This window comes from Streptomyces sp. NPDC048424, assembly GCF_040651555.1.
Classification (GTDB): domain Bacteria; phylum Actinomycetota; class Actinomycetes; order Streptomycetales; family Streptomycetaceae; genus Streptomyces.
In genome coordinates this window covers 1-44,476 of the sequence record NZ_JBEZKE010000044.1, presented here as the reverse complement: position 1 = coordinate 44,476, position 44,476 = coordinate 1, and the positions used below count along the sequence as shown (strand labels likewise).

36 protein-coding genes and 1 pseudogene are annotated in these 44,476 nt (G+C 72.1%); 26 read left to right on the top strand and 11 right to left on the bottom strand.

All coding sequences use genetic code 11. The features are described from left to right. The 4 genes and pseudogenes from AB0D29_RS35740 to AB0D29_RS35725 all read left to right on the top strand — a co-directional run. Window positions 1–131 (top strand): annotated as a pseudogene (locus AB0D29_RS35740) (4-hydroxy-3-methylbut-2-en-1-yl diphosphate synthase); the annotation flags it as partial. 180 nt (window positions 132–311) lie between these two features. Further along, window positions 312–1,157 (top strand): GNAT family N-acetyltransferase, encoded by an 846-nt coding sequence (locus AB0D29_RS35735; RefSeq protein ID WP_362804240.1) that lies wholly within the window; start codon window positions 312–314, stop codon window positions 1,155–1,157. 98 nt (window positions 1,158–1,255) lie between these two features. Continuing rightward, window positions 1,256–1,798 (top strand): GNAT family N-acetyltransferase, encoded by a 543-nt coding sequence (locus AB0D29_RS35730; RefSeq protein ID WP_362859995.1) that lies wholly within the window; start codon window positions 1,256–1,258, stop codon window positions 1,796–1,798. Between the two features lie 42 nt (window positions 1,799–1,840). Further along, window positions 1,841–3,538: a proline--tRNA ligase gene (locus AB0D29_RS35725; protein WP_362859993.1), complete on the top strand. Its 1,698-nt coding sequence runs from the start codon at window positions 1,841–1,843 to the stop codon at window positions 3,536–3,538. Between the two features lie 175 nt (window positions 3,539–3,713). Here the strand turns inward: AB0D29_RS35725 and AB0D29_RS35720 are convergent, their stop codons facing one another. From AB0D29_RS35720 to AB0D29_RS35705, 4 genes are read right to left on the bottom strand one after another with little or no spacing between them, the layout of a single operon-like run. Beyond that, window positions 3,714–4,649: a slipin family protein gene (locus AB0D29_RS35720; RefSeq protein ID WP_362859992.1), complete on the bottom strand. Its 936-nt coding sequence runs from the start codon at window positions 4,647–4,649 to the stop codon at window positions 3,714–3,716. A gap of 42 nt (window positions 4,650–4,691) precedes the next feature. Next, complete coding sequence (locus tag AB0D29_RS35715) at window positions 4,692–5,594, bottom strand: aminoglycoside phosphotransferase family protein (protein WP_362859991.1); 903 nt, start codon at window positions 5,592–5,594, stop codon at window positions 4,692–4,694. Between the two features lie 16 nt (window positions 5,595–5,610). Beyond that, window positions 5,611–6,078 (bottom strand): ferritin-like domain-containing protein, encoded by a 468-nt coding sequence (locus AB0D29_RS35710; protein WP_362859989.1) that lies wholly within the window; start codon window positions 6,076–6,078, stop codon window positions 5,611–5,613. Continuing rightward, window positions 6,075–6,617: a hypothetical protein gene (locus tag AB0D29_RS35705; protein WP_362859988.1), complete on the bottom strand. Its 543-nt coding sequence runs from the start codon at window positions 6,615–6,617 to the stop codon at window positions 6,075–6,077. The genes AB0D29_RS35710 and AB0D29_RS35705 overlap by 4 nt, the downstream gene beginning before the upstream one ends. Window positions 6,618–6,773: 156 nt before the next feature. Here AB0D29_RS35705 and rimP point away from each other — a divergent pair, with 156 nt between their 5' ends. From rimP to AB0D29_RS35660, 9 genes are all read left to right on the top strand, one after another. Then, window positions 6,774–7,286: a ribosome maturation factor RimP gene (gene rimP, locus AB0D29_RS35700; protein ID WP_362859987.1), complete on the top strand. Its 513-nt coding sequence runs from the start codon at window positions 6,774–6,776 to the stop codon at window positions 7,284–7,286. Between the two features lie 2 nt (window positions 7,287–7,288). Further along, entirely contained in the window at window positions 7,289–8,299 is a 1,011-nt protein-coding gene (gene nusA / locus AB0D29_RS35695) for a transcription termination factor NusA (protein ID WP_362859985.1), read from the top strand. A gap of 169 nt (window positions 8,300–8,468) precedes the next feature. After that, window positions 8,469–8,756 carry a YlxR family protein gene (locus AB0D29_RS35690; protein WP_351288780.1) on the top strand — a complete coding sequence of 96 codons (288 nt, stop codon included), beginning with the start codon at window positions 8,469–8,471 and terminating at the stop codon, window positions 8,754–8,756. Between the two features lie 148 nt (window positions 8,757–8,904). Continuing rightward, entirely contained in the window at window positions 8,905–12,036 is a 3,132-nt protein-coding gene (infB, locus tag AB0D29_RS35685; protein WP_362859983.1) for a translation initiation factor IF-2, read from the top strand. A gap of 160 nt (window positions 12,037–12,196) precedes the next feature. Further along, window positions 12,197–12,490, top strand: a complete 294-nt coding sequence (locus AB0D29_RS35680) for a DUF503 domain-containing protein (RefSeq protein WP_030030358.1) — start codon at window positions 12,197–12,199, stop codon at window positions 12,488–12,490. Between the two features lie 28 nt (window positions 12,491–12,518). After that, the gene (gene rbfA / locus AB0D29_RS35675) at window positions 12,519–12,971 is read left to right on the top strand and encodes a 30S ribosome-binding factor RbfA (protein WP_281211222.1); all 453 of its coding nucleotides are present in this window, start codon (window positions 12,519–12,521) and stop codon (window positions 12,969–12,971) included. Continuing rightward, window positions 12,968–13,876, top strand: coding sequence for a tRNA pseudouridine(55) synthase TruB (gene truB / locus AB0D29_RS35670; RefSeq protein WP_362859981.1), 909 nt, complete (start codon window positions 12,968–12,970; stop codon window positions 13,874–13,876). The genes rbfA and truB overlap by 4 nt, the downstream gene beginning before the upstream one ends. Before the next feature lie 226 nt (window positions 13,877–14,102). Then, window positions 14,103–17,669 carry a serine protease gene (locus tag AB0D29_RS35665; RefSeq protein ID WP_362859979.1) on the top strand — a complete coding sequence of 1,189 codons (3,567 nt, stop codon included), beginning with the start codon at window positions 14,103–14,105 and terminating at the stop codon, window positions 17,667–17,669. A gap of 128 nt (window positions 17,670–17,797) precedes the next feature. Then, on the top strand, window positions 17,798–18,754 hold the full coding sequence (locus tag AB0D29_RS35660) for a bifunctional riboflavin kinase/FAD synthetase (RefSeq protein ID WP_030708683.1): 957 nt from the start codon (window positions 17,798–17,800) through the stop codon (window positions 18,752–18,754). Window positions 18,755–18,817: 63 nt separating this feature from the next. Here AB0D29_RS35660 and AB0D29_RS35655 read toward each other — a convergent pair whose 3' ends face one another. The 3 genes from AB0D29_RS35655 to eccE form a co-directional block, all read right to left on the bottom strand. Next, window positions 18,818–21,337, bottom strand: a complete 2,520-nt coding sequence (locus AB0D29_RS35655; RefSeq protein ID WP_362859977.1) for an SCO5717 family growth-regulating ATPase — start codon at window positions 21,335–21,337, stop codon at window positions 18,818–18,820. A gap of 107 nt (window positions 21,338–21,444) precedes the next feature. Beyond that, the gene (locus tag AB0D29_RS35650) at window positions 21,445–22,143 is read right to left on the bottom strand and encodes a hypothetical protein (protein WP_351288767.1); all 699 of its coding nucleotides are present in this window, start codon (window positions 22,141–22,143) and stop codon (window positions 21,445–21,447) included. Continuing rightward, window positions 22,140–23,420, bottom strand: a complete 1,281-nt coding sequence (eccE, locus tag AB0D29_RS35645; protein ID WP_362859975.1) for a type VII secretion protein EccE — start codon at window positions 23,418–23,420, stop codon at window positions 22,140–22,142. The genes AB0D29_RS35650 and eccE overlap by 4 nt, the downstream gene beginning before the upstream one ends. Before the next feature lie 285 nt (window positions 23,421–23,705). On the opposite strand from eccE, the gene eccB reads away from it, so the two are divergent. From eccB to AB0D29_RS35625, 4 genes are all read left to right on the top strand, one after another. Continuing rightward, a complete protein-coding gene (gene eccB, locus AB0D29_RS35640; protein WP_362859973.1) occupies window positions 23,706–25,289 on the top strand; it encodes a type VII secretion protein EccB in 1,584 nt (527 codons plus the stop codon). 11 nt (window positions 25,290–25,300) lie between these two features. Continuing rightward, window positions 25,301–26,557 (top strand): type VII secretion-associated serine protease mycosin, encoded by a 1,257-nt coding sequence (gene mycP / locus AB0D29_RS35635; RefSeq protein ID WP_362859971.1) that lies wholly within the window; start codon window positions 25,301–25,303, stop codon window positions 26,555–26,557. Between the two features lie 215 nt (window positions 26,558–26,772). Continuing rightward, window positions 26,773–27,114, top strand: coding sequence for a hypothetical protein (locus AB0D29_RS35630; protein WP_362804189.1), 342 nt, complete (start codon window positions 26,773–26,775; stop codon window positions 27,112–27,114). 49 nt (window positions 27,115–27,163) lie between these two features. Then, a complete protein-coding gene (locus tag AB0D29_RS35625) occupies window positions 27,164–27,475 on the top strand; it encodes a WXG100 family type VII secretion target (protein ID WP_362859970.1) in 312 nt (103 codons plus the stop codon). 92 nt (window positions 27,476–27,567) lie between these two features. Here AB0D29_RS35625 and AB0D29_RS35620 read toward each other — a convergent pair whose 3' ends face one another. Both AB0D29_RS35620 and eccCa read right to left on the bottom strand, forming a co-directional pair. After that, entirely contained in the window at window positions 27,568–27,813 is a 246-nt protein-coding gene (locus AB0D29_RS35620; protein WP_030708695.1) for a DUF397 domain-containing protein, read from the bottom strand. A gap of 131 nt (window positions 27,814–27,944) precedes the next feature. After that, on the bottom strand, window positions 27,945–31,901 hold the full coding sequence (gene eccCa, locus AB0D29_RS35615; protein ID WP_362859968.1) for a type VII secretion protein EccCa: 3,957 nt from the start codon (window positions 31,899–31,901) through the stop codon (window positions 27,945–27,947). A gap of 195 nt (window positions 31,902–32,096) precedes the next feature. Between eccCa and eccD the strand changes: the two genes are divergently transcribed. From eccD to AB0D29_RS35585, 6 genes are all read left to right on the top strand, one after another. Continuing rightward, window positions 32,097–33,602 carry a type VII secretion integral membrane protein EccD gene (eccD, locus tag AB0D29_RS35610; protein WP_362859967.1) on the top strand — a complete coding sequence of 502 codons (1,506 nt, stop codon included), beginning with the start codon at window positions 32,097–32,099 and terminating at the stop codon, window positions 33,600–33,602. 182 nt (window positions 33,603–33,784) lie between these two features. Further along, on the top strand, window positions 33,785–34,072 hold the full coding sequence (gene rpsO, locus AB0D29_RS35605) for a 30S ribosomal protein S15 (protein WP_030011220.1): 288 nt from the start codon (window positions 33,785–33,787) through the stop codon (window positions 34,070–34,072). A 305-nt stretch (window positions 34,073–34,377) separates the two neighbouring features. Further along, window positions 34,378–36,600, top strand: a complete 2,223-nt coding sequence (locus AB0D29_RS35600) for a polyribonucleotide nucleotidyltransferase (protein ID WP_362859997.1) — start codon at window positions 34,378–34,380, stop codon at window positions 36,598–36,600. After that, window positions 36,597–37,976, top strand: coding sequence for a pitrilysin family protein (locus AB0D29_RS35595; protein ID WP_362859965.1), 1,380 nt, complete (start codon window positions 36,597–36,599; stop codon window positions 37,974–37,976). The genes AB0D29_RS35600 and AB0D29_RS35595 overlap by 4 nt, the downstream gene beginning before the upstream one ends. Window positions 37,977–38,001: 25 nt before the next feature. Next, window positions 38,002–38,754, top strand: coding sequence for a 4-hydroxy-tetrahydrodipicolinate reductase (gene dapB, locus AB0D29_RS35590; RefSeq protein WP_362859963.1), 753 nt, complete (start codon window positions 38,002–38,004; stop codon window positions 38,752–38,754). 7 nt (window positions 38,755–38,761) lie between these two features. Then, window positions 38,762–39,214, top strand: coding sequence for a hypothetical protein (locus AB0D29_RS35585; protein WP_362804174.1), 453 nt, complete (start codon window positions 38,762–38,764; stop codon window positions 39,212–39,214). Window positions 39,215–39,249: 35 nt separating this feature from the next. Here the strand turns inward: AB0D29_RS35585 and AB0D29_RS35580 are convergent, their stop codons facing one another. Then, the gene (locus AB0D29_RS35580) at window positions 39,250–39,822 is read right to left on the bottom strand and encodes a PH domain-containing protein (protein WP_362859961.1); all 573 of its coding nucleotides are present in this window, start codon (window positions 39,820–39,822) and stop codon (window positions 39,250–39,252) included. Window positions 39,823–39,870: 48 nt separating this feature from the next. Next, window positions 39,871–40,110, bottom strand: a complete 240-nt coding sequence (locus AB0D29_RS35575; RefSeq protein WP_030708711.1) for a hypothetical protein — start codon at window positions 40,108–40,110, stop codon at window positions 39,871–39,873. A gap of 213 nt (window positions 40,111–40,323) precedes the next feature. Here AB0D29_RS35575 and thyX point away from each other — a divergent pair, with 213 nt between their 5' ends. The 3 genes from thyX (at window position 40,324) to AB0D29_RS35560 (ending at window position 44,001) form a co-directional block, all read left to right on the top strand. Then, window positions 40,324–41,064, top strand: a complete 741-nt coding sequence (gene thyX, locus AB0D29_RS35570; protein ID WP_362859959.1) for an FAD-dependent thymidylate synthase — start codon at window positions 40,324–40,326, stop codon at window positions 41,062–41,064. A 229-nt stretch (window positions 41,065–41,293) separates the two neighbouring features. Continuing rightward, window positions 41,294–42,193: a 4-hydroxy-tetrahydrodipicolinate synthase gene (gene dapA, locus AB0D29_RS35565; RefSeq protein ID WP_362859958.1), complete on the top strand. Its 900-nt coding sequence runs from the start codon at window positions 41,294–41,296 to the stop codon at window positions 42,191–42,193. 122 nt (window positions 42,194–42,315) lie between these two features. Then, window positions 42,316–44,001: a ribonuclease J gene (locus AB0D29_RS35560; RefSeq protein WP_362804164.1), complete on the top strand. Its 1,686-nt coding sequence runs from the start codon at window positions 42,316–42,318 to the stop codon at window positions 43,999–44,001. Window positions 44,002–44,476: the final 475 nt, after the last annotated feature.

Here is a 44,476-nt window from a genome sequence, read left to right as displayed (position 1 = left end):
GCGAGGTCATCAAGACCGTCCCCGAGTCGAAGATCGTGGAGACCCTCATCGAAGAGGCCATGAAGATCGCCGAACAGATGGAGAAGGACGGCGTCACGAGCGGCGAGCCCACCGTCGCCATCGGAGTCTGAGCACCGCAGTCCGAGCACCGGAGTCCGAGCACCGGAGTCCGAGCACCCGAGGCTGCCGCCCCGGCCCCGTTCCCGCAGTTCGCGGGCGGGGCCGGGGCCTTTTCGTGACCTGCGACGCGGCATCGCCAGGCATCGCCGGGTACAGTGCGGAGATCAGCAGACTTGCATGGTGAGGCCCCAGTGTTGACGCAGACCACCACCCGGGTCCTTGAGCCCAGTGATCTCGACGCCGCGCTCGACATCCTCGGACGCGAGCCGGTCGAGAACGCCTTCGTCACTTCCCGAGTCCAGGTCGCCGGACTCGACCCCTGGCGCCTGGGCGGCGAGATGTGGGGCTGGTACGCCGACGGCGAGCTCCGCTCGCTCTGCTACGCCGGCGCCAACCTGGTCCCCGTCTGCGCCGAACCCGACGCCGTACGCGCCTTCGCCGACCGCGCCCGCCGCACCGGCCGCCGCTGCTCGTCCATCGTCGGCCCCGCCGAGGCCACCCGGCTGCTGTGGCAGCTCCTCGAGCCCAGCTGGGGACCGGCCCGCGAGGTCCGCTCCCACCAGCCGCTCATGGTCATCGAGCGCCCGTCCACCACGGTCGAGGCCGACCCGCGGGTCCGCCGGATCCGCAAGGACGAGATGGACCTGATCATGCCCGCCTGCGTGGCCATGTTCACCGAGGAGGTCGGCATCTCGCCGATGGCCGGGGACGGCGGGCTGCTCTACCAGGCCCGCGTCGCCGAGCTCGTCGCCGGCGGCCGCTCCTTCGCGCACGTCGACGACGGCAAGGTCGTCTTCAAGGCGGAGATCGGCGCCGCCACCGCGCGCGCCTGCCAGATCCAGGGCGTGTGGGTGGCCCCCGAGTTCCGCGGCCGCGGGCACTCGGAGACCGGGATGGCCGCCGTCGTCGCCTACGCGCTGCGGGACGTCGCTCCCGTGGTCAGCCTCTACGTGAACGACTTCAACACCGCCGCGCGCGCCGCCTACCGGCGGGTCGGCTTCCGCGAGGTCGGCGCGTTCATGAGCGTGCTGTTCTGAGCGGACCACCAGGTCCCGGCCGCCCTGATCGAAAAGGCGGACGCCGGACCCCGCCGGTGGCATTCCGGCACGCCCCTACCGCGAAGTAAGGTCGCCGCATGCTGCCTTCCGGACTCCGCATCGGCCCCCTCGACCTCGCCGCCCGCGTGGACGAGGCCCTGCGCGTGCAGGCCGTCGCCTTCGGCCTCAGCGAGGAGGAGGTGGGCATCCGGCGCTACATCGTCCAGCGCCACATGACCTGCCGCGGCGCCCGCGCCCTGGGGGCGTTCGCCGAGGACGGGGCCCTCACCGGGTTCGTGTACGGGATGCCGAACGACCGGACCCACTGGTGGTCCACGATCGTCGAGCCCTACCTGCGGGCCGGCGGACACGAGGGGTGGCTCGACGACTCCTTCGTGATCACCGAACTCCACGTCCACCCCGGCTTCCAGGGCCACGGAGTGGGCCGCGAGCTGATCACCCGGATCACCGACGCCGCCGCCGAGCCCCGCTCGATCCTCTCCGCCATCGACACCGAGAGCCCCGCCCGAGGGCTCTACCGGGCCCTCGGCTACACCGACCTCGCCCGCCAGGTCCACTTCCCGAGCGCGAGCCTCCCGTACGCCGTCATGGGCGCCACACTGCCGCTGAGCAGGCACTGAATTGATTACCGGGGCCCGCGCGCGCCCCGGTAACCTCCCGGCATGTCTACGCAACACGTGCAGCGCATGTCCCGCCTGATGGCCAAGACCCTCCGCGAGGACCCGGCCGACGCCGAAACCCTCAGCCACCGGCTCCTGGTCCGCGCCGGCTACGTCCGGCGCAGCTCGGCCGGGGTGTGGACGTGGCTGCCGCTGGGCAAGCGGGTCCTCGACAACGTCTCGCGCATCGTCCGCGAGGAGATGGACGCCATCGGCGCCCAGGAGGTGCTGCTGCCGGCGCTGCTGCCGAAGGAGCCGTACGAGGTCAGCGGGCGCTGGTCGGAGTACGGCGACCTGCTCTTCCGGCTCAAGGACCGCAAGGGCGCCGACTACCTCCTCGGCCCCACCCACGAGGAGATCTTCACCCTGGTCGTGAAGGACCAGTGCACCTCGTACAAGGACCTGCCGGTCATGCTGTACCAGATCCAGACCAAGTACCGCGACGAGGCGCGGCCCCGGTCCGGCGTGCTGCGCGGGCGCGAGTTCCAGATGAAGGACTCGTACTCCTTCGACGTGTCCGACGAGGGGCTGGAGGAGTCCTACCGGCTCCACCGCGAGGCGTACGTCCGCATCTTCGAGCGGCTCGGCCTCGACCACCGGATCGTGTCGGCGGTGTCGGGGGCGATGGGCGGCTCGGCGTCGGAGGAGTTCCTGGCCCCGGCCGGTGCCGGCGAGGACACCTTCGTGGACTGCCCGTCCTGCGACTACGCGGCGAACACCGAGGCCGTGACCTTCGCCCTGACCCCCGTGAGCGCCGAGCACCCGGCACTGGAGGAGGTGGACACCCCGGACACCCCGACCATCGAGACCCTCGCGGCGCACCTGGGCGTCCCCGCCTCGGCGACCCTGAAGAACCTCCTCGTCAAGGTGGACGGCGAGATCGTGGCCGTGGGCGTGCCGGGGGACCGCGAGGTCGACCTCGGCAAGCTGGGCGAGCACCTGGCCCCGGCCGTGGTCGAACTGGTCACGGCCGAGGACTTCACGGACCGGCCGGACCTCGTACGCGGCTACGTGGGCCCGCAGGGCCTGGACAAGGTCCGCTACCTGGCCGACCCGCGGGTCGCGCCCGGCACGGCCTGGGTGACCGGGGCCAACCGGGCGGACACGCACGCGCGGAACGTGGTCTGCGGCCGCGACTTCGAGGTGGACCGGTACCTCGACGTGGTCGTCGTCGAGCCCGGCGACCCCTGCCCGAACTGCGGCGCCGGACTGCGCCTGGACCGGGCCATCGAGATCGGCCACATCTTCCAGCTCGGCCGCAAGTACGCGGACGCCTTCGGCCTCGACGTCCTCGGCAAGGAGGGCAAGCCGGTCCGCGTCACCATGGGCTCCTACGGCATCGGCGTCTCGCGGGCGGTGGCCGCGCTGGCCGAGCAGACGGCGGACGAGCGGGGCCTGTGCTGGCCGGCGGCGGTGGCCCCGGCCGACGTCCACGTGGTGGCGGCGGGCAAGGCCGTGCCGCTGGCGCTGGCGGAGGAGGCGGCGACGGCCCTGGCGGGCTCCGGCCTGCGGGTCCTGCTGGACGACCGGCCCGGGCTGTCGCCGGGGGTGAAGCTGACGGACGCGGAGCTGATCGGCGTGCCGTGGATCCTCGTGGCGGGCCGGCGTTCCGCGGAGTCGGTGGTCGAGCTCCAGGACCGCGCGTCCGGCACCCGCGAGGAACTCCCCCTGGCCGAGGCCCTCGCCCGCCTGACGTCGTAAGGCCGGCCGCGGCCGGGCTCCCGGGGCTCCGCCCCGGACCCCGCGCCTCAAACGCCGGCGGGGCTGGATCCTGGCCGAGGCCGAGCAATTCCAGCCCGTCCGGCGTTTGAGGACCGGGTCCGGGCAGAGCCCGGGGAACGGTGGAAGGGCGGGTCGGGGCGGCTCCGCGCAGCGGCTAGTCGCGCGGCCCGCCGGGCTCGGGCTCCGGCGGCGGGGCGTCCAGCATGAGGTCGGGCTCCGGGGTGTCGAGCGCGGCTGGCGCCGGCGCGTCGGCGACCTCGGTCGGCCCGGGGCCTTCGGAAGCCGGGCCGGCCGGGGCCGGTTCTTCGGGCGCGGCCGTCGCCGGAGGCGAGGGGGCCGCGCGTTCCAGGAACCGCAGCAGTTCCACCGGAAACGGCAGCACCAGAGTCGAGTTCTTCTCGGCGGCGACCGCCACGACCGTCTGCAGCAGCCGCAGCTGCAGCGCCGCCGGCTGCTCCGACATGACCTCCGCCGCCTCGGCCAGCTTGTGCGAGGCCTGCAGCTCCGCATCCGCGTTGATCACGCGCGCCCGCCGCTCACGGTCCGCCTCCGCCTGCCGGGCCATCGACCGCTTCATCGTCTCCGGCAGGGAGACGTCCTTGATCTCGACCCGGTCGATCTGCACGCCCCAGCCCACCGCCGGACTGTCGATCATCAGCTCCAGACCCTGGTTCAGCATCTCCCGGTTGGACAGCAGGTCGTCCAGGTCCGACTTTCCGATGATCGACCTGAGCGAGGTCTGCGCCATCTGCGAGACCGCGAACCGGTAGTCCTCCACCGCCACGATCGCGTTCGCCGGGTCGACGACCTTGAAGTACACGACCGCGTCCACCCGCACGGTGACGTTGTCCCGGGTGATGCCCTCCTGCGCGGGCACCGGCAGCGTCACGATCTGCATGTTGACCTTGTGGAGCCGGTCGATGACCGGAACGACCATCGCGAAGCCGGGCGGCCGTATCTCCTCGCGCAGCCTGCCGAAGCGGAAGACCAGGCCCCGCTCGTACTGCTTCACCACCCGGGCCGCGGCGCCCACGTAGACCGCGACGCCCACACCCACGGCGATCGCCGCTGTCAGCAGTTCTTCGACCATGACGGCCCCCTGCCGGACATACCTTGCTATCTACGGTATGCCCTACAGCCAGGCCGCGAACTCCAGCAGAAGCTCCGCGTCCCGGCGGCGTCCGGCGGCCAGGGCGCGGTTCCCCGACTCCACCGCCCGGAACAGCGTCCAGCCCCGCAGCCGGTCCCGGTCCACCTCCAGGGCGTCGGCCAGCTTGTTGACCCGGCGCCGGGCGCCCGCCGCCCCCGCCGAGGAGGCCACCTGGTCCTCCAGCCGGTCCCGGACCAGCCGCGCCAGGTCGTACGCCCGCTCGCCGACCAGCGGGTCGGGGCCCACCGTCAGCCACGGCGCCCGCTCGCCCGCGAGGACCTTGCCCTGCCGGAAGTTGCCGTGCAGCAGCAGCTCCTCCGGCGGGGCCGCGACCAGTTCCCCACGCATCGCCAGGGCCGTGTCGGCCAGGGCCCGGACCTCCGCCGGGGCCGCGCGCAGCGCCGCCGCCTGCTGCTCGGTGCGCTCCGCCACCGTCTCCCAGACGTGCCCGGCCGGCGGGGTCACCCACAGCCTGCGCAGGGTGCCGCTGGCCTCCAGCAGCGCCTTCGCCTCCGGCAGCGACCGCAACGACACCTCCGGGTGCAGCCGCTCCAGCAGCAGCGCCCCGTCGTCCTCGTGGTGCCGCGTGTCGAGGATCCGTACGGCGCCGAAACCGCCCCAGTGGGCCAGCGCGGCCAGTTCCCGGTCGGGCCGGGCGTGCGGCGGCGCCAGCTTCAGCGCGGCCGGGGTCCCGTCCGCGTACGTGACGAGGACCACCAGGCTGCTGCGGCCGCCGGGTGCCTGGACCCGCTGGGCGCGTACGCCGCGCCGGGTGAGCGCGGCCTCGGTGAGTCCGGGCAGCTGCCCCAGCCAGTCCTCGTCCTGCGCCGTTTCCGGCATCTCGCCGAGCGCCCGTACAAGCCGCTGCGGCGGTTCGAAAGCCATGCGTGCGTGGTCCCTTTCAGCTGTGCTGGGCTCGTTGCGCCTCGTCAGCGCGTTCCGCGAGCCCAGGGAAGGCTACGCCGACACCGCGCCAGCGTGCCGCGCGCACGGCCGCGGCGCTCAGCGCGTCGGCCGCCTCGCGGCGCAGCGGACCCTCCGCCGCACGCACCAGATCGGAGTACGCGCCCGCCACCCGGTCCTCGACCACCGCGGCCAGCCGCTCGGCTTCGGCCTGGCCGCGCACCTCGAACGGCAGCGCGTACGCCGCCTCCGCGGGCCGGGGTGTGCCGCCCAGTTCCCGTACGGTCCGGGCGAGCGCGTCACGGCGCGCGAGGTGGGCGCCGTACGCCTCCCGGGCCTCGTTCGCGCGGGCGCCGGTGCTGCGGGCGCCGATCACCCCGTAGCCGTAGGCGGCCGCGTGCTCGGCGGCGAGTGCGGCCTGGGCGGCCTCCAGGGCCCGGCCGGCGGCGGGGGGTTCGGGCTTCACGACGTGGCTCCGGGGGTCGAGGTCAGCAGGTACGCGTGGACGGCGCCGCAGGCGGCCACCGAGGCCAGCATCCGGGCCAGCTCGCCCGGGGCCCCGGCCAGATCGATGGTGCGGGCCTCCGACAGGCTCCGCTCGGCGTCCGCGAGGGCGGTCAGGGCTTCCGCGGGCTTCGGGGGCACCGGCTCGCCGCCCGCCGAGGGCGCGGCGGCCCCCGTACCGCCCGAGGGGGAGGCGGAGGGCGAGCGCGAGCCCGCCGGGGTCAGGGCCAGGGCCGCGGAGTGCGCGGCGACGGCGGCGCGCAGCGGCGCCAGCCGGGCGGCCAGGGCCGGATGGGCGGCGGCCGTGGCGTCGTAACGTTCCAGCAGACGCGCACTGTCACGAACGGCCGCCTCCCGCATCCGCCGTTCGAGTGGAATCCCGCTCTCGCCGCCGGCCGGGCGGTCGTCGGAGCACCCCGTCAGCAGCGCGGCACCGGCCACGCCGGCGGCTCCGGTGAGCAGGCTCCGGCGCGAGGGTCTCGAAGGCAGAGTCCAGGGCACGGCGACGTCCTCGGGGGTGATGGCGGGGCAGGGTGTGATCACGGTACCCGGGGCCCCGTCCACAGGGCGGACGGCAACACCCTCCGACACCGGATACCCTTTGACCTGACACACGACGGAAATCACAACAGCACACGCGGCCGAGGAGTCACCCGGATGAGCACCACCCAGAGCGACAGGCTGCGCGGACTGCTGGAGCCGCTCGTCGCCGCCAAGGGCCTGGACCTCGAAGAGATCGAGATGTCGCGGGCGGGCAAGCGCCGGATGCTGCGGATCATCGTGGACTCCGACGAGGGCGTGGAGCTGGACGCGTGTGCCGAGCTGAGTCGCGAGGTCTCCGACAAGCTCGACGAAACCGATGTGATGGGTGAGGACGAGTACGTCCTCGAAGTGAGCTCGCCGGGCGCCGACCGCCCGCTGACCGAGCACCGTCACTACGTACGGGCCATCGGCCGTCTCGTGAAGTTCCAGCTGTCCGCCGAGGGCGACAAGGCTGCCGGGGAACTGGTCGCCCGCATCCTCGACGTCGACGACGAGGGACTTGACCTCGAAGTCCCGGGCGTGAAGGGCCGCAAGGCGACCGCCCGCCGTATTGCTTTCACCGACATCGCCAAGGCGCGTGTCGAGATCGAGTTCAACCGCAAGGACAAGAAGGAAGAGGAGGCGTAGCCGTGGACATCGACATGAGTGCCCTGCGGGGTCTGGTCCGGGAGAAGGAGATCTCCTTCGACCTGCTCGTCGAGGCGATCGAGTCGGCCCTCCTCATCGCGTACCACCGGACCGAGGGGAGCTTCCGCCGCGCACGCGTCGTGCTGGACCGCACCAACGGTCACGTGGTCGTGTGGGCGACGGAAGACCCGAGGGATCTCGAAGAGGGCCAGGAGCCCAAGGAGTTCGACGACACCCCGTCGGACTTCGGCCGGATCGCCGCGACGACCGCCAAGCAGGTGATCCTGCAGCGTCTGCGCGACGCCGAGGACGACCTGACCTTCGGCGAGTTCGCCGGCCGTGAGGGCGACGTCATCACCGGCGTGGTGCAGCAGGGCAAGGACCCGAAGAACGTCCTCGTCGACATCGGCAAGCTGGAGGCCATCCTGCCGGTGCAGGAGCAGGTCCCCGGTGAGGACTACACGCACGGTCTGCGCCTGAAGGCGTACGTCGTGCGGGTGGCGAAGGGTGTCCGCGGTCCGTCCGTGACCCTGTCGCGCACCCACCCCAACCTGGTGAAGAAGCTCTTCTCGCTGGAGGTCCCGGAGATCGCCGACGGAAGCGTCGAGATCTCGGCGATCGCACGTGAGGCCGGTCACCGCACCAAGATCGCCGTACGGTCCACCCGCTCGGGCCTGAACCCCAAGGGCGCCTGCATCGGCCCGATGGGCAGCCGCGTGCGCAACGTGATGGCCGAGCTGCACGGTGAGAAGATCGACATCGTCGACTGGTCGGACGACCCGGCGGAGATGGTCGCGAACGCGCTGTCACCCGCCCGGGTGAGCAAGGTCGAGGTCGTCGACTGGGACACCCGGTCCGCCCGGGTGACCGTGCCGGACTACCAGCTGTCGCTGGCCATCGGCAAGGAGGGCCAGAACGCCCGCCTCGCCGCGCGGCTCACCGGCTGGCGCATCGACATCCGCCCCGACACCGAGGTGTCCCCGGACACCGACCGGGACCGGGACGGGGAATAAACCGGTACCGGCCGGGGCTACCCGGGCGGTAGACAGGGCCTACGGATGCCGCCGAGGCGGCGCCGTACGGCCGCTGCGGAAGCAGCGGATCAAGACAACACAACAGCCGTTCGATTTTTCGCCCGTCACTTGTCGGGAGAGAGGTCGGTGCGGGGAGGTAGACTTAGGCGTGTCTGGCCGGACGCAAGCCCGCGCATGCCCCGAACGCACCTGTGTGGGGTGTCGGGAGCGAGCGGCCAAGAGCGATCTGCTGCGGATCGTGGCGATCGAGGACGAATGCGTCCCCGATCCTCGCGGTACGCTGCCCGGCCGGGGTGCCTATGTGCACCCCGCCGTGGTCTGCCTCGACCAGGCGGTCCGCCGCCGAGCGTTCCCCCGGGCCCTTCGGTCCGCCGGAGCACTCGACACGGCGGAACTGCGCAAAGCCCTGGTCGACGAGGCCGGGGCCACACCGTAAGACGTAGAACGGCACGGATACCCCGTGCGGTCAGGTACCTCGCGAGTTGGAAGTAGGTCGAGATTGCGATGAGCACTCGATGAGTACGCGATGAGTACGCCCATGAAGTAGCAACGGTCCGGCGTAACCCGGACCTAAAAGGAGCGAAGTGGCTAAGGTCCGGGTATACGAACTCGCCAAGGAGTTCGGAGTTGAGAGCAAGGTCGTCATGGCCAAGCTCCAGGAACTCGGTGAGTTCGTCCGTTCGGCGTCCTCGACGATCGAGGCGCCGGTTGTGCGCAAGTTGACCGATGCACTGCAGGGGCCCGGCGGCAACGCCGGCAAGTCCGCTGCCAAGCCTGGTGCGCCCCGCAAGGCGGCGCCCGCCAAGCCCGGGGCTCCGACCCCGGGTGCCGTTGCACGTCCCGCTGCGCCGAAGCCCGGCGCACCGGCCCCCAAGCCGGTCGTCGCGGAGGCTCCGGCCGCCGCAGCGCCCGCCCCGGTGACTCCGGCCGCCTCCGGCCCGCGTCCTGGTCCGAAGGCTCCGGCCGCCCCGAAGCCCGCTCCGGCGGCGCCCGTGGCGACCGAGTTCTCCGCGCCTCCGGCGGCTCCGGCCGCCCCGGCGCGCACCGAGCGTCCCGCCGCCGCGGCTCCCGGTCCCCGTCCGGCGCAGCAGCGTCCGGCCCAGGGTGGCCAGGCCGGCGCCCGTCCCGGCGCCCCGCGCCCGGCCGGCGCCACCCCCGGTGGCCAGGGTCAGCGGCCCGCCGGTGCACCCGGCTCCTCGGCCCCGCGTCCCCAGGGCGCCCGTCCGGCCGGTCCCCGTCCGGGCAACAACCCCTTCACCTCTGGTGGCTCCACCGGCATGGCGCGCCCGCAGGCGCCCCGTCCGGCCGGCGCTCCCCGTCCCGGTGCCCCCGGCGCCGGTGGCGGCCAGGGTGCTCCCCGCCCGCAGGGCGGCCCCGGCGGCGCCCCGCGTCCGCAGGGTCCCGGCGGCGCCCGTCCGACCCCGGGCGGCATGCCGCGTCCGCAGGCCGGCGCCCCGCGTCCGGGTGGTGCCCCCGGTGGTAACCGTCCGAACCCGGGCATGATGCCGCAGCGTCCCGCTGCCGGTGGTCCCGGTCCCCGTCCCGGTGGCGGCCCCGGTGGCCGTGGTCCCGGTGCGGGCGGTGCCCGTCCCGGTGGCGGCGCCGGTCGTCCCGCGGGCGGCGGCTTCGCCGGCCGTCCGGCCGGTCCGGGCTCGCGTCCCGGCGGCGGTGGCGGCTTCGGTGGCCCCCGTCCCGGTGGCGGCGGCTTCGGTGGCGGTCCGGCCGGTGCCGGTGGCGGCGGTCGTCCCGGCTTCGGTGGTCGTCCCGGCGGTCCCGGTGCCCGTGGTGGCACGCAGGGTGCCTTCGGCCGTCCCGGTGGTCCGGCCCGTCGTGGTCGCAAGTCCAAGCGTCAGAGGCGCCAGGAGTACGAGGCCATGCAGGCCCCGTCCGTCGGCGGCGTGATGCTGCCCCGCGGTGGCGGCGAGACCGTTCGCCTGTCGCGCGGTGCGTCCCTCACCGACTTCGCGGAGAAGATCAACGCCAACCCGGCGTCGCTCGTCGCCGTGATGATGAACCTCGGCGAGATGGTCACTGCCACGCAGTCCGTCTCCGACGAGACGCTCGAGATGCTGGCCGGCGAGATGAACTACGTCGTCCAGATCGTCAGCCCGGAGGAAGAGGACCGCGAGCTCCTCGAGGGCTTCGACATCGAGTTCGGCGAGGACGAGGGCGGCGAGGAATACCTCATGCCGCGTCCGCCGGTCGTGACCGTCATGGGTCACGTCGACCACGGTAAGACCCGACTGCTCGACGCCATCCGCAAGACGAACGTCGTTGCGGGCGAGGCCGGCGGCATCACGCAGCACATCGGTGCGTACCAGGTCACCACCCAGGTCAACGACGAAGACCGCAAGATCACCTTCATCGACACCCCGGGTCACGAGGCGTTCACCGCCATGCGTGCCCGTGGTGCGAAGTCGACCGACATCGCGATCCTCGTGGTCGCGGCCAACGACGGCGTCATGCCGCAGACGATCGAGGCGCTCAACCACGCCAAGGCCGCCGGCGTCCCGATCGTCGTCGCGGTCAACAAGATCGACGTCGAGGGTGCCGACCCGGTCAAGGTGCGCGGTCAGCTCACCGAGTTCGGTCTGGTCGCCGAGGAGTACGGCGGCGACACGATGTTCGTCGACATCTCCGCCAAGCAGGGTCTGCACATCGACTCCCTGCTCGAGGCCGTCGTCCTCACCGCCGACGCCTCGCTCGACCTCCGCGCCAACCCGGAGCAGGACGCTCAGGGTATTGCGATCGAGTCCCACCTCGACCGCGGCCGCGGTGCCGTCGCCACCGTCCTCGTCCAGCGCGGTACCCTCCGCGTCGGCGACACGATGGTCGTGGGCGACGCCTACGGCCGAGTGCGCGCCATGCTCGACGACAAGGGCAACAACGTCGAGGAAGCGGGTCCGTCGACCCCCGTCCTGGTCCTGGGTCTCACCAACGTCCCCGGCGCCGGCGACAACTTCCTCGTCGTCGACGAGGACCGTACGGCCCGTCAGATCGCCGAGAAGCGTGCTGCGCGTGAGCGCAACGCCAACTTCGCCAAGCGCGTCCGTCGCGTGTCCCTCGAGGACCTCGACTCCGTGCTCAAGGCCGGTCTGGTCCAGGAACTCAACCTCATCATCAAGGGCGACGCGTCCGGTGCGGTCGAGGCTCTCGAGTCCTCGCTGCTCCAGCTCGACGTCGGTGAAGAGGTCGACATCCGGGTCCTGCACCGCGGTGTGGGTGCGGTCACCGAGTCCGACATCTCGCTGGCGATGGGCTCCGACGCCATCGTCATCGGTTACAACGTCCGTGCGGCCGGCCGTGCCGCGCAGATGGCGGACCGCGAGGGCGTCGACGTTCGCTACTACTCGGTGATCTACCAGGCCATCGAGGAGATCGAGGCGGCCCTGAAGGGTCTCCTCAAGCCGGAGTACGAAGAGGTCGAGCTCGGTACGGCGGAGGTCCGCGAGATCTTCCGATCGTCCAAGCTGGGCAACATCGCCGGTGTCCTCATCCGGTCCGGCGAGGTCAAGCGCAACACCAAGGCGCGGCTCCTGCGCGATGGCAAGGTCATCGCCGAGAACCTCACCATCTCCGGTCTGCGCCGCTTCAAGGACGACGTCACCGAGATTCGCGAAGGCTTCGAGGGCGGTATCAACCTCGGCAGCTACAACGACATCAAGATCGACGACGTCATCGCGACGTACGAGATGCGCGAGAAGCCCCGCGCGTAAGCGCGAGGCGGTTCGCACCGTGTCGTAACTCGTAACACCGGGGCCGGTCGGCGGAATATCCGTCGATCGGCCCCGGCCGTTGCGTGTACGGTTCTGGTGACCCTGCCGAGCGACGGCCGGCAGGCCACCGAACCCGCACCGGCGGGATATCCGGAACTGCATGTACGTGGGGACTCTGTCCTTCGATCTGCTCCTCGGCGACGTCCACTCGCTGAAGGAGAAACGCTCCGTCGTCCGGCCCATCGTGGCCGAGCTCCAACGCAAGTTCTCCGTGAGCGCGGCTGAAGTGGGCGACCAGGACCTGCACCGCAGGGCCCGTATAGGGGTCGCTCTGGTGAGCGGGGACGCGGGGTTCCTCTCGGATGTACTGGACCGCTGCGAGCGGCTGGTCGCGGCACGTCCGGAAGTGGAGCTGCTGTCCGTACGACGGCGGTTCCACGGTGATGAAGACTGACAGCAAGACATAAGAAGGAGACGGACCAGTGGCCGACAATGCGCGGGCGAAGAAGCTGGCGGACCTCATCCGGGAGGTGGTGGCGGAGAAGCTGCAGCGTGGTGTCAAGGACCCCCGCCTCGGTACGCACGTGACCATCACGGACACCAGGGTCACCGGCGACCTGCGGGAGGCCACGGTCTTCTACACGGTCTACGGCGACGACGAGGACCGCGCCAGCGCGGCAGCGGGCCTGGAGAGCGCCAAGGGCGTCCTGCGCTCCGCGGTCGGCCGGGCGGCGGGCACCAAGTTCACGCCCACCCTGACCTTCGTCGCGGACGCCCTCCCGGAGAACGCCAAGACCATCGAGGACCTCCTCGAGAAGGCGCGCACCTCCGACGCCCAGGTGCGCGAGGTCTCCTCCGGCGCGAAGTACGCCGGCGACGCCGACCCGTACAAGAAGCCGGGCGACGAGGACGACGAGGACGCAGCCGCGGAATGAGCACCAACGCAGGGAAGACTCCGGACGGCCTTGTCATCGTCGACAAGCCGTCCGGCTTCACTTCGCACGACGTGGTCGCCAAGATGCGCGGGATCGCCAAGACCCGCCGCGTCGGCCACGCCGGCACGCTCGACCCGATGGCGACGGGCGTGCTGGTCCTGGGCGTGGAGAAGGCCACCAAGCTCCTCGGCCACCTCGCGCTCACGGAGAAGGAGTACCTCGGCACCATCCGGCTGGGCCAGAACACCCTGACGGACGACGCCGAAGGCGAGATCACCTCCTCCACGGACGCCACCGGGGTCACCCGGGACGCCGTGGACGCGGGCATCGCCAAGCTGTCCGGCGAGATCATGCAGGTCCCGTCCAAGGTCAGCGCCATCAAGATCAAGGGCGTGCGCTCCTACAAGCGCGCGCGGGACGGCGAGGACTTCGAGATCCCGGCCCGCCCGGTGACCGTCTCCTCCTTCCAGGTGTACGACATGCGGGAGGCGGAGGCCGAGGACGGCACCAAGGTCGTCGACCTCGTCGTCTCCGTCGTCTGCTCCAGCGGTACGTACATCCGCGCCCTCGCCCGCGACCTGGGCGCCGACCTCGGCGTCGGCGGGCACCTGACCGCACTGCGGCGCACCCGGGTGGGCCCGTACAAGCTCGACCGGGCACGGACCCTGGACCAGCTCCAGGAGGAGCTGACCGTCATGCCCATCGGCGAGGCGGCCGCCGCGGCCTTCCCGCGCTGGGACCTGGACGCCCGGCGGGCCTCGCTGCTCGCCAACGGCGTGCGGATCGACATGCCGGAGGAGTACGAGGCCGGCCGCACCGTCGCGGTCTTCGGACCGCAGGGCGGGCTGCTCGGCCTCGTCGAGAGCAAGAACGGGAAGGCGAAGTCCCTCGCGGTCTTCGTCTGATCCTTTGACGTGGAGCGGTGAGCGCACATGGACTGCTGCTCACCGCTCCACGACCCCCCTCGGGTAGGTCTCTATCCACCCGGAGCCCCGTATTCACCCGTCCGAGCAGGCGCTCGGAGTGAATGGAGGGAGCGTAAGGGGGCGCGTTCGCCTCGCGTGCTTTTCGTGCTGATCTTCACCTGCCTACCGTCGTGACCACGGGGCGTTGCGGGGGAGTGGTGCGGCCATGGCGGAGCTCGTCAAGATCAGCGATCCCGCCGGGCGGGTGCGCGGCAGTGGATTCGTCGCCGACGACAGCGGCACGGTGGTCACCAGCCACGAGGCCGTCGCCGGACTGACCCGGGTGCTCCTGCACGGCCCCGGACGGACCTGGCTGGCCGAGGCGGCCGACGTGACCGCGCTGCCGGGGCTGGCGCTGGCGCTCGTACGGACCGACGGGCTCGGCATGCGGCCGCTGCCGGTGGCGATGCGCGAGGCGATCGATCCCGGGACGTACGTACGGCTGCCCGCGCGCGGCTGGCGCCAGGCGCGGGTGCTGGGCGGCGCGCAGGCCGGCTACCCGGCGGTGGAGCTGGCGATCGGCACGGACGGCCGGGACGCGCTGCTGCTCGGCGGGGAGGCCTGCGGGGGCCCGGTCCTCGACGCCGCGACCGGAGCGGTGCTCGCGGTCCTGGGCACCGCTCTCCCCGCGGAACACCGCTCGGCCCCCTTCGCGGTGGCCCTCCGCACGGCCGCCGCCGCCGACCCCTCCGGCCCGCTGGCCGCCCTGCTGGAGCGCAACGCCGCCACCGTGCCGGGCCACGGCCCCGATCTGAACCTCGCCGGGGCGCTGGAACTCACGGCGACCACCCTGGAACCGCCCTCCCCCGAACCGGTGGAACGACCGCGGATCACCTCCGCACTGACGGAATTCACGGAGGGCGACAGCCCGGTCCTGGGCCTGGTCGGAGCCCCCGGCACGGGCCGCACCACCACACTCGCGGCCCTGGCCGCACGCCGAGCCCACGGCCCCCGCCCCGCCCCGACCCTCTGGCTCCGAGGCGCCGACCTCCACCCCACCGACACCTCCCTGTCCGACGCCCTGACGCGCGCACTGACCAGGGCCGCCCGCATCGCCGATTCCGACGGGACCGGATCTTCGCAGGCGCTCTCCGACCCCCGGGGCGGTTCCGGCGGGGTCGGGTGTGTGTCGGGGCGATCCCCGCAGGGCGCCGAACGCATCGGGGCTCCGCTCTCCGACCCCCCGCCACGTTCGGCGTCCGAGGAGACGTCCCGGCGCGCGCCCGGCTCCGCCGGAACCGCCCCCACCCCGCCCGGCAGGGCAACAGGCGTGCCCGGCTCCGCGGGAGCCACCCCCACCGCGCCCGGCTCCGCCGGAGCCACCCCCACCGCGCCCGGCCCCGCCGAAACCGGCTCCGACCCGGCCACACACCTCGCCCACGTCGCAGCCCGCGCCGGACGGCCCCTGCTCGTGGTGCTCGACGCCCCCGAGGAGATGCCGCCGGAACTCGCCCACCGCCTCGGGCCCTGGACCGAGGCCACCACCGCCTGGCTGCGCGGAACCGGCGCCCGACTCGTGGTCGCCGCCCGGCCCGAGTACTGGGAGCGGGCCGGCTCCCTCTACCCGCCCGACGCGCTGCACACCCCGCCCCGCCCGGCCCGCCGACTGCCGCCCGCGCTCCCGATCGGCGACCTCACCCCCGCCGAGGCCGAGACGGTCCGGGACCGGCTCGGCATCCCCGCCGACGCCGTCCGCCCGGTGGACGCCCGCCACCCGCTCACGCTCAGCCTGCTGGCCGACCTCCGCGCCGCCGGGGTCACCGCCGGCCGCCCCGGCCGGGACGAGATCTTCGCCGCCCACCTGGACCTGCTGTGCCTGCGCACAGCCCTCCGCACCGCCGCGGCCCGCGCCGACGCCGGCGGAGCCAGGGTGCACGGCCCCGGGGTCCGCCGGCTCGCGGCGCGCATCGCCGGCAGCGTCCACGAGGCCGCGCGCCGCTGCCTGGGGCCCGGGCAGGGACAACTGGACCGGGCCTCCTTCGAGGAGCTGTTCCCGTGGCGCACCGGCTGGGCCTCCGCCGTGCTCACCGAGGGCCTGCTGGTGCCCGCCGGGGCCGGCTACCGCTTCGCCCACGAGGAGCTGTCCGACTGGATCCAGGCAGGCCACCTCGACGTCCCGACGGCCCTCGGCTTCCTCGTGCACGGGCCCGCCGGGCCGGGCCCCTCCGTGCCCCGGCACCGGATCGGCCCCGTCCTGGAGGCCCTGCGCAGACTCGCCCCGGACCAGCTGCGCCACGAGCTCACCCGGCTGGTGCACGCCCTGAACGGCTTCGCCGAGGAAGTGGCGCAGGCCGACCCGGACCGCGTCTGGTGGGCCACCCGGCTGCTGCGCGAGAGCCTGCTCCGGGCCCCCGACGCGCACCCCCACCTGCCCGTCCTGCACGCCCTCGCCGAGCACGTGGCCCGCGCCGGCCCGGGGGAGTTCGGCGGCTGGTTCTGGAACCGGCTCCGGCTGCCCGAGCCCGACCGCCTCGACCTGCTGCGCCGCCTGCTGCCCGCCGACCCCGCCGAGGCGGTCCCCGGCGACCGCTACCTCGACGCCGCGGCCCGCCGCCTCGCCCGGGACCCGCAGCGCGCGCAGCCGCTGCTCTGCGCCTGGTTCGCCGACGGCCGCCGGCTGCGCGGCCGGCCCGGGGCCACCGTCGCCACCGCCGCGCAGGCCCTGCTGCACACCCACCGCCGCCTCGCCGTGGACGACCTCACCGAGGCGCTCGTCACCGCCGCGCACCCCCGCGCCGACGAGCTGCTGGCCGTACTCGCCGAGGAGGAGCCTTCCGCGATGTCCCGGGCCGTGGACCGGTGGGCGCACGACGAACGGCCCGGGCGACGGGTCGCGGCCGCCGCCTACGGGCTCGCCACCGCCCCGCACGTGCGCACCCCCGCCGACCGCGACCTGCTGCGCTACGCCGCCCAGGCGCTGCTCGCCCGGCCCGCGGACGCCACCCTGCACGGCAGCGCCCTCGCCGTGCTGCTGCGCGACCCGCAGGTGCGCGGCCGCTACCTGCCCGAGGCCCTCGCCTGCTTCCGCGACCCCGAGCACGGATCCCGGCTGCCCGCTGCGGCGCTGGTCGCGGCGCTGCCCGTACTGCCCGACCCGGACGCGGTGTTCGCCGCCCTGCGGGCCCGGGCCGACGGGGAGGTGGTGCGCGCCCTGGCCGCGCTGACCACGCCGGGGCTGGCCCGCCGCGCGGGTGACCTCGTACGGGAACACCTCGCGCGGCGGCCCGGGGACGCACCGCACGCCGCCGTCTTCGTGGACCGGCGGCTCGAACAGGGCCCGGCCGCGGATCCAGTCCTGCGCCCGCTGGTCCTGGACCTGCTGCGGAACGCCCCGGTGGGGGTCAGGGCGGAGCTCGCCGCCGTACTGGCCGCGCCGGGCGGGGAGTGCTCGTACACGCTGCGGGGCGAGCTGGCCGGCGTACTGCTGCGCGAGGAGGCCGATCCGCAGGTCCTCGGCGCGTTCCTCACGGGGCTCGCGGCCGGAACCTCCGGGCGCCCGGAGGCCCGTACGCGGGAACTGCTGCGGCGCACCGGGCGACAGCTGCTGCGGGCCCCCGGCGGGCCCGCGGTCTTCGAGCGGCGAACGGTGGAGCTGGCCCGGTCCGAACCGGCCTTCGGGGCGCTGGTCGCCCGCTGGCTGGCGGAGGCGCGCGCGGAGGCCGCCGCCCTGCTGGGGCCGAGCGCACGGCGGACGGTGGAGACCCTCAGCAGGACGGCGCCGGACGTGACGTGACGATATGCCGCGGCAGCGGACCCCACCCCGACGCCGATGCGGGGCACCGGCCACCGGCATGGCAGTCTTAGACCTGCAATCGGCAATCAGTTCAAGGACCAACCGGGTTCGGGCGAGGAGCGGTCACAGTGCAGCGCTGGCGTGGCTTGGAGGACATCCCCCAGGACTGGGGACGCAGCGTCGTCACCATCGGCTCCTACGACGGCGTGCACCGGGGACATCAGCTGATCATCGGACGGGCCGTGTCCACGGCGCGTGCGCTCGGCGTCCCGTCCGTCGTGGTCACCTTCGACCCGCACCCGAGCGAGGTCGTCCGCCCCGGCAGCCACCCGCCGATCCTGGCCCCCTACGACCGGCGCGCCGAGCTGATGGCCGGGCTGGGCGTGGACGCGCTGCTCATCCTGCCGTTCACCGCGGAGTTCTCGCAGCTGTCCCCGGCCGACTTCATCGTGAAGGTGCTCGTCGACAAGCTGCACGCGCGGTCCGTCATCGAGGGCCCGAACTTCCGCTTCGGCCACCGGGCCGCCGGGAACGTCGACTTCCTGCGCGAGCTGGGCGCCACGTACGACTACGAGGTCGACGTCGTGGACCTGGTCGAGCGGGGCGCGGCGGGCGGCGGCGTGCCGTTCTCCTCGACGCTGGCGCGCCGGCTGGTGGCCGAGGGCGACATGGACGGCGCCGCCGAGATCCTGGGACGCCCGCACCGGGTCGAGGGCGTTGTGGTGCGCGGTGCGCAGCGCGGGCGCGAGCTCGGCTACCCGACGGCGAACGTGGAGACGGCGCCGCACACCGCGATCCCGGCGGACGGGGTCTACGCGGGCTGGCTGACGGCGGACGGCGAGCGGATGCCGGCGGCGATCTCGGTGGGGACGAACGTGCAGTTCGACGCCACCGAGCGGACCGTGGAGGCGTACGCGATCGACCGGGTCGGGTTGGACCTGTACGGGAAGCACGTGGCCGTCGACTTCCTCGCGTACGTGCGGGGGATGGCGAGGTTCGAGTCGCTGGACGGGCTGCTGGAGGCGATCGCGGACGACGTGAAGCGGGCACGGGTGCTGACGGACACGTACGACCTGCGCCGCTGACGGACGAAGTGGAAGGGCCCGTACCACCCTTGGGGTGGTACGGGCCCTTCGCTGTGTCGGCGCTCAGCCGAGGCGCGGGTCGCGCGGGGGCTGCTGGGGCTGCGGCGGCTGCTGCTGCGGGGCCGGGGGCTGCTGCCAGGGCTGGCCGGGCTGCGGGTAGGGCTGGCCGTAGGGCTGCGGCTGCTGCGGCGGCTGCTGGTACGGGGGCTGGCCCTGGGGCTGTCCGTACGGCTGCGGCTGCTGGGGGTGGGGGTGCTGGGACTGCTGGGGCTGCTGCGGTGCGCCCCAGTGACCCTGCGGGGCCTGCTGCTGGGCCCGCAGGAAGTCCTCGGCCACGAGCGCGGAGAGGTTGAAGTACGCCTCGCGCGTCTTGGGCCGCATCATGTCGAGATCGACCTCGGCGCCGGCCGCGAGGTGTTCGTCGAACGGCACCACGACGACACCGCGGCAGCGGGTCTCGAAGTGCTGCACGATGTCCTCGATCTTGATCATCTTGCTCGTCTCGCGGACCCCCGAGATGACGGTGAGGGAGCGGGAGACGAGGTCCGCGTACCCGTGCGCGGAGAGCCAGTCGAGGGTGGTGCTCGCACTGCTGGCGCCGTCGACGGACGGGGTCGAGATGATGATCAGCTGATCGGCCAGGTCCAGGACCCCGCGCATGGCGGAGTAGAGGAGGCCGGTGCCCGAGTCGGTGAGGATGATCGGGTACTGGCGGCCCAGCGTCTCTATGACGCGGCGGTAGTCCTCGTCGTTGAAGGTCGTGGAGACGGCCGGGTCCACGTCGTTGGCGATGATCTCCAGACCGGAGGGCGCCTGCGAGGTGAACCGGCGGATGTCCATGTACGAGTTCAGGTACGGGATCGCCTGGACCAGGTCGCGGATGGTGGCACCGGTCTCGCGGCGCACGCGGCGGCCGAGGGTACCGGCGTCGGGGTTCGCGTCGATGGCCAGGATCTTGTCCTGGCGCTCGGTGGCGAGGGTGGCGCCGAGCGCGGTGGTCGTGGTGGTCTTGCCGACGCCGCCCTTGAGGCTGATGACGGCGATGCGGTAGCAGGACATGACCGGGGTGCGGATCAGCTCCAGCTTGCGCTGGCGCTCCGCTTCGGCCGCCTTGCCGCCGAAGCGGAAGCGGCCGCCGACGTTGCTGTTGTTCTTGGGCTTCTGCTTGTTGCGCAGCAGGCGGTCCGAGGACAGCTCGACCGCGGCGGTGTAGCCGAGCGGCGCCCCGCCGCCGGTCGGGCCGGCCGGGTAACGCGGGTCGTGCGGCTGGGGCTGGGGCGGCTGTTGCTGCTGCTGGCCGGGTCCCACGGGCCACTGCCCGGCGGCACGGGGGTCGTATTGCTGCGGCTGCGGCTGAGGCTGCTGCGGGGCAGGCGCCGGCGGCTGGAACGGATAGGCGTCCTGCGTCGCGAACGAGGGCGGCAGCGAAGACAGTTCACCGGCGGGCCCCCCGAACGGGTTCTCCGCGCCGGTCTGCGCCGGTGCCGGTGCCTGCTCGGCGGGAGGCAGCACGGGCACCCCGTCGGCGGGGGTGTCCTGCGGACCGGCCCAGCCTCCGGAGGCGGGCTGCGCCGCCGGGGCCGCGAACGGCGCCGGCGCGTCGGGTGCCGGCCGAACGTCTTCGGCCGGAGCCGGAGCCGGAGTCACGGCCTCGAGAGGTGCCGGGTCCAGGGCGGGGGGCGCGAACGGCGCCGGGGCGTCGAGCGCGGGCCGGGCGTCCTCGACCGGGACCGGAGCCTCGATCGGAGCCGGCTCCAGCGCGGGAGCCGCGTACGACGGCGCCGCTTCGGCGGGAGGGCCGAACGGCGCGACGGGGGCCGGGGCGTCGGGAGCGGGCCGGGCGTCCTCGGCCGGGGCCGGAGCCTCGACAGGGGCGGGGTCCGCGTACGAGGGCACCGGAGCCGGGTACGCCGGGAGCGCGTCGGCCGGAGCCGCCGCCTCGATCGGGGTCGGGGCCGGGTACGGCGGAAGGGCATCGACCGGGGCCGGAGCGGGAGCCTCCACAGGCACCGGAGCAGGCGCCTCGATCGGAGCCGGAGCCGGAGCCGGGTACGGCGGAAGGGCGTCGACGGAAGCCGGGGTCGGGGCCGGGGCGTCGATCGGAGGCAGTGCCGGAAGGGGCGTCTCGATCGGAGCCGGAGCCGGGTACGGCGGAAGGGCTTCGGCAGAAGCCGGGGCCGGAGCCGGAGCGGGTGCCGGCGCCGGGAACGGCGGGACGGCGTCGAGCGGGGCCGGGGCCGATGCCTCGAACGCGGTCGGCGCCGGGCCCGGAAGCGGGGTCTCGGCCGGCGTGGGCGCCGGGAACGGGACGGGCAGGCCCGCGCCGTCGGACGGGGTCCGCGGCGCCGGCGGAGCGATCCGCATCGTCGAGGGAGACTCCACGTCCGAAGGACGGTGCGGCTCGAAGCCGCTGCCCTCGGGGAGCCCCGGCACCTGCGCGGCCGGGGCCGCGCCCTGCGTGTACCAGGCCGGCGGGGTGTAGTCGATGGTGAACTCGCCCGTCAGCTCGGGCTCCGCATCGGACTGATCGTCCGTCGGGACGTCCCACGTCCCGCCGCGCCTCTCGTTCCGATCGCCGCTCACTGGTCCTCCTGGTCTGTCGAACACCGGTCCGGCGTCCACCTCGCCGCGCCCGCACCCAGCCTAATCGCGCCCCGACACCACTGTCCGCCCCCCTCAGGGGGCCGTGGTCAGTCGATGCGCCGGGCTCCGCCGAGCAGGCCCGTCTCCGCTTCCGTCCCCTGGGTCATCACGAACTGCCGGTCCCGTGGCGTGCACCACAGCGTCACCCCGTCGCCCAGCGTCGGCAGGGAGGCCACCGCCTGCCGCGGCAGCTGCATCAGGCGGCCGATCTGCTCCGCCTCGTCCGGGGACACCCGCTGCACGCCCACCAGCGAGGACTGCTGGAGCAACCGCGGCGCCGTGGGGCTCAGATACGGCAGCAGGGTCAGCACCGACTGCCACGGCCCGGCCACCACGCGCCCGCGCGGCGGCCGCATCCCGCAGTCGCGGACCACCAGCACCGGGCTGCCGGCCGAGGCGCCCTGCGGCGGGACCCGGCCCACCTCGTGCAGGGTCACGCACTGCTGCCCGCCGCCCGCCGCCTGGGCCAGCCCGGACCACACCTGGCCGCGCCCGGTCTCCACCGCCACCCGCGCGCCCGTGGCCGCCGCGCGCAGCGCCAGCACCTGCGCCGTCCACAGGCCGCCGATCAGCGTCACCTCGTACGGCGTCGGCCGGTTGATGCCGAGCACCGCCGGCCGCCCCTCGGCGTCCACGCCGATGACGACCCCGTCGTCCCCGACCGGCAGCGCCAGCGCGTCCAGGTCCGCCGAGGGCACCACGTGCCGTTCCCGTCGCGGGCCGACCAGCCCGAAACCGCCCCTCATCGCGTCCCTCCCAGCGGCAGCGAAGCGAGCAGCCCCGGTACCTGTTCACGGTCGAGCCGGACCAGCCCGGCCTTCACGCCCCGCGCCGTCCTCTCCAACTCCCTCCGGGCCGCGACGAGTTCCTCGTCGCTGCGGCCGGTCACCCGTACGTGTCCGGTCAGGGTCACGCCCTGTCGCTCGGCCGGGGCCATCGTCAGGCTGAAGTTCGTGGCGAGCGCGGGCAGCGAGGTCAGCAGCGCCACGAACTGCGGCAGCGCCGCCGCTCCGGCACCGCCCAGCTGCGGCCAGCGGCCTATCCAGTACGTCGTGTGCCGACGGTCGTCGCAGCGCCAGGTCCTCGGGGTCTCCTCGGTGCGCCGCCCGGTGCTGGCCGACCGGCCGGCCTGGGTGATCGCCATCGGGTTCGCGCACGAGGACGTGGCCAGCGCCGCCGTCAGCTCCTGCTCGGTCAGCACGGTGGCCGTGAACCCGGACCCGGCCAGCCGGCTCGCCAACTGGTCGGCCGCGCGCACCACGCACCGCTGCGCCCCCGCCAGCCCGCCGCCGCGCGCGGCGACGGCCTCGGGGCACAGCTCCGGGTCGAGCTTGAGGGCGATCCAGGTCAGCCGCACCGCCGGGGTCCCGGTCCGGGCCTGCAGCGGCGCGTAGTTGCGGGTGGCCATCGACTGGGCGGGCAGGTGCGGGGCCGGCGCCGGCTGGGTGTGCTGCACCAGCTGGGCGGACTCCAGCCGGATGCCGTCGACTTCGAGGATGTCCCGTACGAGGCCGAGCGGCAGCGGTCGCGCCGCCCGGTCGGGCCGCAGCGCGGTGGCGTCGGTGTCCACCTGGACGACGGCGGTCAGGAAGGTCCCGTCGCCGATCATCCCGACCGGACGCCGCTCGCGGTCGCTGAACGTCAGCGTGCGCAGCGCCGGATCGGCCTCGACCAGCGGGGCCAGCCCGGGCTCGGTGCCCGCGGGCACGACGAGGGAAGCGGCACGGCCGCGGCGCGCACGCAGGGCGAGCGCGCCGCCGATCCACTCCGGCAGGGAGCGCTGGTGGCGGCGTACGACCGCGAGCACCACCAGCACGAGCGCCAGTGCGCCGACGGGCACCAGCAGCATCGGTTCGACCACCCAGGCCACCAGCAGCGCGGCCGCCGCGACCTGGAGCAGTACGAGCTGTTGCAGTCGGAACGGACCGAAGCGGCCGGGGCTCGACTTCGGCTGCGGCGTCACCCCGCCGCGGGCGGGTGCGGGCGCAGGTGCGCCGGTCTGCGGCTCCGTCGCGGTTGCCATCACTCGCGCACTTCCCCTCTCTCCCCCAGCCACGCTGGGCGGTGCCCCCAGGGCCGGAACCCATGAGTCCGGGCGCTGCGCGACACCTGCCGCACGACCCCGGAATCTCCCCAATCCACCTCAACAAGCCCTGATTACCCCGGTGTGGGAGGCGCTGAGCGGCAGCCTCACCCTACCCGGCCCGTGCATACCGTCGGTCAAGAGGCATAGTAGGTGCCCGGTCCGACAATCGAGGCCCGGGGACCGTACTCACCGGCCGGGCCGTGCGGGGAGAAACAGGCGGTCATGGCATCACGACGTGATGAGCTCAACGCGTACACCTTTGCGAAGCGGCGCACGGTGGCCGCGTTCCTCCAGCCATCCGCCACGGGCACCGAGGAGGGCGCGCCGCGCCCGCTGCGCGCGGTACTGCCGGGCCTGATCGTCGGCGCGCTCGTGCTCGCCGCGTTCGGCGCCTGGGGCATGTTCAAGCCGACGGCGCCCAAGGGCTGGGCGGAGCCCGGGACACGGGTCATCGTCGGCAAGGACTCGACGACCCGGTACGTGGTCCTGACCACGAAGGTCAACGGCAAGGACCAGACCCGGCTGCACCCGGTGCTGAACCTCGCCTCCGCCCGACTCCTGCTGGATCCCCAGAAGTTCAAGGTGATCCAGGTCGAGGACAAGGTGCTCGACGCGGGCAAGCCGCCGCGCGGCCCCATCATCGGCATCCAGTACGCCCCGGACCGGCTCCCGTCCAAGGAGGACGCCGGCAAGGCCAAGCGCTGGGCCGTCTGCCAGCAGCCGGGCGGCAACGGCCGCGGCGTGCAGACCGCCACCTTCGTCCTCGCCGACCGCGAGGCGGCCAAGACGGACGACGCCCGCAGGCTCACCGAGACCCAGTCGCTGTACGTGCAGAGCACCGGCCCGGGCAAGGAGCGCTACCTCGTCGACTGGACCGGGACGAAGTACAAGTTCCCGGAGGGCACCCCCGCCGCCGGGACGATGACCAACGCGCTGGTCGGTACCGGCGCCACCCCGCAGCAGGTCACCCCGGAATGGCTGGGGACCCTCAACTCCGGCGACGACCTGGCCTTCCCGCCGCTCCCCGGCAAGGCCGGCGCCAACGCCGACGTCAAAGGCCTGGTCACCGCCGACAACAAGGTCGGCATGGTGCTCAAGGCGCAGACCGGCTCCGGCGCGCAGCACTACGTGGTGCTCCCCGGGAAGGTCGCACCGGTCTCCGACTTCGTCGCCTGGCTGCTGATCTCGGCGCCCGCGACCGACGGCCTCAACATGCACGGCAAGCCCCGCGAGGTCGACCTCCAGTCGCTCAGCCCGGACGCCACCCCGTTCGCCGCCGACGTCAAGTGGCCGCAGGAGAAGTCCGACCGCATCAACCAGACGGCGCCGACCGCCGGCACCCAGACGGGCGGCGGCTCCAACAACCGCGACACCGTCTGCAACGTCCTGCGCTCCGTCGACGGCCAGGGCAACCAGACCCTGAGCACCTGGGCGGGCACCGGCTTCCCCATCGACATCACCGCCAGCGGCACCAGCGCGTACGTCACCCCGGGCTCCGGGCTGCTCTACACGCAGGTCCAGGGCAAGCAGACCACGGCCGGCGGCTCGCTCTTCCTGGTCACCGACACCGGTCTGCGGTACGCCGTCCAGGCCAACGGCGACAGCGACGCCGAGAAGTCGAAGATCGGCGCGCCCGACCCGCAGGCGAAGGGGGGCACCGACGGCCGCCCCGAGGCCAGCCAGGCGCAGGTCCGGCTCGGCTACGGAAACATCACGCCCGCCATGGTGCCCATCGCCTGGTCGGAGTTCCTCTCCAAGGGCCCGCGCCTGGACACCAACTCCGCCCGCCAGCCCCAGGGTTCGTGAGGAAGCCGCCGATGTCCCAGCCCCAGACGCCCCGCAGCGCGCTCCTCGCCGCCGCCTTCGCCCTCGCCCTGGTCCCCGGCGCCGCGGGCGCGGCCGCCGCGGCCGAAGCCCCCGCGCCGCAGCCTCCGTACGCCCTGCGCCTGGACGGCGCGGGGGAGTGCACCTTCCCCATGAAGAAGCAGATCGAGGACCGCCCCTGGGCCCTGCAGCGGTTGCTGCTCGACGAGCTCTGGGTGCAGACCAAGGGCAAGGACAAGAACGGCGCCAGTGTCCGCGTCGCCGTCATCGACACCGGTGTGGACCGGGCGAACCCGCAGATCAGCGGCGCCCTCGACACCGGCGCCGGCAAGGACTTCGTCGACCCCAAGGGCGGCGACGGTACGGCCGACACGGTCGGCCACGGCACGAAGGTCGCCGGGCTGATCGCGGCCCGCCCCCAGGAGGGCACCGGCTTCGTCGGCCTGGCCCCGGAGTCCACGATCATCCCGATCCGGCAGAACGACGGGCAGGGCAAGGGCAACGCCCTGTCGCTGAGCCAGGCGATCGACCACGCGGTCGCCAAGGGCGCCCAAGTGATCAACATCTCCCAGGACACCGACGCGCAGCTGTCCCCGGACTCCGAGCTCGGCAAGTCGGTCCAGAAGGCCCTCGCCGCCAACGTCGTGGTGGTGGCCTCCGCCGGCAACGACGGCATGACCGGCGAGAAGCGCAAGACCTACCCGGCGGCCTTCCCCGGAGTGCTCGCCGTCGCGGCCTCGGACCGCAACAACGAGCGTGCCCCGTTCTCCCAGCCCGGCGACTTCATCGGGGTGGCGGCGCCCGGCGTCGACATGGTGTCCACCGTCCCCGGCTTCGGCCAGTGCATCGACAACGGCACGAGCTTCTCCGCCCCGTACGTCGCCGGGGTCGCCGCCCTGCTGCGCGCCGAGCACGGGGACTGGTCCGCCGAGCAGATCGTCTGGCAGATCCAGAACACCGCCGAGCGCTCGATCAACGGCCATGACGACTACGTCGGTTGGGGCATCGTCGACCCGGTGCGCGCGCTCAGCCAGGACCAAGAGGTCCCCAAGGCCCCGGTCCCGGACCCCGGACCGCCCCCGGCGGCGGCCCCCGAGGCGGCGGCGCTCCAGCTCACCGAGACGGCCCAGGAGCGGGAGGAGCGGTTCGGGACGTACGCTCTCGGCATCGGCGCCGTCCTCATCGCCGTCATCGCGGGCACCGCGACGGTCATTCGGGATGCACGCGGCCGCCGACGCCGTTTGCAGTGAACGGTCACAGTTCATCAACGGAAGCGGCCTACCGGTGTTGGGACTGGGCGCCGAACTGGCTAGAGTGACACCAGGCTTCACGAGTGTGATCGGGGGATCGCGTGGAGCGGAGGGGGAAGGCCCGAGGCGCGTGGCTCAAAACCGCGCCGGGGCCGGATCCGCTCCGCCACGCAATCCGCCGGTTCTGCCGGCGAATTGAGAAGTGAGGAGCTTCGATGAGCACGAACACCTTCGGACTTGCAGACGACCCGGTCGTCAAGGCGAAGAACAAGATCGAGGAGACGGCCAACGCCGTAACCAGGCAGGCCCGCGAGCTCGCCGACATCCTCGCGACGGTGAGCGCCGGCTGGACCGGTGTGGGTGCCTCCGGGTTCATCTCCGCGCAGAGCACGGTCAATGACGACCACGACGAGATCCGCCGTCTGCTCGGCGTCCTGCACAACGCGGTGGCGCAGACCAAGAACCTCAGCAACGCACAGGACGACGAGGTGCGCGCCGCGTTCAAGGCTGTCCAGTCGAGTGGCGGAGGCAACAACTCCGGCCTCAACAGCATCTGACACCAGCGTCGTTCACGAGTCACCGCAGCGCAGCGAGAAGGAGAAGAACATGTCGGGCGGCAATGACGGACACACCAAGGTCCGGTATGAAACGGTCCAGCAGATGGCGGACCGCATCCGGGTCGTCTCCGGACACATCGTCCAGGACCTGAAGGACATGGAGTCGGCCCTGAAGGTCGTCACCGACACCTGGGACGGTGACGCGCACAAGGAGTACGTCGTCCTCCAGGGGAAGTACAAGGCCAAGGCCGACCACATGCAGAAGACGCTGGAGCAGGTCGCCCGCCTCATCGAGCAGGGCAAGGGCGACTACCGCGCCACCGACGTGAAGGCCTCGCGCCTGTTCACCGAGGCCTACTGAGCCCGGTAGCACGTCGAGTACGTCGTTTCCGTACGCGCCGAAGGGGCGCGCCCGCACCGGGCGCGCCCCTTCGGCATTGTGCTGCGGTCCCCTCAGGGACGGTGCCGGTCCAGGTCGAACTCGCCGTCCCTGGCCCCGAGTACGAACGCCTCCCACTCGGCGGCGGTGTAGCGCAGCACCGTGTCCCGGTCCAGCGAGGACCGCATGGCCACCGCGCCCTCGGGAAGCCGGGCGATCTCGACCCGCTCCTCGTCCGGGCTGGTCCCGGGCGGCCCCTCCCACTCCACACCGCTGATGTCCAGCGCGTACAGCTCGTCCTTCTCCTGCTGGGTGCCCATAGGAGGCCTTTCCCTCGGTGGCGCGGTCTTCACCGCCGATTATCGGGGCTGCGCCGCCGGCCGGGAGAGGTTTCCACCCGATCCTCCCCGGTGGCCGGCCCCTGACAGGTGCCCGGCCACCGGGAAGGCGGTCACATGTGGCCCGGCATCCGCCCGAGCTGCACCAGCGAGGTCCCCCGCCTGCGCGAGGCGAAGTACGCCCGGCCCGGCGGCATCGGACGCGGCCGGACGTTGCCGACCAGGTCGCCCTCGGACGGGTCGCCGGACAGCACGAGGCCCTGCGCGCCCAGCTCCTTGATCCGCTGCATGAACGGCTCGTACAGCGAACGCGAGGCACCCGCCGAGTTGCGCGCGATGATGAAGCGGACGCCCGTGTCCCGGGCGAAGGGCAGGAACTCCACCAGCGGCGCCAGCGGATTGCCCTGGCTGGTGGAGACCAGGTCGTAGTCGTCGATGACGATGAACACGTCCGGGCCCGTCCACCAGCTGCGGTCGCGCAGCTGCTGCGGGGTGACGTCGGTCGGCGGCTGCCGGCGCGAGAACACCCCGCCCAGCGCCTCCATGTGCATCTGCAGGGAGCTCGCCATCGGCGCGTACTCCAGCAGGTGCTCCTCCGGCAGCGCCCCGAGCAGGCTGCGCCGGTAGTCGCCCACGACCAGCCGCGCCTGGTCCGGCGTGTAACGCTCGGAGATCTGCTTGGCGATGAGCCGCAGCAGGTTCGTCTTGCCCGACTCGCTCTCGCCGAACACGAGGAGGAAGGGGTCGGACTCGAAGTCGACGAAGACGGGCTCCAGGTCGTTCTCGTCGATGCCGATCGCGATCCCGCGGCCCGGGAACTCCCCGCCCTTGGGCAGCTGGTCCGAGTGGAGCAGCCGCGGCAGCAGCCGGACGCCGGGAGCCGCCTGGCCCGCCCAGTTCTGCTTCACCGCCTCCACGAAGGCCGCCGTGGCCTCCGACAGGTCCCCGGCCTCGTGCGAGCCGTCGATCCGCGGGAGCGCGCCGAGGAAGTGCAGCTTCTCCGCCACCTGGCCGCGGCCCGGCATGCCGGGCGGGACGTTCGCCGCGACCTTCCGGTCGAACTCGGAGTCCATGGTGTCGCCGAGCCGCAGCTCCAGCCGGCTGAGCATCTGGTCCTTGAGCGCGGCCCGCACCTCCATGTAGCGCGCCGCGGTGATCACCACGTGGATGCCGTAGCCCAGACCGCGGGACGCGATGTCCGTGACGATCTGCTCCAGGCCCTCGTACTCGCCCTTGAAGTTGCCCCAGCCGTCGACCATCAGGAACACGTCGCCCCACGGCTCACCGGGCAGGTCGCCCGCCGCCCGGCGCCGCCGGTAGGTGCCGATCGAGTCGATGTTGTTCGCGCGGAAGAACTCCTCGCGGCGGTTGAGGATGCCCCCGACCTCCGCGACCGTACGCCGTACCCGCTCCGGGTCCAGACGCGAGGCGATCCCGCCGACGTGCGGCAGCTCGGCCACCGCCGACAGGCTGCCACCACCGAAGTCCAGCCCGTAGAACTGCACTTCGCGGGGGGTGTGGGTGAGCGCGAAGGAGCAGATCAGCGTCCGCATCAGCGTCGACTTGCCCGACTGCGGACCGCCGACGACCATCATGTGGCCCGCCGCACCCGAGAAGTCCCGGTACAGCACCTCGCGACGCTGCTCGAAGGGCTTGTCGATCAGGCCGAGCGGCACCACGAGCCCGCCGGGCCGCGTGTACCCGTCCGCGTGCAGCCCGCGCTCCGCGCTCGGCGCCAGCGCCGGCAGCAGCTGGTCCAGCGGCGGGGCCTGGTCGAGCGGCGGCAGCCACACCTGGTGCGCCGGCACCCCCTGCCCCTCCAGCCGGCTCACGATCACGTCGAGCACCGTGTCGGCGAGCGCGTCGTCCTCCCGCGGCGTCTGCGCCGCCAGGTACGCCGGGTCCGGGGCCGCGTACACCACCGGCACCGGAGCCGCCGTGAACAGCGCGGGCCGCCGCTCCACCGGGAACAGCCCCACCGACAGGTCGGGCCCGCCCGAGCGGTAGGTGCCCGACACGTAGGCCGCCTTGAAGCGGGTCATCTCGTCCGTACCGAACTTCAGGTAGCCCGAACCGGGCACCGACGGCAGGTGGTAGGCGTCCGGCACGCCGATCGCGGTCCGCGACTCCGCCGCCGAGAAGGTCCGCAGACCGATCCGGTACGACAGGTACGTGTCGAGGCCGCGCAGCTTGCCCTCCTCCAGACGCTGCGAGGCCAGCAGCAGGTGCACACCCAGCGACCGGCCGATGCGGCCGATCTGGATGAACATGTCGATGAAGTCCGGCTTCGCCGTCAGCAGCTCGCTGAACTCGTCGATGACCAGCACCAGCGAGGCCAGCGGCTCCAGCGGGGCGCCGGCCGCGCGGGCCTTCTCGTAGTCGTGGATGTTGGCGTAGTTGCCCGCCGAACGCAGCAGCTCCTGACGGCGCTGCAGCTCACCGCGGATCGAGTCGCCCATGCGGTCCACGAGCGTGAGGTCGTCCGCCAGGTTGGTGATGACGGCCGCGACGTGCGGCATCTGCCCCATGCCGGTGAAGGTCGCACCGCCCTTGAAGTCGGCGAGCACGAAGTTCAGCGTCTCCGAGGTGTGCGTGACCGCCAGGCCCAGCACCAGCGTGCGCAGCAGCTCCGACTTGCCGGAACCGGTCGCGCCCACGCACAGGCCGTGCGGACCCATGCCCTCCTGAGCGGCCTCCTTCAGGTCCAGCATGACCGGGGTGCCGTCCTCGCCGACACCGATCGGCACGCGCAGCCGCTCACCGGCCGACCTCGGCCGCCAGGTCCGCGCCACGTCCACCGCGGCCGCGTCGCCCAGGTTCAGCAGGTCCGTGAAGTCCAGGTTGGCCAGCAGCGGCTCGTCGTCGTCCCCGCCGCCCGTGCGCAGCGGCGCCAGCTGCCGGGCCAGCGCCTCGGCCGCGGGCAGCGACAGGGTGTCCGGGACGCCCTCGTACGCGACCCCCGCGCCCGACTCCAGGCGCAGCCGGCCCGGCCGCACCACGACCGACAGCCCGCCGCGCGGCTCGTCCAGCTCGCCCGCGACCACCTCGACTATCGTCACGCCCTGCAGCCCCTCGGCCGCCGCGAACACCGAGTCCGGCGGCACCATGCCACCGTCCAGCACGACCACCAGGTGCGGCTGGTCCAGCACCGGGGACACGTCACGGCTGAACCGCGGCCGGCCCTCCAGCCGGGGGCCCAGCAGCCCCTCCAGCTCGGCGAGGTCGTCGCCGAACAGCCGCTTCGTACCGGCCCCGTCGACCTGGCCCGGGAGCTGCGTGTGCGGCAGCCACTTCGTCCAGTCCCACGAGGGCACCGCACCCGGGGCGGCCACCACGGCCACCATCAGGTCCTCGGGGGAGTGCAGCGTCGCCAGCTGCGCGACCATCGCCCGCGCCGTACTGCGCGCGGAGTCCGGCTCCCCGGACACCGTCACGTGGTAGAACGCCCGCATCGACAGCGCCACCGGCAGCCCGTCCAGCGTGGAGTGCACCTTCAGGAAGCGCTGCATCGCGCCCGCGGTCAGCGGCTCCAGCTCGTCCACCGGCGCCGTCTCCGGCGCCACCAGCGTGGTCGCCAGCCGCTGCGCGCCCAGTCCGAGCCGGGCCTGCCCGAAGTCAGGGTCGCCGACCCGCCGCTCCCACAGCCGCGAACCCTCCGCCACGACCGACCACAACTGCTCGGGGGCCGGGTGCAGATACAGCTGCGCGTCGCGCTGCGCCCGCGCGGTCCGGCGTACCTGACGGCGCGTCTGCGCCAGGTATTTGAGGTAGTCCCGGCGCACATCGGCCATTTGCCCCTGCGTACCGCGCCGGTGGCGCATCAGCTGGGCGATGACCATGCCGACGGTCGACACGAGCATCAGCACACCCATGATGCGCATGAAAGGTGCCGCGCCCGGCATGAAGAAGAAGACGACGGAAGAGCCCATGCCGAGCATCGGCAGGAGCTGCATCAGCATGCCCTCCTGCTGCCCGCGCGGAAGTTCGGGCGGAGCTTCCAGTCTCAGCTCGTCCGAGGGGACCTCGGGCGGCAGGGACCGCGGCGGGCGTTTGACGACGATCTGGCTCACCGGAGCATCAATCCCTCGAAAACGGACGGGACGTCATAACCGGCGCCCCCAAGTCCCGGGCGCGAAGGGGGTTCCCCCACGCGACGGTGATCCTACTTGCCGACAGTAGGGCTGACGCCCGGTAGGGTGGCGCGCGCAGCATGCGCATCCGCGAATCGTCCGCCGGTGCGGGCACCAACCAGGGGGGTCACACAGGTGAGTACGGCCGCAACGACGGGCTTCTGCAGGGTCACCGTCGTGGCTCCTGACAGCCGGATCGACGTCGCCCTCCCCGAGGACATCGCCGTCGCCGACGTCTATCCCGAGCTGCTGCGCCTCACCGGCCAGACCCAGCCCGTGGGCGCCCCGACAGGCTTCCACCTCGTACGCCGCTCCGGCACCGTCCTCGATGGCGCCCGCACCCTCGCCGCCCAGCAGATCCTCGACGGCGAGGTGCTGAGCCTGCGCCCCTTCGCCGAGTCCCTGCCGCCCGCGGTCTTCGACGACGTCTCCGACGCCGTCGCCTCCGCCGTCGTACGCGACCGGCACCGCTGGAGCGACGACATGCTGCGCGGCGCGGGCCTGGCCGGCGCCGGCCTGCTGCTCGTCATGCTCGGCTTCGTCCTCTGGTACGCCGACCCGATCCGCCACGACATGCACGGCCTGCCCGGGATCATCGCCGGAGCCGTCGGCGTCCTGCTCACCGGCGTGGCCGGGGTCCGGGCCCGCGTCTACCGCGACCGCCTCTCCGCCGTGGCCCTCGGCCTCGGCGCCCTCCCGCACCTGCTGATCGCCGGCTCCGGGATCATCGCCCCGGCCGTCGGCGACGGACCCGGCCGGCTCCAGTTCCTGCTCGGCTGCGTCTGCGTCCTGGTCGCCTCCGTCGCCCTGGTCGCGCTCACCCCCAGTGGCGACGCCCCCTTCGTAGCGGCCACCTTCGTCGCCGCCACCGGAACCCTCGCCACCTTCGTCGCCATCGCCACCGAGGCCTCCGCGACCCACACCGCCGCCGCCTGCGCCCCCGTGGCCATCGGCCTCGTCGCCTTCCTCCCCGGCCTCTCCGCCCGCTTCGCCCGCCTGCCCATCGGCTACGCCGCCCCGCAGAGCGCCACCGAGGACTACGAGACCCCGGACCGCTACGAGACCGAGCCGTACGGTGACCAGCCCGGCTCCGACCAGCACGAGCAGGGCGCCCCGCTCGACGCCGAGGCGATCGCCGCCCAGGCCCGCCGCGGCCACGAGATGCTCCTCGGCCTGGTCGGCGGCTGCGCCGCCGTCGCCGTCGCGTCCGCCGCCGTCCTCGGCTTCTCCGACAACACCTGGGGCCGGCTGCTGGCCCTCGCCACCGGCCTCGCGATGCTGCTGCGCGCCCGCCTCTTCCGTTACACCTCGCAGGTCGTGTGCGCCCTGACCGCCGGTCTGGCCGCCATCGCCCTGCTGATCCTGGGCATGGCCCTGCACCCGCCGACCGACCTGCTCGAGGCCCTGGTCCTCGAGCAGGACCGCAGCGGCCTGGACCTCCGTACGATCTGGCTGACCGCCGCCGTCGCCGCCGGCGCGGCCCTCCTCGCGGGAATAGCGCTTGTCATCCCGAGCAAGGGTCTGTCACCCTTCTGGGGAAGGCTGCTCGACCTCACCGAGGCGGCGGTCCTGCTCAGCCTGGTCCCCCTGACCCTGGCCGTGCTGGACGTTTACTCCCGGGCCCGCGCTCTCACCAGCTGAGACGCCGCGTCCCGGCAGCCTGGTACGCTGTGTGACGGCCGTTTGTGTACGCGTCCCCCGGATCCCTTCGCAGGGTCTGTGGACTGCGCTCAGCGGACCCCGCCTCCCGAGTTACGGAAGCTCCCCAGAGACTCAGACCTGGGGCACTCGGTGGCAACGAAGACCTAAAACGAGGAGTACGCGTGCCGCTCGACGCCGCTACGAAGAAGCAGATCATCACCGAGTTCGGTGCCAAGGAGGGCGACACCGGCTCCCCCGAGGTCCAGGTTGCGATGCTCTCCCGCCGCATCTCGGACCTGACCGAGCACCTCAAGACGCACAAGCACGACCACCACTCCCGTCGTGGTCTGCTGATCCTGGTCGGCCAGCGTCGCCGCCTGCTGCAGTACCTGGCCAAGAAGGACATCCAGCGCTTCCGTACGCTGGTCGAGCGCCTCGGCATCCGCCGCGGTGCGGCCGGCGCCAAGTAACACGCCGTGAAGGGAGCGGTTCCCACATCAGGGGGCCGCTCCCTTTGCTGTACGTGCGCACCGGACCGGACCCTTTGTAGTCTGGAACGGACGCACGTGCGCGTCTGAGGAAGACGCGCACAACTGAAGAGGAGGAGCGCCCTCCCACGCCGCCGGTCCTCGGTAGTGGCACCCGGAATGCCCCCAGGGGGCAACGAACCGGATGCTTCGATCGAAGACCGGCCCGCACGCCAGGAGCGCTTCTCCGCAACCGTCCACCGCCACACGGGCGGCGGACGGAGACGACGAAAATGGAGAAAACGCTAGTGGAGAACGAGACCCACTACGCCGAGGCCGTCATTGACAACGGTTCCTTCGGCACCCGCACCATCCGCTTCGAGACGGGCCGTCTGGCCCGCCAGGCCGCCGGCTCCGCCGTTGCCTACCTGGACGACGACACGATGGTGCTGTCCGCCACCACCGCGTCGAAGAAGCCCAAGGACCAGCTCGACTTCTTCCCCCTGACGGTGGACGTCGAGGAGCGGCAGTACGCGGCCGGCAAGATCCCCGGCTCCTTCTTCCGCCGTGAGGGCCGGCCCTCCGAGGACGCGATCCTCACCTGCCGCCTGATCGACCGCCCGCTGCGCCCGTCCTTCAAGAAGGGCCTGCGCAACGAGATCCAGGTCGTCGCCACGATCATGGCGCTCAACCCCGACCACCTGTACGACGTCGTCGCGATCAACGCCGCGTCCGCGTCCACGCAGCTGGCCGGTCTGCCCTTCTCCGGCCCGATCGGCGGCGTCCGCGTCGCGCTGATCCGCGGCCAGTGGGTGGCCTTCCCGACGCACACCGAGCTCGAGGACGCCGTCTTCGACATGGTCGTCGCGGGCCGCGTCCTGGAGGACGGCGACGTCGCGATCATGATGGTCGAGGCCGAGGCCACCGAGAAGACCATCGCCCTCGTCAAGGGCGGCGCCCAGGCGCCGACCGAGGAGATCGTCGCCGCGGGTCTCGACGCCGCGAAGCCGTTCATCAAGGTCCTCTGCAAGGCCCAGGCCGACCTGGCCGCCAAGGCCGCGAAGCCCGAGGGCGAGTTCCCGGTCTTCCTGGACTACCAGGACGACGTGTACGAGGCCCTCGCGGCCGCCGTCAAGGGTGACCTCTCCCAGGCGCTGACCATCGCGGGCAAGCAGGACCGCGAGGCCGAGCTGGACCGCGTCAAGGAGATCGCCGCCGAGAAGCTCCTCCCGGCCTTCGAGGGCCGCGAGAAGGAGATCTCCGCCGCCTACCGCAGCCTGACCAAGGCCCTGGTGCGCGAGCGCGTCATCAAGGACAAGGTCCGCATCGACGGCCGCGGGATCACGGACATCCGTACCCTCGCCGCCGAGGTCGAGGCCATCCCGCGCGTGCACGGCTCGGCGCTGTTCGAGCGTGGCGAGACGCAGATCCTGGGCGTCACCACCCTCAACATGCTCCGCATGGAGCAGCAGCTGGACACCCTCTCCCCGGTGACCCGCAAGCGCTACATGCACAACTACAACTTCCCGCCGTACTCCGTCGGTGAGACCGGCCGCGTCGGTTCGCCGAAGCGCCGCGAGATCGGCCACGGCGCGCTCGCCGAGCGCGCGATCGTGCCGGTCCTCCCGACCCGCGAGGAGTTCCCGTACGCGATCCGTCAGGTGTCCGAGGCCCTCGGCTCCAACGGTTCGACGTCCATGGGCTCGGTCTGCGCCTCCACCATGTCGCTGCTGAACGCCGGTGTGCCGCTCAAGGCCCCCGTCGCCGGTATCGCCATGGGTCTGATCTCCCAGGAGATCGACGGCAAGACGCACTACGTCGCCCTCACCGACATCCTCGGTGCGGAGGACGCCTTCGGCGACATGGACTTCAAGGTCGCCGGCACCAAGGAGTTCGTCACCGCGCTCCAGCTGGACACCAAGCTCGACGGCATCCCGGCCTCGGTCCTGGCCGCCGCCCTCAAGCAGGCCCGCGACGCCCGCCTCCACATCCTCGACGTGATGATGGAAGCGATCGACACGCCGGACGCCATGTCCCCGTTCGCCCCGCGGATCATCACCGTCAAGATCCCGGTGGACAAGATCGGTGAGGTCATCGGGCCCAAGGGCAAGATGATCAACCAGATCCAGGAGGACACCGGCGCCGAGATCACGATCGAGGACGACGGCACCATCTACATCGGTGCCGCCGACGGCCCGGCCGCCGAGGCCGCCCGCGCCACGATCAACTCGATCGCCAACCCGACCATGCCGGAGGTCGGCGAGCGCTACCTGGGTACGGTCGTCAAGACCACCACCTTCGGTGCCTTCGTCTCCCTCATGCCGGGCAAGGACGGCCTGCTGCACATCTCGCAGATCCGCAAGCTCGCCGGTGGCAAGCGCGTGGAGAACGTCGAGGACGTGCTCGCGGTCGGTACCAAGGTCCAGGTCGAGATCGCCGAGATCGACCAGCGCGGCAAGCTCTCGCTGGTCCCCGTGATCGACGGCGAGACCGCCGGTGACGACGCTGACAAGGACGACTCCGACAAGTGATGTCGCGTAGTTCCCGTGTGACGGCCCGCCCCTCTTCGGAGGGGCGGGCCGTCGCCCGTACCCAAACCCTCCTCAAGGGCAGCAACGGCATCGGCACCGTCCGGCGCACGGTCCTGCCCGGCGGACTGCGCGTCGTCACCGAGACGCTGCCCTCCGTCCGCTCCGCCACCTTCGGCATCTGGGCGCACGTCGGCTCCCGTGACGAGACGCCCACGCTGAACGGCGCCACGCACTACCTGGAGCACCTCCTCTTCAAGGGCACCGCCAAGCGCACCGCCCTCGACATCTCCTCCGCGATCGACGCGGTCGGCGGCGAGATGAACGCCTTCACGGCGAAGGAGTACACCTGCTACTACGCCCGGGTGCTCGACACCGACCTGCCGCTCGCCATCGACGTGGTCTGCGACATGCTCACCGGCTCGCTGATCCGCGAGGAGGACGTCGACGCCGAGCGCGGCGTCATCCTCGAAGAGATCGCGATGACCGAGGACGACCCGGGCGACATGGTCCACGACCTGTTCGCGCAGACCATGTACGGGGACACCCCCCTGGGCCGCCCCGTCCTCGGCACCGTCGACACGATCAACGCCCTGGGCGCCGACCGGATCCGCCGCTTCTACAAGAAGCACTACGACCCGACCCACCTCGTCGTGGCCGCCGCCGGCAACGTCGACCACAACAAGGTCGTACGCCAGGTCCGCGCCGCCTTCGAGAAGGCCGGCGCCCTCGGCCGCACCGACGCCGAGCCGATCGGCCCGCGCAGCGGCGCCAAGCGCATCCGCACCGCCGGCCGCGTCGAGCTGGTGAACCGCAAGACCGAGCAGGCCCACGTGGTCCTCGGCATGCCGGGCATCGCCCGCACCGACGAGCGGCGCTGGGCGCTCGGCGTGCTGAACACCGCCCTCGGCGGCGGCATGTCCTCCCGGCTCTTCCAGGAGGTCCGGGAGAAGCGCGGCCTCGCCTACAGCGTGTACTCGTACACCTCGGCCTTCGCCGACACCGGACTCTTCGGCGTGTACGCGGGCTGCCGGCCCAACCAGGTCCACGACGTTCTCCGGATCTGCCGCGACGAGCTCGACAAGGTCGCGAACGACGGGATCGGCGACGACGAGATCAAGCGGGCCATCGGCCAGCTGTCCGGCTCCACCGTCCTCGGCCTGGAGGACACCGGCGCCATCATGAACCGGATCGGCAAGAGCGAGCTGTGCTGGGGCGACCAGATGTCGGTCGACGACATGCTGGCCCGGATCGCCGCGGTGACCCCGGACGACGTCCGCTCGGTCGCACAGGATGTACTGGCCCAGCGCCCCTCGCTCGCGGTGATCGGCCCGCTGAAGGAGAAGCAGGCCGCCCGTCTCGACGAAGCGGTCGCCTAGTTCCGTACGTGAGTAAGGAAGCAACATGAGCAAGCTGCGCGTGGCAGTCCTCGGCGCCAAGGGCCGCATCGGCGCCGAGGCGGTCAAGGCGGTCGAGGCCGCCGACGACATGGAGCTGGTGGCCGCCCTCGGCCGCGGCGACAAACTGGAGACGCTGGCCGACGCCGGCGCCCAGGTCGCCGTCGAGCTGACCACCCCGGCCTCGGTGATGGGGAACCTGGACTTCCTCATCCGCCACGGCATCCACGGAGTGGTCGGCACCACCGGCTGGACCGAGGGCCGCCTCGCCCAGCTGAACACCTGGCTCGACGGCTCCCCGGAGACCGGTGTGCTCATCGCCCCGAACTTCTCCATCGGTGCCGTCCTCACCATGAAGTTCGCCGCCCAGGCCGCCCGCTACTTCGAGTCCGTCGAGGTCGTCGAGCTGCACCACCCCAACAAGGTCGACGCCCCCTCCGGTACGGCGACCCGCACGGCGCAGCTCATCGCGGCCGCCCGGGCCGAGGCCGGCCTCGGCGCGCAGCCCGACGCCACCGCCACGGCCCTCGACGGGGCCCGCGGCGCGGACGTCGACGGCGTCCCGGTGCACGCCGTCCGCCTGCGCGGACTGCTGGCCCACCAGGAGGTGCTCCTCGGCAGTGAGGGCGAGACCCTGACCATCCGTCACGACTCCCTGCACCACAGCAGCTTCATGCCGGGCATCCTGCTCGGCGCGCGCCGCGTGACGCAGACCCCGGGCCTCACCTTCGGCCTGGAACACTTCCTCGACCTGGGCTGATTCCACGATGCGCGCGAAGATCACGTACTTCCTCACGGCCGCCGTCCTGGTCGTCTACTTCGTCCTGGTCGGCAGCCGCGGCCTGATGCTGATCGGGCACGGCACCTGGCTCACCGTCACCTTCGGGGTGGCCGTGCTGATCCTGCCGGTCATCGGCGTCTGGTTCCTCTGGAAGAACACGCAGTTCGTCACCCGGGCCAACCACCTCGCCACCGAGCTGGAGGCCGAGGGCGGACTGCCCGTCGACGAGCTGGAGCGGGACGCGTACGGGCGGATCCTGCGGGACTCCGCCGACGAGGTCTTCGCGCGCCGCAAGGCCGAGACCGAGGACGCGCCGGGGGACTGGCGCAGCTGGTTCCGGCTCGCCGTCGCCTACCACGACGCCCGGGACACCCCGCGGGCGCGCAAGGCCATGCAGCGGGCGATCGCCCTGCACGACAAGAAGCCCGTACAGGTCTGACACCTGTACGGGCTCCCCGGGCGCGCCGCTGTTGATCAGGCGGGCACGGGCCGGTACTCGTCGGCCCAGGCACCCACCGTGTCGGCCGCCCGGTCGAAGGCCTCGGCCCGCGACAGGAAATCGGCGTTGTGGTCGGTCAGCAGCACCGGCGCGGCGAACGACGCGCCGTCGTGCCCGGACATCGTCAGCGCCTGCCCCTGCACGGTCCTCGGCAGCCCGAGCCAGCGCACCGGCTGCTGCACCGTACGGAGCTCGGCGATCTCGCTCCACTTGACCGTGCGGGTCACGAAGAACCCCACCCGGCGCAGTCCCGCACGGCTCACCCACACGCCCACGCGCAGTGTCTGCACGGCCGACGCGACGACCGCGAGGGCGGCCACCAGGCAGATCCCGGCACCGCTCCACGCACCCGCGAACGCGATGATCATCGTGGCCAGCAGCATGAAGGCGGACAGCAGGAGCAGCAGCGCGGAGATGGCCACGCGCCAAGGGCCGGGGCGGTAGGGCCGGCGCCAGCGGTCGTGGTCGGCATGGGCCAGGACCTCGTCGCCGTCGCCGTCGTCATCCGCATCGGATACGCCGTCGGCCGTCAGGAAGGGCAGGGGCACGGCTGGACCTCACTCACATGCACGTTCGGTTGGGCTGTGCCCGTGAGGCTACCGCCCCTCGGACGCCTCCGACTGCTGCGACTTCTCCGGTGCCTTGCTCGGCTGCAGTGCGGGCATACCGAAGAGCAGTGAGCCGGCGAGCCCCGCAACCACGGTCAGTCCGACCAGACTACGGGCGGCCATCTGGGTCCGGCTCAGACGCTCGCGCGGCGGCGGAGTGACGTTGCTTCGGAAACGGTCGGCCTCGGAGACGAAAGCGAACGGGACGGCTTCACGCCGGAGGAACATCAGAGCGAATCTCCTCGAGATGGGTGGGTGTGCGTTCTCCTAGGTAGGACGAACGAACCGGTCAATCGGTGCCGGATTTCGGGACATTCACCAGATTTCATGGCTGTGCGTCAGCTGTGCGGGGTCCGCCGTGCGCGTGCGATTGCGCGAGGACCCGCGGGGGGCGCCGTAGAGTGGGCGCGCCCCAGGAACGCACGTTTGGAAGGACCCCCGGTGAGCGAGACCGCCGCTTCAGATCTGAAACCCAGCTTCCGCAGTGACGTGACGGTGGAGCTGGTGAAGCACTCCGCCGCCGACTCCGACGTGCTGTGGGCCGCGCGCGTCTCCACCGCCGGCGAGCAGTCCCTGGAGGAGCTGCAGAAGGACCCGGAGCGCTCCAAGGGTCTGATCAACTACCTGATGCGGGACCGCCACGGCAGCCCGTTCGAGCACAACTCGATGACCTTCTTCATCAGCGCCCCGATCTTCGTCTTCCGCGAGTTCATGCGCCACCGCGTGGGCTGGTCGTACAACGAGGAATCGGGCCGCTACAGGGAGCTCGAGCCGGTCTTCTACGTCCCGGACGCGGAGCGCAAGCTGGTCCAGGAGGGCCGCCCGGGCAAGTACGTCTTCGTCGAGGGCACCCCGGCGCAGCAGGAGCTGACCGGCCGCGTCATGGAGGACTCCTACGTGCGGGCCTACGAGGCCTACCAGGAGATGCTCGCCGCGGGCGTGGCCCGGGAGGTTGCCCGTTCGGTCCTGCCGGTCGGTCTTTTCTCCTCGATGTACGCCACCTGCAACGCGCGCTCGCTGATGCACTTCCTCGGCCTGCGCACGCAGCACGAGCTCGCGGCGGTGCCGTCCTTCCCGCAGCGGGAGATCGAGATGGTCGGCGAGAAGATGGAGCAGCACTGGGCGAAGCTCATGCCGCTCACGTACGCGGCCTACAACGGCAACGGGCGCGTTGCCCCGTAAGGCCCGTTGCTCCTGCGGCGTACAGATGTGCTGCGTCAAGTCCTAAGTGTCCGTATTGCGACGTTTCGTAAACTTCATCTAGGCTGATCAAACGGACCCGGCACTGCTTGAACCCCCGAGCAGGCAGTGCCGGCGTCCAACACCTCCCCCCGGCCGCCGCCGGGCGGCACACCCCGTTGACGTCCCCCGAGGGGACACCGCGAGCATGGCAGCGAGTAGCGTGTTACCCATGGCTCCGATCTCGACTCCGCAGACCCCCTTCGGGCGGGTCCTCACCGCCATGATCACGCCGTTCACGGCGGATGGCGCACTCGACCTCGACGGCGCGCAGCAGCTCGCCGTCCACCTGGTGGACGCAGGCAACGACGGCCTGATCATCAACGGCACCACCGGTGAGTCGCCGACCACCACCGACGCGGAGAAAAACGACCTCGTACGAGCCGTGCTCGAAGCCGTCGGAGACCGCGCCCACGTGGTCGCCGGCATCGGCACCAACGACACCCGCCACACCCTGGAACTGGCCCGCCAGGCCGAGCGCACCGGCGCCCACGGCCTGCTCGCCGTCACCCCGTACTACAGCAAGCCGCCGCAGGAGGGCCTCTACCGGCACTTCACGGCGATCGCCGACGCCACCGAGCTGCCGGTCATGCTCTACGACATCCCCGGCCGCAGTGGTGTCCCGATCGAGACGGAAACTCTCGTACGGCTGGCCGAGCACCCCCGTATCCTTGCCAACAAGGACGCCAAGGGCGACCTCGGCCGCGCAAGCTGGGCCATCGCGCGGAGCGGCCTGGCCTGGTACTCGGGCGACGACATGCTGAACCTGCCGCTCCTGTCGGTCGGCGCGGTCGGCTTCGTCTCCGTGGTGGGCCACGTGGTCACCCCCGAGCTGCGCGCCATGCTGGAGGCCCACCTGGGCGGAGACGTCCAGAAGGCCGCCGAGATCCACCAGAAGCTGCTCCCGGTCTTCACCGGCATGTTCCGCACCCAGGGCGTGATGACGACCAAGGGCGCGCTGAACCTGCAGGGCCTGCCCGCGGGCCCGCTCCGGCTCCCGCTGATCGAGCTGACCGCCGAAGAGACGGCGCAGCTCAAGATCGATCTTGCCGCCGGCGGGGTACAGCTCTGACAACAGACTTCACAACTGAATAAGCAAGACGAACAAATACAGAACAGACAAGAGCAAGTGCACGAATGACATGCGCGCCACGTGCCTTCCGGGTACGTGGCGTGCGTGGTGAGGAGAAACTTTTGAGCCATCCGCATCCGGAACTCGGTCCGCCGCCGAAGCTGCCCAAGGGCGGCCTCAGAGTCACCCCCCTGGGTGGTCTCGGCGAGATCGGCCGCAACATGACCGTCTTCGAGTTCGACGGTCGCCTGCTGATCGTCGACTGCGGCGTCCTCTTCCCCGAAGAGGAGCAGCCGGGCATCGACCTGATCCTGCCGGACTTCTCGTCCATCAGGGACCGCCTCGACGACATCGAGGGCATCGTCCTCACGCACGGTCACGAGGACCACATCGGCGCCGTCCCCTACCTCCTCCGGGAGAAGCCGGACATCCCGCTGATCGGCTCCAAGCTGACGCTGGCCCTCATCGAGGCGAAGCTCCAGGAGCACCGCATCCGCCCCTACACCCTCGAGGTGAAGGAAGGCGAGCGCGAGGCCCTCGGCCCCTTCGACTGCGAGTTCATCGCGGTCAACCACTCCATCCCCGACGCCCTGGCCGTCGCGATCCGGACCCCCGCGGGCCTGGTCGTCGCCACCGGCGACTTCAAGATGGACCAGCTCCCGCTGGACAAGCGCCTCACCGACCTGCACGCCTTCGCGCGTCTGAGCGAAGAGGGCATCGACCTCCTCCTCTCGGACTCGACGAACGCCGAGGTCCCGGGCTTCGTCCCGCCCGAGCGCGAGATCTCCAACGTCCTGCGCACGGTCTTCGCGAACGCCCACAACCGGATCATCGTGGCCAGCTTCGCCAGCCACGTGCACCGCATCCAGCAGATCCTCGACGCCGCCCACGAGTACGGCCGCCGGGTCGCCTTCGTCGGCCGCTCGATGGTCCGCAACATGGGCATCGCCCGCGACCTCGGCTACCTGAAGGTCCCGGCCGGTCTCGTCGTGGACGTCAAGACCCTCGACGACCTGCCGGCCCACGAGGTCGTCCTGGTCTGCACGGGTTCCCAGGGCGAGCCGATGGCGGCCCTGTCCCGCATGGCCAACCGCGACCACCAGATCCGGATCGTCCCCGGCGACACCGTGATCCTGGCGTCGTCCCTGATCCCGGGCAACGAGAACGCGGTCTACCGCGTGATCAACGGCCTGACCCGCTGGGGCGCCAACGTCGTGCACAAGGGCAACGCCAAGGTGCACGTCTCGGGCCACGCCTCGGCCGGCGAGCTGCTGTACTTCTACAACATCTGCAAGCCGCGGAACCTGATGCCGGTCCACGGCGAATGGCGCCACCTGCGCGCCAACGCCGAGCTCGGCGCCATGACGGGCGTCCCGAAGGACCGCATCGTCATCGCCGAGGACGGCGTGGTCGTCGACCTGATCGACGGCAAGGCCCGGATCTCCGGAAAGGTCCAGGCCGGCTACGTGTACGTGGACGGCCTCTCGGTCGGCGACGTCACGGAAGTCCACCTCAAGGACCGCAAGATCCTCGGTGACGAGGGCATCATCTCGGTCTACGTCGTGGTCGACAGCAGCACCGGCAAGGTCGTCAGCGGCCCGAACATCCAGGCCCGCGGCTCCGGCATCGACGACTCGGCCTTCGGAACGGTCATCCCGAAGATCGAGGAAGCCATCGCCCGCGCCGCGGCCGACGGCGTCGCCGAGCCGCACCAGATCCAGCAGCTGATCCGCCGCACGATGGGCAAGTGGGTCTCGGACGGCTACCGCCGCCGCCCGATGATCCTCCCGGTCGTCGTCGAGGTCTGAGCCTCGCCGTAACGCCGGAACGGGAGCGGGGCAACCGGATTTGCATCCGGGGGCCCCGCTCCAGTACGTTTACGTCTCCACCTCGCACGACACCCGGGCACACACGTGTGTCCGGACGATCCGCGCGAGCGGGTGTGAATCCAGACCAGGGAGACCTGATAAAGTCTGATCCGCCCGAAAGGGAAAGGCCCTCCGAAGGCCATCGGAATTCGAATCCAGCCGGAAACGGCCCGGAAAGAATCTGATAGAGTCGGAATCGCCGGGAAGAGAAAGCGCGAAAGCGCTGGAACTGGAAAGCACCGAGGAAGTCGGACACGAAAGAGTCTGATAGAGTCGGAAACGTAAGAACACAGAACGAAAGCCCGGAGGAAAGCCCGAGAGGGTGAGTACAAAGGAAGCGTCCGTTCCTTGAGAACTCAACAGCGTGCCAAAAATCAACGCCAGAAGTTGATACCCCGTCCACTTCGGTGGATGA

What these genes read in the sequence shown, in the direction of transcription:
- dapB (WP_362859963.1), top strand. Translation starts at nt 38,002, where the DNA reads ATGAGCAAGCTGCGCGTGGCAGTCCTCGGCGCCAAGGGCCGCATCGGC.
- dapA (WP_362859958.1), top strand. Translation starts at nt 41,294, where the DNA reads ATGGCTCCGATCTCGACTCCGCAGACCCCCTTCGGGCGGGTCCTCACC.
- truB (WP_362859981.1), top strand. Translation starts at nt 12,968, where the DNA reads ATGAGCACCAACGCAGGGAAGACTCCGGACGGCCTTGTCATCGTCGAC.
- AB0D29_RS35715 (WP_362859991.1), bottom strand. Translation starts at nt 5,594, where the DNA reads ATGGCTTTCGAACCGCCGCAGCGGCTTGTACGGGCGCTCGGCGAGATG.
- AB0D29_RS35585 (WP_362804174.1), top strand. Translation starts at nt 38,762, where the DNA reads ATGCGCGCGAAGATCACGTACTTCCTCACGGCCGCCGTCCTGGTCGTC.
- eccB (WP_362859973.1), top strand. Translation starts at nt 23,706, where the DNA reads ATGGCATCACGACGTGATGAGCTCAACGCGTACACCTTTGCGAAGCGG.
- AB0D29_RS35650 (WP_351288767.1), bottom strand. Translation starts at nt 22,143, where the DNA reads ATGAGGGGCGGTTTCGGGCTGGTCGGCCCGCGACGGGAACGGCACGTG.
- AB0D29_RS35630 (WP_362804189.1), top strand. Translation starts at nt 26,773, where the DNA reads ATGAGCACGAACACCTTCGGACTTGCAGACGACCCGGTCGTCAAGGCG.
- AB0D29_RS35680 (WP_030030358.1), top strand. Translation starts at nt 12,197, where the DNA reads ATGTACGTGGGGACTCTGTCCTTCGATCTGCTCCTCGGCGACGTCCAC.
- eccE (WP_362859975.1), bottom strand. Translation starts at nt 23,420, where the DNA reads ATGGCAACCGCGACGGAGCCGCAGACCGGCGCACCTGCGCCCGCACCC.
- AB0D29_RS35625 (WP_362859970.1), top strand. Translation starts at nt 27,164, where the DNA reads ATGTCGGGCGGCAATGACGGACACACCAAGGTCCGGTATGAAACGGTC.
- AB0D29_RS35730 (WP_362859995.1), top strand. Translation starts at nt 1,256, where the DNA reads ATGCTGCCTTCCGGACTCCGCATCGGCCCCCTCGACCTCGCCGCCCGC.
- mycP (WP_362859971.1), top strand. Translation starts at nt 25,301, where the DNA reads ATGTCCCAGCCCCAGACGCCCCGCAGCGCGCTCCTCGCCGCCGCCTTC.
- AB0D29_RS35575 (WP_030708711.1), bottom strand. Translation starts at nt 40,110, where the DNA reads ATGTTCCTCCGGCGTGAAGCCGTCCCGTTCGCTTTCGTCTCCGAGGCC.
- AB0D29_RS35725 (WP_362859993.1), top strand. Translation starts at nt 1,841, where the DNA reads ATGTCTACGCAACACGTGCAGCGCATGTCCCGCCTGATGGCCAAGACC.
- AB0D29_RS35720 (WP_362859992.1), bottom strand. Translation starts at nt 4,649, where the DNA reads ATGGTCGAAGAACTGCTGACAGCGGCGATCGCCGTGGGTGTGGGCGTC.
- rimP (WP_362859987.1), top strand. Translation starts at nt 6,774, where the DNA reads ATGAGCACCACCCAGAGCGACAGGCTGCGCGGACTGCTGGAGCCGCTC.
- AB0D29_RS35620 (WP_030708695.1), bottom strand. Translation starts at nt 27,813, where the DNA reads ATGGGCACCCAGCAGGAGAAGGACGAGCTGTACGCGCTGGACATCAGC.
- AB0D29_RS35665 (WP_362859979.1), top strand. Translation starts at nt 14,103, where the DNA reads ATGGCGGAGCTCGTCAAGATCAGCGATCCCGCCGGGCGGGTGCGCGGC.